This is a genomic window from Bradyrhizobium sp. MI1.10, assembly GCF_055811035.1.
On the sequence record NZ_JBVVPN010000051.1, the window covers coordinates 1 to 52,685 of the forward strand.

Genomic DNA, 52,685 nt, shown 5'->3' on the forward strand with positions numbered 1-52,685 from the left:
CCCTACAGCATCCCGCCCGCCCCTACTCCGACATCGGCTTGTCGGAGATGTCCCAGTCCTTGCCGGTGAACGTGGAGATGAAGAGCGTCTTCATCGGCGTGTAATCGTCAGGCGTGTAGTCGTAGGCGACGCCGTCGAGGAAATAAGGCGAGTGGAAGCCTTTGAGGTTGGAGGCCTGCTTCAGCACGTTGGCGCGCGTGAGCTCGTCGCCGCAGCGGCGCAGGATCTCGCCCATGGTGACGGCCTGGCCGTAGCCGGCGAAGGCGATGGTGTTGTCTTGATCGATCGCCGGCGTGTACTTCTTGCGCAATTCCTCGAACGCCATCACGTCGGGATCCTTCTCCCATTTGGGCAGGCCGACCTCCTTGTTGTAGCGGATGGCGACGATACCGGCGGCGTTCTCGAGGCCCGCGGCATTGAGGATCGAGCGGCCGGTCGAGCCGGCCGACAGCAGCTGCAGCGGCTTCCAGCCGAGCTCGGCCACCTTGCGGATCGACTGCGACGACGCCTTGCCGGTGGAGATGTTGTAGAAGACGTCCGCACCCGACTTCGAGAGGTTGATGAGCTGGGAATCGACGGTCGGATCGGTCAGATCGTAGGTCTGCTCCATGATCACCTTGGCGGTGCCGCCGGCATCTTCCAGAACCTTCTTGAAGGGGCCGAGGAAGTCGCGGCCGAAATCGTCGTTCTGGTAGAGGATGCCGACCTTCGCGTTCGGCTTCACGCTGACGACGTGCCGCGCCAGGATGCGCGCCTCGGTCGGATAGAGCGGCAGGCCCGCCATGGTCCATTTGAACTCTTTCGGATTATTCCACTTCGACGCGCCGGTGTTGAGCAGCAGCTGCGGCACCCCCTTCGAGTTGAGGTATTTGTGCACGGCGGTCTGCGGCGCGGTGCCGAGCGAGCCGTAGAGCGCGAGCACCTCCTCCTGCTCGACCAGGCGCCGCGTCGCCTCGACGCATTTCGGCGCGCTGTAGGCATCGTCCATGGTGAGGAATTTGACCTTGCGTCCGTTGATGCCGCCCTTCTCGTTCAGCATCTGGAAATAGGCTTCGCCGACGCGCCCGAGCACGCCGTAGAGCGAGCCGGGGCCGGAATGCGGCACGGTCTGCCCGATCTTGATCTCGGTGTCGCTGGCGCCGGCATCGTATTTCTTTTCCGCGGCCCAGACATAGGGCGCGGGCAAGGTGGATGCCGCGATGGTCGCGAGCGCGGCGGCGCTGAAATCGCGCCGCGATGGATTCTTCGTCATTGTTCGTTTCTCCCTGGTGCGCGCATTGTGCTGGCATCGCCGCAGGGCTCGCAAGTGGGAAGTCACGGCTTTGCGACGCAATGACGCTCAAAGCGCCGCTTATAGCGCCTAAACTCAAGTTTTCTCGGCGACCACGACGAGTCCGCGCACCGGCTCGTTGTTCTCGGTGCGTGGCGAGGCCCGCTCCAATGTGAGGACCTTGAGGCCGGCCTGCGCCATCGCATCGCGCACATATTCCGCCGAATGGGCATAGCGCAGGCCTTCGCCGAGAACGATGCCGATGCCGTCATGGGTCTCCAGCGTGAACGCGAGCACGCCGCCGGACGCGAGCACGCGCCTGGCCTCACTGAGCACCGGCGCGAGATCGGGGAGATAGACGAACGCATCGGCAGCGACGACGAGGTTTGCGCTCGCCTCGCTCCTGCTGCGCAGGCCTTCGATCATGTCGGCGACTTCGAGCTCGGCATAGAGGCCGGTTGCGCGCGCCTCCTTGACCATGCCGGGCGACAGATCGATGCCGACGAACTGGTCGACCTGTTTTGCAAAGGCGGCGGCCGCAAGCCCCGTACCGCAGCCCAGATCGATGGCGCATTTGAAGAGGGCGGGCTTCTTCGCGGCGACGCGGGCGGCCACCACTGCCTTGAAGATCAGCGAGGGCGCGCGATAGCCGAGATCGTTGATCAGCACGTGCTCGAAGCGCGGCGCGTATTGATCGAACAAGGCCTGCACATAGGCCTTCGGCATCTCCGACAATTGCGCATCGCCGAGGCGTATCAGATGCAGATGAGCGCCGTGCTGATCGCCCGGGTCGGACTCGCGCGATTTGCGAAAGGCCGCAATCGCCTTGTCGCGCTCGCCGAGTTGCGCGCGGATTTCGCCGAGCGTGAACCAGGCCGAGGTGAAATTCGGCGCAAGCTCGATGGTCTGCTCCAGCAGGTCGGCGGCAGCCGCCAGATCGCCCTTGAGCTGGAGGTCGCGCGCGAACTCGAAGCGGCGGTCGGCCATGAGATCGCCGGAGGTCAGGAACAGGCGCAGGGGCATTGGGGAACCAGGGAACGAAGCGGTGATGACTCGAAGATGCGGGGTCGCAACCTATATAACAGGCATGCGTCCGCAAGACATCCTGCTGCCAGTTGCCGCCGGCCTATGCTGCAAGCCGGGCGGCTTCCATATCGACCCCGTCCGGCCGGTCGAGCGGGCCGTGATCACCCACGGCCATTCCGACCATGCCCGCGCCGGCCACGGCGCGGTGCTGGCGACGCAGGAAACGCTGGACATGATGCGGCTGCGCTATGGCGAGAATTTTGCCGGCTCGACACAAGCGATCCGCTATGGCGAGGAGATCCGGCTCGGCGATGTCAGCGTGAAGTTTCACCCGGCCGGCCATGTGCTCGGTTCGGCGCAGGTCGCGGTGACCTGCAAGGACACCTGCATCGTCGCCTCCGGCGACTACAAGGATGCACCCGACCCGACCTGCACGCCGTTCGAGCTCGTGCCCTGCGACGTCTTCATCACCGAGGCGACGTTCGGCCTGCCGGTGTTTCGCCATGGCGATGCCGCCGACGAAGTCAAGAAGCTGCTGGCATCGGTGGCGCTGTTTCCGGAGCGCGCGCATCTCGTTGGCGCCTATTCGCTCGGCAAGGCGCAACGCGCGATCGCACTGCTGCGCCAAGCGGGTTACGACGTGCCGATCTATCTGCATGGCGCGATGGAGAAGATCACGCATTACTATCAGAGCCGCGGAATCGAGCTCGGCGATCTCAGGCCGGTGAAGGGCGTCAAGAAGGCGGCACTTGCCGGCACCATCACGCTGGCGCCGCCCTCTGCGACGTCCGATCTCTGGACCCGGCGGTTTCCCGATCCAGTCACGGCATTCGCCTCCGGCTGGATGCGGGTGCGCGCCCGCGCGCGGCAACGCGGCATCGAGCTGCCGCTGGTGATCTCGGATCACGCCGATTGGGACGGCCTCACCGCCACGATCGCCGCGACCGGCGCCGGCGAGATCTGGGTCACCCACGGCCAGGAAGACGCGCTGGTGCATTGGTGCCAAAGCAAGGGTTTGCAGGCACGGCCGCTCGATCTGGTCGGCTATGGCGACGAGGAGGAGACCGAGACGCCGCTCGCTGACGAGGCCGAAGCATGAACCGCTTCGCCGAACTTCTCGACCGCCTCGCCTACGAGCCCGGCCGCAACAACAAGCTGCGGCTGATCACAAGTTATTTTCGCGAGGTCGCCGATCCTGATCGCGGCTATGCCCTGGCCGCGCTGACCGGCGCGCTGAGCTTCAAGCACGCCAAGCCCGCGCTGATCCGAGATCTGATCGCGTCGCGCACCGATCCGGTGCTGTTCGGATTGTCTTACGATTATGTCGGCGACCTCTCGGAAACAGTGGCGCTGATGTGGCCGAAGCGGAATGCACACAAGGACGAATCTTTTCCGGGCTACCCCTCTCCCCCGCCCTCCCCCACAAGGGGGGAGGGAGCGCAGTTGCGCGCGGCGCTATCAGTGAGCGCGAGAGCTAACAGCGATTCCCAAAGTGATGGATGCACGAACCTCACCGTTCCCTCCCCCCTTGTGGGGGAGGGTCAGGGAGGGGGGTACCGCGGGCGAGATGCCAGCGATGCGCTTCATCCGAGCAACCACAACAATCCACCGCCGCCGACGCTGACCGAGGTCGTCACCACGCTGCGCACACTCGGCAAGACCGAGCTACCAAAACAGCTCGAGCGCTGGCTCGACGAGCTGGATGAGACCGGCCGCTGGGTGCTGTTGAAGCTCGTCACCGGCGCGTTGCGCATCGGCATCTCCGCGCGGCTGGCCAAGACCGCGGCCGCGGCACTCGGTGACAAGGACCCGCATGAGGTCGAGCTGATCTGGCCCGGTCTCGCGCCGCCCTATCTCGACCTGTTCGCCTGGCTGGAAGGCCGCGGCGACAAGCCGGTCAATCGCGATCCCGCCCCGTTCCGCCCGGTGATGTTGGCGCACGCGATCGATGACACCGATTTCGCCGCGCTCGATCCCGCCGATTATATCGCCGAATGGAAATGGGACGGCATCCGCGTGCAGGCGGTGGCCGGCCGCGACGAGCACGACCGCATCACCGCGCGGCTCTATTCGCGCACCGGCGAGGACATCACCGGAAGCTTTCCGGATCTCGTTCCATCGTTGCGGCTACCCGGCGCCATCGACGGCGAGCTTCTGATCCTGCGCGAAGGGCGCGTGCAGAGTTTCAATGTTCTGCAGCAACGGCTCAACCGCAAGGTCGTGTCTCCGAAGCTGATCAAGGAGTTTCCGATTCATCTGCGCGCCTACGATCTGCTCGGCGACGACGAGAACGATTTGCGCGAGCTACCCTTTGCGGAGCGGCGCGAACGTCTGGAGACCTTCATCGGCAAGCTCGACGATCCCCGCATCGATCTCTCGCCCACCGTCGCCTTCGCAAGCTGGGAGGCGCTGACCGCCGCACGCGCCGATCCCGCGAGCGCCGGTGCGGGCGAAGACGCGGACGCCGTCGAAGGCGTGATGCTGAAGCGGCGCGACGCACCCTATTTGCCGGGACGGCCGAAGGGACAGTGGTGGAAGTGGAAGCGCGATCCGCACATCATCGACGCCGTGCTGATGTATGCGCAGCGCGGCCACGGCAAACGCTCGTCCTACTATTCCGACTACACCTTCGGCGTCTGGACCGCAGGTGCGGGCAGTGACGAGCTGGTGCCGGTCGGAAAAGCCTATTTCGGCTTCACGGACGAGGAGCTGCTCCAGATCGACCGCTTCGTGCGTCGCAATACCACCGAAAAATTCGGCCCCGTCCGCCACGTCGTGCACGAGCCGGACAAGGGCTTGGTGCTGGAGGTCGCCTTCGAGGGGCTGCAGCGCTCACCACGGCACAAATCCGGCGTCGCGATGCGCTTTCCCCGCATCAGCCGCTTGCGCTGGGACAAGCCGCCGCGGGAAGCCGACCGGCTGGAAACGCTGGAAAAAATGCTGAAAGCGGGGGCGGCGGAGATTGAGGCGTGAAGCGTACTAGGTGCGCTCCCTCTCCCGCTTGCGGGAGAGGGTCGGGGAGAGGGTGCCTCCACATTGGGAATCCCCAAGAGGAGAGAGCCCTCACCCGCCTTCGGCGCGACCTCTCCCGCAAGCGGGAGAGGTTGCAGCGAGCCTGCGGCACGATCATCTCGCAACGAAGGCGTACCCGCCCTGCCCGAATTAAAATCCCGTAAGCCGATTGACGCCCCGTTGCGGGTTCCCCATGTCCCCCGCCTTGCCCTATGATAGGGTCGAATCCCCTGAGGAGTTTGAGATGGCCCACGACGTCAGAGATTTGCCGGCCGGCCGCGGTGACGGCCTGAACCGCTTTCTCGGCGGCTCGCCGCTGGCGGTCGCGTTTCGCCTGGTGCTGCTCTCGATCCTTGTCGGCGTCGTGCTGGCGGCGATCGGCTTCGATCCCTGGAATATCATCTTAAGCATTCGTCTTCTGTTCCAGCGTTTGTGGGATCTCGGCTTCGACACCGTGAACTGGCTGTGGCGCTACTTCCTGCTCGGCGCTGTCATCGTGATTCCGATCTGGCTGCTGATGCGCGTTTTCGGTGCGCCGCGCAGGTAAGTCGTTAGTTTTGAGCATGATCTTGTCGGAAAACCGCTTCACACTTTTCCGGATCATGCTCTAGGGAGCTCGCGGCCGATGCAATTGCGCTTTGTCGGCTGCGGCGACGCCTTCGGATCGGGCGGCAGGCTCAACACCTGCTTCCACGTCTCGGGGCGCGAGGCCAACTTCCTGATCGATTGCGGCGCGTCGGCTCTGCCGGCGCTGAAGCGACTCGAGATCGACTGCAATGAGATCGATCTCATCCTGATCACGCATTTCCACGGCGACCATTTTGCCGGGCTGCCGTTTGTCCTGCTCGACGCGCAATTCTCGCGGCGGACGCGGCCGCTCACCATCGCCGGCCCCAAAGGCATCGAGACGCGGCTGCGTACGGTGATGGAGGCTCTGTTCGAGCATTCCTCCAAGACGGACCGGCGCTTCGAGCTGTCGGTCGTCGAGCTCGCGCCCGGGCAGAGCCAAAGCTTCGGCGCGGTGACGGTGACGCCCTATCCCGTCGTGCACGGCGAATCCGGCGGACCGTTCCTCGCCTATCGCATCGAGGCCGAGGGCCGCACGCTGGCCTACAGCGCCGATACCGAATGGACGGAGACGCTCATTCCGCTGGCGCATAGCGCGGACCTTTTCATCGTCGAGGCCTATATGTACGAGAAGGTGGTCAAGAATCACCTCAGCCTGAAGACCTTGGAACAGCACCTGCCCGAAATTAGCGCAAAACGCCTCGTCCTCACCCATATGAGCGAAGACGTGCTGTCGCGCCTCGACGACATCGCCCATCTCGCCGCCGAAGACGGCATGGTGCTCGTGTTCTGACATGCACGCACCCGTTCACTTGAAGATCGGTTCCCGTCAGGTCTTCGCCATCGCAGGCCCGGCGATGGTCGCCAACCTCACCACGCCGTTGATCGGGGTGGTCTCGACCACCGCGATCGGACGGCTCGACGATGCCGCGCTGCTCGGCGGCGTCGCAATCGCGTCCGTCATCTTCGATTGCCTGTTCTGGCTGTTCGGCTTCCTGCGCATGAGCACGCTCGCCTTCACGGCGCAGGCGCTCGGCGCCGGCGAGACGCGCGAGCTGACCGCGATCCTGGTGCGCGGCTTCATCGTCGCGGGCCTGATCGGCATGGCCCTGATCGCGCTGCAACTGCCGCTGGCCGCCGTGCTGTTCGACCTGATGGGCGGCAGCGAAGGCGTCACGCGCGCGGCGAAGACCTATTTCGTGATCCGGATCTGGTCGGCGCCGCTGGCGCTCGCCAATTACGTCATCCTCGGCTGGCTGGTCGGCCAGGCCCGCGCCAATCCGGCGCTCGCGCTCCAAATTGTCATCAATCTCGTCAACGCGGCCGCGACGATCCTGCTGGTGCTGGTCTACGACACCGGCATCGCCGGTGCTGCGATCGCCGCGCTGCTGTCCGAAGCGGCCGGATTCGGGCTCGGCATGATGGTCTGCCGCCGCTATGCGGACGGTGGGTTCGCGGTGTCATACGCAGAGCTGTTCGACCGGGCCAAGCTGATGCGGCTGCTGGCGGTGAATTCCGACATCCTGATCCGCACCGCGGCGCTGATCGCGGTGTTTCTGTTTTTCACCGCCAAGGGCGCGCGGGCTGGCGACGTCACGCTGGCCGCCAATTCCGTGCTCAACAATTTTCTGCTGGTCAGCGCCTTCTTCCTCGACGGTCTTGCCAACGCAGCCCAGCAGCTTTGCGGCCGTACGCTTGGCGCACGCGACGCCAGGGGATTTGCGGATTCGACCCGGCTGGTGCTGCTATGGGGGCTCGGCTTCGCGCTGGTCGTGTCCGCGCTGTTTGCGCTGTTCGGACCGAACTTGATCGATTTCATGACGACGAGCGAAGCCGTCCGTCGCGGCGCCCGGGAATTCCTGCCGTTCGTCGTGCTTGCGCCGATTCCCGGCGTGTTCGCCTTCGGCTTCGACGGCATCTATATCGGCGCGACCTGGGCGCGCGAGATGCGCAATCTGATGCTGGCCTCACTCGCGATCTTCCTCGCCACCTGGTGGGCGCTGCAATCGTTCGGCAATGCCGGGCTGTGGAGCGCGCTGATCGCCTCCTACGTCTCGCGCGGCGGCTTGCAGGCCGCGCGCTATCCGGCGCTGTACAGGAAGACGTTTTCGAAGCAGTCGCTGTAACGCGTAGCCCGGATGGAGCGAAAGCGTAATCCGGGACCTTCGCGTCCGCGGATAGAATCCCGGATTGGGCTTCGCTCCATCCGGGCTACGCGGCGAAGAGCTACATCCCCGGCCAGGCTTCCGCCGTCAACGTGGCGGCGTCGGAGCCGACGATCTCGGAGAGAGAATCCCGCCCGGTGCGCAATAGGGTCGAGGCGAGATCGCGCTTGATCTCGTCGACGAGGCCGAGGCCCTTGTAGACCAGCGACGAATAGAGCTGGATCAGGCTCGCGCCGGCGCGGATTTTCGTCAGCGCGGCGCCGCCCGAGTCCACACCGCCGACGCCGATCAGGGGGAATGCGCCCTCGACCCGCACATAGGTTTCCGCGACCATCCGCGTCGACAGCCGGAACAGCGGCCGGCCGGACAGGCCGCCCTGCTCCTTGGCGCGCATTTCCTCGCGCAGCGTGCTCGGCCGCGCGATCGTGGTGTTCGACACGATCATGCCGTCGACCCGGCGCGAGCGTGCGACCTGCACGACGTCGTCGAGCTGGGCGAGGCTCAAATCCGGCGCGATCTTGAGCAGCACCGGCGTGTCGCCGGCCTTTTGCCGCACCCGCTCGCGCGCGTCGATCACCCTGGCGAGGAGATCGTCGAGCAGCGCGCCTTCCTGCAGATTGCGCAGGCCCGGCGTGTTCGGCGAGGAAACGTTGACGGTGAAATAGCTCGCGACCGGCGCAAATGTCTCGATCAGCTTGACGTAGTCATTGACGCGGTCGGGTGAATCCTTGTTGGCGCCGACATTGACGCCGACGATGCCGCCGTGCTGCGCGCGCGCCGCGAGCCTGCGCAGCGCTGTCTCCGCGCCGTCATTGTTGAAGCCCATGCGGTTGATCACGGCCTCGTCGCGCTCCAGACGAAACAGCCGCGGCCGCGGATTGCCGCTTTGCGGCTTCGGCGTCACCGAGCCGATCTCGACGAAGCCGAAGCCGAGCCGCAGCAGCGCATCTGGCACTTCGGCGCTCTTGTCGAAGCCCGCGGCCATGCCGATCGGATTGGGGAAGTTGAGCCCGAACGCACGCACCGCAAGCTTGGGATCGTCAGCGTGCGGCTTGCCCGGCGGCAGGAAGCGCAGGCCCTGGATCGCGAGGCGATGCGCATCCTCCGGATCGAGCCAACGCAACACCGGCAGCGAGAGAGCGTCGAAAGCGCGGATCACGGGGCAAGCTCCGGAACATCGTGGCCACCGTCGGAGCGCGTGTTGAGGTTCATCACGGCAATCACCGCACCGAGATCGAGTTCGCCATAGAGATGCGGAAACAGCTCCTCATTGCGCGAACGCTCCCAGCGCAATGCGCTACCGAGCGCATCGCCGTCGACCTCGACCAGGAACAGCGCGCGCTGCCCGACGTAATGCTTGTGCAGGGTCTCGGGAACCTGGGCGGCGGTCGAGAAATGGATGAATCCGTCGCGCGAATCGTCCGCGCTGCCGCGGTAGACGCCCTGCCGTTCCGCCTCACGCCAGGCCGAGGCCGGACAGATTTTGTAGATCTTGACCACCGCTTACGCAGCCCTGTTTGCTCGTTGAGTCTTTTGGGGTTTTTGGGTCGTGCGGGTCCCTGAAACCCGGGCGCGACCGTAATGGCCGCCCCCTCCGAACTCAAGACTTAGAGCCATTTCCGTTCCGATGAAATCGAAGCGGAGCGCCAATTTCCTGCTTTGACGCGTTTCCTGGTGCGAACCGGTAACCGGTTCGCTTGAAAACACGCTCAGCGCGCCCCTTGCGCAAAAAGCGGAAAACCGGTTGATTCGAGGATAGTTTTCCTGAGTTGCGACGGGCTGGACCTTTCATGGTCAGGCAGGCCAAAGCGCAGAGGATCCTCACTCACGACCAGATCTGGGGCGCGCTGGATCGGCTGGCGGCGCGCGCCGGCTTGTCGCCGTCGGGCCTCGCCAAGCGCGCCGGGCTCGATCCCACCACCTTCAACAAGTCCAAGCGCGTCACCTCCGACGGCCGCGAGCGCTGGCCCTCGACCGAATCGATCGCGAAAGCGCTGGCGGCGGCAGATTCCTCGATCGACATTTTTGCCAGGCTGGTCGGCGACGAGGCAGGCGGCGGCCGCTCGGTGCCGCTGCTCGGCTTGGCACTGGCGGGCGCGAGCGGCGCCTTCGACGAGTCCGGCCTTCCCATCGGCAAGAGCTGGACCGAATTTGCCCTTCCCGCCGCCGAGGACAACCACAGCTTCGCGCTGCAGATTTCCGGCGACGCGCTTGCGCCCGCCTATCGCGACGGCGATATCATCCTGGTCGCGCCCGGCGTGCCGATCCGTAAAGGGGATCGCGTGGTGGTGAAGACTAAGGCGGGCGAGGTGACGGTGGCGACGCTGAAGCGCCGCACCGCAAAGGCTGTGGATTTGCAGCCGCTCGATGCCTCCCAGGCCGAGCGCAGGATGGCGGTGAGCGAGGTCGGCTGGATCGCGCGGATCGTGTGGGCAAGCCAGTGATCGCGTCTCGCTTGGCGTCGTGACCGGGCGATGATTTCAGCCGCGCCGCATCCGCCGCAGGCAGCCTTGCGACTCAGCGTCTCTCTCGCATAGGTTGCGGCCACTCATTGCCGAGCAAATTCATGTCAGGGGGAATATGATGGATCGCCGTCACGCATTGAAGGCCCTCGCAGGTCTTGCGCTTTGTCCGCTCTGCAAGCCGGCCTTCGCCGCCGAAGGTGCGCATTGGAGTTATGAAGGCGCCGGCGCCAAATGGGGCGATCTCGACGCGGCCAACAAGGCCTGCGCGGTCGGCCTGCAACAATCGCCGATCGACATCGAGGCGACGGTCAAATCGCAACTGCCCGCGCTGAAGCTGAACTGGGGCAAGAGCGCCGACACCATCGTCAACAACGGGCACACGATCCAGCTCAACTTCACCGAGGGCAGCACGCTCACGCTCGGCGACGTCAAATACAAGCTGCTCCAGGTGCATTTCCACCGGCCGAGCGAGCACATGATCGGCGGCAAGAATTTTCCGATGGAGGCGCATTTCGTCCACCGCAACGATGCCGGCGGGCTCGCCGTGGTCGGCGTGCTGATGGCCGAGGGCAGGCCGAACCCTGCCTTCGGCAAGATCGTCAAGACCATGCCGGCCGCGGAAGGCCCCGCCGTGAAGGCGGATTCGACCATCGATCCCCACGCCATGCTGCCCACGAGGCTCAGCTACTTCCGCTATCCCGGCTCGCTGACGACGCCGCCTTGCTCAGAAGTGGTCGAGTGGCTGTTGTTGACGACCCCCATCCAGGCGTCGGCCACCGACGTCGCCGCATTCGCAAAGCTCTACCCGATGAACGCGCGCCCGGTGCAGAAGGATAACCGGCGCTACGTGCTGCGGTCGACCTGAGCGGGGGGCTGAAGGTCCGTAGCCCGGATGAGCGAAGCGACATCCGGGACCGCTGGTGCGGCTAACTAGCGAAAACCCCCGGATGTCGCTTCGCTCATCCGGGCTACGCGTTCGCTACAACCGCCTCACGCACTCCGCGCCAGTGCGCCGTCGATCATGTTCACCGCGTTCTGCACGCCATACACCGCGACAAAGGAGCCGAAGCGCGGGCCCTTTTCCTGGCCGAGCAGCACCTGGTAGAGCATGTTGAACCAGTCGAGTGTCACGCCGGGACGGCCGTCCTTGCCCTTCTTGACCGGATCGAGGAACGGCTCGCGGCGGCCGATCTCGTAGACGACGTTCTGGATGTCCTCGGCCGTGGCATCCTGCGGAAGCTGCGATAATGCATCGCGCAAATCCTGCAGCGCCGCGCGCTCGGTCTCGGTTGGCTCGCGGAACGTCTTCGTCGGCGCGACGAAGTCGCGATAATAGTTGATGGCATAGCCGACCATCGCGTCGAGCTTGGGATGCGTCTGCGGGCTCACGCCAGGCCGATAGCGGCCAATGAAACCCCACAGCGTCTCGGCATTCTCCGCATTCGACGACGACACCAGCGTCAGCAAGAGCTGGAACGTGACGGGCATATCGAACTTCGGCGGATGGCCGCTGTGAACGTGCCAGACCGGATTGCCGAGCTGCTGTTTGGCGTCCTGCTTGGCAAAGCCGTCGATGAACTGCTGGTAGTCGTCGACGTTGCGCGGGATGACGTCGAAATACAGCCGCTTGGCCGCCTTCGGCTCGCGATACATGAACAGCGACAGCGATTCCGGCGAGGCGTAGCGCAGCCATTCGTCGATGGTCAGCCCGTTGCCCTTCGACTTCGAAATCTTCTGGCCCTTGTCGTCGAGAAAGAGCTCGTAGTTGAAGCCCTCCGGCGGCGTGGCGCCGAGTGCCCTCGCGATCGCGCCGGAGAGTTTGACCGAGTCGATCAAATCCTTGCCGGCCATCTCGTAATCGACGCCGAGCGCAACCCAGCGCATCGCCCAGTCGGCCTTCCATTGGCACTTGACGTTGCCGCCGGTGACCAGCGTCTCGACTTCCTGGTTGGTATCGGGATCGAGATAGGTCACGGTGCCGGCCGCAACGTCGCGGCGGATCATCGGCACCTGCAGCACGACACCCGTGGTCTTGCTGATGGGGAGGAACGGCGAATAGGTCGCGCGGCGATCGGGGCCGAGCGTCGGCAGGATGATCGCCATCACCTTGTCGTAGGCCGCGAGCATTTTAAGCAGCGTCGCGTCGAAACGGCCGGACGTGTAATAGTCGGTCGAGCTCGCGAATTCGTAGTCGAAGCCGAAATGATCGAGGAAGGCGCGCAGCCGCGCATTGTTGTGGTGCCCGAACGACGGGTACTCGTTGGAGAACGGGTCCGGCACGCGCGTCAGCGGCTTGCCGAGATGCGCGGCCAGCATCTCCTTGTTGGGGACGTTGTCGGGCACTTTCCGAAACCCGTCCATGTCGTCGGAGAACGCGAGCAGGCGGGTCCTGATCTTGTTCTCGGTCAGCACATGAAAGGCGTGCCGCACCATCGAGGTGCGCGCGACCTCGCCGAAGGTGCCGATATGCGGCAGGCCTGATGGCCCGTAGCCGGTCTCGAACAGCACCTCGTCCTTCGGGCTTTTCTTCAGCCGCGCGACAATGGCCTTCGCCTGCTCGAACGGCCAGGCGTTGGATTGTTCGGCGAGCGCACGCAGATCGCTCGGGTTCGCGGCAAGATCGATAACGGACATCTAAGGGGCCTCCGGGGCGCGGAAAATAGCGATTTCCGGGCAGAATGCAATTTTGCGAGACGGTGCAACCGCACCCACCGTCATTGCGAGCGAAGCGAAGCAATCCAGAATCTTCGCGCAGAAGCACTCTGGATTGCTTCGTCGCTGCGCTCCTCGCAATGACAACGAGGAGGCAGCGAACTAAAACGGGCTCACCGAGAAGTACCGCAGCCACAGATCCGTGTAGCGGCCCTTTTCCCAGACGCGGAACATCGCCCAGTTCAGGGCCTGGCGCAGCACGTCGTTGCCCTTGCGCACGGCGATGCCGATGCCTTCGCCGAAGAACCGGCTTTCGACGAAGGGACCGCCGGAGAAGGCGCAACAATCGCCGGAATCGGTGCCGTTGATCCAGAACGCAAGCGCGATGGCGTCGCCGAAGATGAAGTCGACCTCGCCCTTGCGCAAGGCGGCGCGCACGGCATCGTCGTTGGGATAGGGGTGCAGTTCGGCGTCGGTGAACATCGCCTTGAGATAGGCCTCATGCGCGGAGCCGGCGATGACGCCGACCTTCTTGCCTTCGAGATATTCGGGCCGGATCTCCGGCATCACCGCGTCCTTGCGCGAGGCGAAGCGCGCCGGCACGCGGTAATAGGGATCGGTGAAGTCGACCCGGGCGCGGAGCTGCGGGCTCACCGCCATCGAGGCGATGATGGCATCGCCCCGGTTGGAGGCGAGCGCATCGACCAGCGTCTCGAAGCGGCGCATCTGCACCGTGCAGGTGACCTTGATTTCCTCGCACAGGCTGCGTGCGAAATCGACGTTGAAGCCGGCCGGATTGCCGTCGGCGCCGGTATAGTTGAACGGCGGATAGTCGGTCTCGGTCAGGAAACGGATCACTGTCAGGCGCGACAGGTCCGGCCGCTCCGGCCGCCGCCGTGGGTCCCAGAAGCCCGGCACGGCCTGGGGTGCGGCTTGCGGCGCGACCTGAGGTGAGGCTTGCGGCGCCACGGGGGGCTGCTTGGCCGGAGCCTGCGCCTGCGCGCACGGCGCGGCAGCGAGCAGGCAGACGCCGACGACCAGCCCGGTCAGCAAGCCACGGGCGGATTTGGACGATTTCGCCTGTTGCGATGGAGCCATCGGCTGAAAATGAACGATTTTCGTTGGGATCGGAGGGCCTTATAGCCCATCCGGCCGGGAACGCGAGCGCGGATTGCGGCGAATAGGGAGCCTACAGATACCGCTTCAAGTCCACTGCGGCTTCTTCCGGCGTGCGCTTCAGGTTGAACGGCGAGACGAAGCGACCGTCGCGGTCCATCAGATAGATCAGCGCGGTGTGGTCCATGGTGTAGTCGCCGTCCTTGGTCGGGACCTTCTTGGCGTAGACCCGGTAGGAGGTGATCACCTTGGCGGTCTCGGCAGGATCGCCGCTGAGGCCTTCGAGGTGCGGGTCGAAGCTCGACAGATAATCCTTCATCGTCCCCGGCGTATCGCGCTCGGGATCGACCGAGATGAAGACGGCGTTGACCTTGTCGGCGTCCTTGCCCATCGCGCGCAGCACTTCCGAGATCTCGAACAGCGAGGTTGGGCAGACATCGGGGCAATGGGTGTAGCCGAAGAAGATCAAGGTCGGCTTGCCCTTCAGGTTCTTGTCGGTGACGGCCTTGCCGTTCTGGTCGGTGAGCTGGAACGGGCCGCCGATCGCGGCCGGCTGCGCCACCTTGCTGACCCCGCCCATGGCCCAGAATACGATCAGGAGCCCGAGGACGAGGCTTGCGGCGAAGGCGGTCGCGATCACCAGCGGACGGGCGGTGGAACTCATGGGCGGAAAACTTCCTGTCGCGGGTCAGAAGCAGGCGGCAAAACCGGTCCTGATCATTTCGAAGAACACCTGGCTGCCATAGTGGAACCAGAGCGCGAGCGCACCGAGCACGACCAGGCCGCCGACGCCGGCACCCGCCAACAGCAGCACGAACGGCATCCGGCCGGCAGTGGGCGAATTGTCCGATACAGGATGGGCGGGGTGCAGTGGTTGAGCCATGACAACGATCGGGGTGAAAACGTGAGTTTCCCGAGCGTTCAGATAAGCTTTGCCCCGCCTGCGGGCAAGGCAGCACCGGCTGGCAAAGAATCCCGTCAGGCCGAGGACGTCAGTGCAAGAGCTGGCCCCGGGCGGATTCGAGCCGATCCGCTTGCGGGAGTGGCGCGCGCGACGGCTTGTTGGCCGAGGCCTGCGCGTCGAGGTAGCAGGGCTTGTACATGGCCTGGAGCTGCCGGCCCTTCAGGAACAGCATATGCGGGGTGAGCCCGCCGCGCTGATTGATCCAGCGCTTCACCTGCGACGGATACATCGCATAGAGCATCTGGGTCGCTTCGGTATTGGTGACGGCACGGCCGTTGCTGCCGAAATCCCACGCTGCGTGGAAGCCCAATGTCGCGTGCGACGTCACGCAGATGCGGTCGGGCGGGATGGCGCCGAGGACGATGGTGCAGGCAGAGGCGCAGAGACCGTCGATGATGACGGTGTCGCCCGACTGTCGCAGGTCCTGGTATTTGTCGACGTAGGTTCCGATCCGGCCGCCGCGGTCATCCGCGATCCGAACCACCGCGTGAGAAGCGCCCATGCTCGCGATCAGGAGAACCGCCGCAAGCAACCCCGTCAGAAACTTCATTGGCCCCCGCCCCAGTCGAATTCGAATCTGTGTGTCAGGTGGTGATGCCCTGCTAGGTTCCGTCGTAACCGCGGTTTTGTCTAGGCATGCCGGCTCGCTCAAAACAAATTCAAATCCAGTGTTGCGCCGGCGCTGCACTCAGCCGGTCTTTTTCCCGAAGTGGAACAAGTTAACGATGTCTTACGCGCCGTACTCTTGATCTCAGTTGCAACCGCCGGCTTCAATCCGGGCAACTACAGGGAGGAACCTGTGGAGGGGGAACACATGGAGGGGGAAACATATGGCCGAACAGATGGCTGAAGAGACTGACGTCATCGTTGTCGGCGCAGGACTGTCGGGCCTCGTGGCCGCAACCGAGATCGCGGACGCCGGCAAGCGCGTGATCGTGGTCGACCAGGAGGGCGAGCAGTCGCTCGGCGGCCAGGCGTTCTGGTCGTTCGGCGGATTGTTCCTGGTCGATTCGCCGGAGCAGCGCCGGCTCGGCATCAGGGACTCCTTCGACCTTGCGATGCAGGACTGGCTTGGCACCGCCGGCTTCGACCGCGACGAGGATTTCTGGCCTCGGCAATGGGCCGAGGCCTATGTGGCGTTCGCGGCCGGCGAGAAGCGTGCGTGGCTGCGCGCGATGGGCCATCGCATCTTTCCCGTGGTCGGATGGGCCGAGCGCGGCGGCTATGATGCGATGGGCCACGGCAATTCGGTGCCGCGCTTTCATGTCACCTGGGGCACCGGGCCCGGCATCGTCGAGCCGTTCGAGCGCCGTGCGCGCGAGGCCGTCAGGAGCGGCCGGCTGAGCTTTCGGTTCCGCCATCGCGTCGACGCGCTCTCGATCACCAACGGCACGGTGGATGGCGTCGGCGGCGCCATTCTCGCCCCGGATAATGTCGAGCGCGGCAAGAGCTCATCGCGCAACGTCGTCGGCGAGTTTGCGTTGAAGGCGCAAGCCGTGATCGTGGCGTCCGGCGGCATCGGCGGCAATCACGAGCTGGTGCGGCAGAACTGGCCGAAGCGGCTCGGCGCGCCGCCCAAATTCATGATCTCCGGCGTGCCGGAGCATGTCGACGGCCGCATGATCGGCATCACCGAAAAATCAGGCGCGCGGCTGATCAACCGCGACCGCATGTGGCATTATGTCGAAGGCATCCAGAACTGGTCACCGATCTGGCCGCGCCACGGCATCCGCATCCTGCCCGGCCCCTCCTCGATGTGGTTCGACGCCACCGGCACGCGATTGCCGGCGCCGCTCTTCCCCGGCTCCGACACGCTCGGCCAGCTCCAATACATCATGTCCACCGGCTACGATTATTCCTGGTTCATCCTGACCCAGAGCATCATCAAGAAGGAGTTTGCGCTGTCGGGCTCGGAGCAGAATCCCGACCTCACCGGCAAGAGCTGGCGCATGACAATCAAGCGCGCCACCAACAAGGGCGCACCGGCGCCGGTGGAAGCGTTCAAAAGCCATGGTGTCGACTTCATCGTGCGCGACAAGATCGAGGATCTCGTTGCGGCCATGAACAAGCTGGCCGGCAGCGACCTCCTCAAGCTCGAGCACATCAAGATGCAGATCGAGGCGCGCGACCGTGAGATCGCCAACCCTTACGTCAAGGATGCGCAGGTGATGAACATCCACAATGCGCGGCGCTATATCGGCGACAGGCTGATCCGCACCGCCTCCCCGCACCGCATCCTCGATCCCGCGCAAGGGCCGCTGATCGCGGTCAAGCTCAACATTCTCACCCGCAAGACGCTGGGCGGTTTCGAGACCGATCTCTCTTCGCGCGTGTTCGGCGAGGAGGGCAGCGTCATTCCCGGCCTCTATGCAGCGGGCGAAGCTGCCGGCTTCGGCGGCGGCGGCGTGCACGGCTATCGCTCGCTGGAAGGCACGTTCCTCGGCGGCTGCCTGTTCTCGGGCCGCAATGCAGGCCGGGCCGCGGCGAAAGCCGTGGGCTAGATGATGCGGCGGCGGCTGCGCATCGCGGCGCTTGTTGCGGCATTGGCCGCCGCCCCGGCTGCGTCCGCCGATACGATCGATATCGACGGCGTGAAGCGGTCCTACGCTGTGCAATTGCCGGCGAAGCGGCTGGTGCCGCTCGTCGTCGTGCTGCACGGCAAGACCCAGCGCGGCGCCGACATGATGACGCGGACGGCGTGGCCGCAGGTCGCAAAGCGCGAAGGGTTTGCGGTGGTCTTTCCTGATGGCCTCAACCACGCATGGGTCGATGCGCGGACCAAGGCGGGACCGGCGCTCCGTGGTCCGCCCGCGGGCACCGACGACGTCGCCTTCATCGCAAAGCTGGTCGAGAAGCTGGTGGCGAACGGCACCGCCGACCCTCGCCGCGTCTATGTCACCGGCATTTCCAATGGCGGCGCCATGGCAATGACGCTCGTCTGCGCCCGCGCCGATCTGTTTGCTGCCGGCGCGAGCGTGAGCATGAACCTCACCGATGAGGCCGCGATCACCTGCCATCCGTCGAGCCGCTGCCGATGCTGCTGATGAACGGCACCGCCGATCCGCTGGTCCCCTACGAGGGCGGCCGCGGATCGAGCTATTATGCCGCAGACGGGTTCTGGTCCACCGACGAGACGCTTGCGTTCTGGCGCAAGCTCAACGGCTGCGAGATCGATAATTCCGACATGACCGATTTGCCCGACAGGGCGCCCGCAGACCAGTCCACGGTGACGCGGATCTCCTCGCGCTGTCCTGAGGAGCACGACGTCGTGCTTTATCGCATCAATCAAGGGGGGCACCGCATGCCCGGATTTTCTCCGGATGCGCGCTTCCCGAAGGTCGCCGCCAGCTTGCTCGGATCGCAGAACGGCGACATCGACGCCGCCGAGACAATCTGGACGTTCTTCGGCCGGTTTCCTTGAAGCGCGACGCATGCATGGCCACCGACGCATGCGTGCCTGGCAATGCATGCGTGCCTGGCAATGCATGCGTGCCTGGGGTGGCACAGGGCAGGCCGCTGCGCTAGACAGGGCCGCCATTCAAAGGAGACCCCCAATGAGCATTCAGCGTCTTGAAACCGGCCCGCGCATGAGCCAGGTCGTCGTGCACGGCAACACCGTCTATCTCGCCGGTGTCGTCGCCAACAACGCCGCCGGCGAAAGCGTGACGAAGCAGACCCAGGACATCCTGGCGACCATCGACAGCCATCTCGCCAAGGCCGGCACCGACAAGTCGAAACTGCTCTCGGCCACGATCTACATCACCGACATGAAAACGTTCGGCGAGATGAATGCGGTGTGGGACGCCTGGGTCTCGCCCGGCAACACGCCGGCACGCGCCACCGTCGAAGCCAAGCTCGCGGCAGCACAATACACCGTCGAAATCATGGTCACTGCGGCGAAGTAAGTTCGCGACAAACATTTGCGCGCGCTTGTCGGCGCATGATCCGATCGGGAAACCGCTTCACACTTTCCCGGATCATGCGCATGACCTCCGAGGTAATCGATCAGCGCGCGCAAACCTTCGATAGTCATGTCAGCCGAACGACACGGCGCCATCGAAGGAGACGACAATGACCGACCCGATCACCATCGCCCGCCGCTATATCGACCTCTGGAACGAACGTGCAGCCGATCGCCGGCGCGAACTGCTGAGCCAGAACTGGACGGCGGATGCGAGCTATGTCGATCCCCTGATGAAGGGCGACGGCCATGACGGCGTCGATGCGCTGATCGCAGGCGTGCAGCAGCGCTTTCCCGATTTCAGGTTCAAGCTGATCGGCGAGCCCAATGGCTACGGCGACCATGTCCGCTTCAGTTGGGGCCTTGGTCCTGATGGCATCGACAGCCCGATCAAGGGGACGGATTTCGCCGTGCTGAAGGACGGCCGCATCAGGAGCATCACGGGATTTCTGGACCAGGTCCCCGCGGGCACATGAGCGCCCGCCGCTCATTGCTGTGCCCTCTCCTCTTGTATGGCAGGGAAATCGCATAGGGATTTCACGAGGACCGTGCGGCTTGCTCCGCCTCTCCCGCTTGCGGGAGAGGCCGACGCGCCCCGGGCGATGCGCAGCATCGTCCCGCGCGCGGCGGGTGAGGGCTCTCACCACACAGGGACATCCTGCGCAATTCTCAGCAATCCCGACGCGGAGACACCCCCACCCCAGCCCTCCCCCGCAAGCGGGAGAGGGAGCCCACTGCCGATGGGGCCGCATCGTGCACGCGATATGCAATTGCCCTGCCTTGTAAGGAGAGAGGGCGCAGCGGCGCTCGTCGCACAAGCGCTAGTTATTCGCGCTCGCGGAATCGTCCATCGCCTTGAAGGCTTCCTCCAACTGCAGCGAGATCGGCACGTTCAGCCGCTCGCCGGTCGGAAGCCGTGCGGTGAACCATTTGTTGTAGAGCGGAACGAGGTCGTGGTTGGAGCCGAGCTTGCGGAAGGTACGGTCGACCACCGCCGCCAGTTGCGGTTCGCCCTTGCGGAACATGATGCCGTAGGGGTCGTAGGACAGGTAATCGCCGGTGACGCGGAACTTGTCCTGTGCCTTGTGGCGCACGATCAGGCTGGACAGCAGGATGTCGTCGGTCGCGAACGCATCGGCTTTGCCGTCGACGAGCATCTGGTACGACTGTTCGTGATCGGCACCGACAACGATGGTCAGTCCCAACGAGGACTTCTTGTCGGCCGCCTGGATCGCCTGCTCGTTGGTGGTGCCCTTCGTCACCACGATGGTCTTGCCCTTCAGATCAGTCAGTGACTGGACGCTAGAGGCCTTCGGCACCATCAACTTGGTGCCGGCGACGAACATCAGCGGCGAGAAGGCGACGCGCTTGGCGCGTTCGGCATTGGCCGTGGTCGAGCCGCATTCCAGGTCGATCTTGTTCTGGAGCACGGCGTCGATGCGGTCATCCGAGGTGACCTTGACGTAGGCGATCTTGAGATTGGGATCGTCGACCTCGACGCCGATCTCCTCGACGATCGCCTCGCAGAGCTCGAGGCTGTAGCCGATCGGCCGGTTGGCCTGGTCGAGGAAGGAGAACGGCGGCGAGCTCTCGCGATAGCCGAGCCGCACGGTGTGCGCGGTCTTGATCGCTGACAGCGTCGGGCTAAGCCCTTCGCTGCCACCGGTCTGGGCGGAGGCACCCGTCGCCAGCTGGCACGCTGCCAGCAAGAGGCCGCCCGATATCGCCATTGAAAGGCGCATGATGCACTCCGATCAATGGCTGGCCATCGCGGGCACTTCGCCAGGGATCATGTCCCCCGGCACGGCATCGCCCGCTCCAAGCTCGTGCTCGGGCCCGAGCTCGCCTTCCCACTTGGCCACGACCGAGGTCGCGAGTGTGTTGCCGATCACGTTGGTGGCGCTGCGGCCCATGTCGAGGAATGTATCGATACCCATGATCATCAACAGCCCCGCCTCGGGGATGCCGAATTGCGACAGCGTCGAGGCGATCACCACGAGGGAGGCGCGCGGCACGCCGGCGACGCCCTTCGAGGTGATCATCAGGGTCGCCAGCATCGCGAGCTGCGTGCCGAGCGGCATGTCGATGTGATAGCTCTGCGCGATGAAGATGCTCGCGAAGGTGCAGTACATCATCGTGCCGTCGAGATTGAAGGAATAGCCGAGCGGCAGCACGAAGCTCGATATCCGCGACGAGGCGCCGAACTTGTTCAGCCCCTCCAGGGTTTTCGGATAGGCCGCTTCAGAGCTTGCGGTGGAGAACGCGATCATCAGCGGTTCGCGGATCAGCTTCAGCAGATGGGCGTAGCGCGGCCCGATCACGATGAAGCCTACGACCACCAGGATGCCCCACAGCAGCGCGAGCGAGAGATAGAAGCCACCCATGAAGACGATGAGCTTCCAGAGCACCAGCAGGCCGTTCTTGGCAACCGTCGCGGTGATGGCGGCCCAGACCGCGAACGGCGCGAACAGCATCACATAGCCCGTCACCTTGAGCATGATGTGGCCGATGTCGTCGATCAGCGCCAGGATCGGCTTGGAGCGCTCGGGCATCGAGCCCATCGCCACCGAGAAGAACACGGCGAAGATCACGATCTGCAGGATCTCGTTCTGCGCCATCGCATCCGCGATCGAGGTCGGGATCAGATGGGTCAGGAATTTTTCGATCGAGAAGGCGGAAACCGGCAGGCCGGTCGACTGCGCCTTGTCAGGCAGCGTACCGGGGAAATTCGCGCCGGGCTGGAGCAGATTGACCATCACGAGGCCGAGCATCAGCGAGACGAAAGAGGCGCTGACGAACCAGCCCATGGTCTTGGCGAAGATGCGGCCGAGCTTGGAGCCCGAACCCATATGAGCAATGCCGCCGACCAGGGTCGCAAACACCAGCGGCGCGATGATCATCTTGATCAGGCGCAGGAAGATCACGGCGATCAGGTTGATGGACGAGGCCCAGGCGCCCCGCGTGTCGGGCAGGAAATTGTAGATCGCCGCGCCCATGATGATGCCCAGCACCATCGCCACCAGAATGAATTGCGTAAACCTGTTCGACATTGAACACCCCCGCTACACCGATCGCTTCATGATGTCGCAGATATGACGGCTGCGCAACACGCTTGGCGTGCGACCGTCGGGGCGGATGTTCCCGTTGCGAAACTGGCGCCCGCGATCTAGCCTGCACGCAGCGCACAACGAAAGCGGCTTGCACGTTTTTCTTGCGGCAGCTGCATCAATAATCGTCAAGCGACCGAGGGGAAACATCATGAGCGGCAGCGTCAATCGTCAGATTCTTCTGGTGGAAAAGCCCAGCGGCAAGCTCGGCCCCGAGCACTTCAAGATGGTCGAGGGTGTGGTGCCTGAGCCGAAGGACGGCGAGGCCTTGCTGCGCGTGCGATACATCTCGCTCGACGCCGCCAACCGCGCCTGGATGCACGGCGCGACCTATCGCTCAGCGGTCGAAGCCAACAGCGTGATGGCCGGCGGCGCCATCGCCGAGGTCATCAGCTCGAAGGCGCCGGGGCTTGCGCCCGGCGACATCGTGTTCGGCGACACCGGCTGGCAGGAGTTGGCGGCAGTGCCCGCCAAACATCTCACCAAGATGCCGAAGCTCGAGCCGATGACGCATCTGCTCAGCGTGTTCGGCATCGCCGGCCTCACAGCCTATTTCGGCCTGCTGGAGATCGGCAAGCCCAAAGAGGGCGAGACGGTCGTAGTCTCCGCGGCCGCGGGCTCGGTCGGCTCGATTGTCGGGCAGATCGCGAAGATCAAGGGATGCCGCGTGGTCGGCATCGCCGGCGGCGCCGACAAGTGCAACTGGCTGACCTCCGAGCTCGGCTTCGATGCCGCCGTCGACTACAAGGACGGCGCGGTGTTCAAGGCGCTGCGCGCGGCGGCTCCGAAGGGCATCGACGTCTATTTCGACAATGTCGGCGGCGACATTCTCGAAGCCTGCCTGCCGCAGATGAACAATTACGGCCGCATCGCGTGCTGCGGCGCGATCTCGCAATATGACGGCGCGCCCTCGGCACACGGCCCGCGCGGCGTGCCCGGCCTGATCGTGGTGAAGCGGCTCGTCATGCAGGGCTTCATCGTGATGGACTACATGAAGGAAAGCCAGCGTGCGCTCGCCGATCTCCAGGCCTGGGTCACGTCCGGCAAACTGAAGGTGCAGGAGGACATCATCGACGGCCTCGAGAACACGCCGAAGGCGCTGATCGGATTGCTGGCGGGCGAGAACCGCGGCAAGCGGATGGTCAAGCTCTGACGACCTAGTTACGTCGCAATTGCAACGCCAATATCTACTTGCGGTAGAGGTCGCGGCGGCCAATGATGCCGCGCGCGGCGTCACCCGCGACGATTGTTTGCATCACATTTGAAAAAATTGTCGGCGTTACCGACAGGGCAGGATTCACTCGGATGTTCAACACGTTGAAACATGCGTCAGCACGCGGGGCGTTGCTGGCGGCGGCTCTCTTCGCAACTGCAGCAGGCGCATTCGCGCAAGCACCGACCGAGGCGCAGAAGAGCGCGATCCGCTCCGCATGCCGCTCGGACTTCATGGCGCACTGTTCGAGCGTCACGCCCGGCGGCGTGGAAGCCTATCAATGCCTGCAGAAGAACATGTCCAGCTTGTCATCGGGATGCCAAACCGCGGTTCGCGCGGTCGAGCCTGCTGCGGCGCCGAAGACCGAAGCCGCGCCGAAGACCGAGGCTGCACCCAAGGAGGCCGCACCCAAGGCGGAGGCCGCGCCTGCCGCGCCGAAGGCTGAAACCGCTCCCGCCGCAAAGCCGGCTGCGGCGGCCGCGCCCAAGGCTGCTGCAGCCGCCGCTGCAGCCAAACAGCCGAGCAGCGCGCAGGTCGCTGCCGTCAAGAGCGCGTGCCGCGCCGATTATCCCAAGGTGTGCGCCAGCGTGCCACCGGGCGGCGCGCCTGCGCTCGAATGCCTGGAGAAGAACAAGGCAAAGGTTTCGCCGGCCTGCGAGAAGGCCGTGAGCGCCGCGGCCGGCGGTGGCGCGGCAGCAACGGCGGCACCTGCGGGCGCAGCTCCTGCGGCAGCTGCACCGGCAGCCGCGCCCGCCGTGATCGTGCTGCGCCCGCTGCGGCCACGCGAAGAGCTGTTCATCGTCCAGTCCGCATGTCGCGAGGATGTCCGCACGCTGTGCGGCAGCGTGGCGCCAGGTGGCGGTCGGATCATCCAATGCATTACCAGCAACGCCGCGTCGCTGTCGCCCGCCTGCAAGGACGTGCTGGCGCCGTTCGCTGCGCGCTAGAGAAGCGTGCCATCCGGTGGTCCGCTTTACCAGGGGTGCTGGTGGACGGGGTCTACGTGAAGCGCTGCGTCTGACGGGGCGGATGGCCAAGCCGCCACGGTTTGGCTATGCTTCGCAAGGTCACTGCTCCGGACACGCGCCAAACGCGCGTCCGGACGTGAGCTTCGGCGTGCCGCGCGCCTTGCCGATAATTCCGCTGGCGCGGGCGACCCGAGCACATTAGTCTACCCCTAGATAGTAAGTATACTGTCAATCAGGGAGGACAGACGTTGCGGATCGCCGTGATCGGCGGGGGGCCCGGTGGGCTCTACTTCGCCTATCTCTGGAAGAAGCGTCACCCCGAGGATCAAGTCGACCTGTTCGAACAGAACCCGGCCGACGCGACCTGGGGCTTTGGCGTGGTGTTTTCTGACCAGGCGCTGGAATTCCTGCGCGCCGACGACCCCGAGACGGTCGACGCGATCGCGCCGCATATGGAGAGCTGGGAGAACATCACCCTGAACCTGAGCGGCGACAGCGTCGCCATCGACGGCGTCGGCTTCTCCTCGATCGGCCGGCTCGAGCTGTTGCGGTTCCTGCAGCAGCGCGCACTCGATGTCGGCGTCACCCCGCGCTTCGACACGCCAATTCATGCGATTGACCAGCTCAACGGCCACGATCTGATCGTCGCTGCCGACGGGCTGAACTCGCTGGTGCGCCGCGCCTTCGAGGGCGATTTCGGCACCTCGCTGTCCTACTCCTCCAACAAGTTCGTCTGGTACGGCACCTCGAAGTGCTTCGACACGCTGTCGCAGACCTTCGTGAAGACCGACCGCGGCGCCTTCAACGCCCACCACTACCGCTACTCACCGACCATGAGCACTTTCCTGGTCGAATGCGATCACGCGACCTGGCAGGCCTACGGTTTCGCCTACAAGGACGTGGAGCAGTCCAAGGGTGTCTGCGAGGAGGTGTTCGCCGACACGCTCGGCGGCCGCTCGCTGGTCTCCAACAAATCGGTCTGGCGCAACTTCCCCTGGGTCTGGAACGAGCACTGGTCGTTCAAGAACATGGTGTTGCTCGGCGACGCGCTGCACTCGGCGCATTTCTCGATCGGCTCGGGCACGCGGCTCGCGATCGAGGACGCCATTGCGCTGGTCAAGGCGCTGGAGTCGGATGCGCACCTGTCCACTGCCCTGCATCGCTACCAGGCCGCGCGAAAGCCGGTGGTGCAGAAGCTCGTCAACGCCGCGCGGACCAGCGCTTTCTGGTACGAGCACTTTGCTCAGCACATGCAGCAGGGCCTGATGGACTTTGCCTACAGCTACATCACCCGTTCGGGCCGCATCGACGACTCCCGCCTGCGCGCGATGTCGCCGGCTTTCATGGCGCGCTACGAAGCCGCCAAGAATGGTGGGGACGAGGCATGAGCGGGCAGATTAACGATCAGGTGCCCGCCGACTGCGCGGGCGCGCGCGAGATCGGCTTTTCCGTTCCGCAGGTCTACAATGCCAGCCGCGTTCTATTCGACAATCTCGCAAGAGGATGCGGCGACAAGCTCGCACTCATTGGCCCCGCGGGGACGCGCAGCTACGCGGAGCTCTGCGCGGAAGCCTGCCGCTGGGGCAACGGCTTTGCCTCGCTCGGCCTCAAGCGCGGCGACCGCGTGCTGCTGTTCCTCGACGATACCCCGGCCTATCCGGCCGCGTTCTTCGGCGCGGTACGTGCCGGCTTCGTGCCGCTGCTGATCAACACGCTGACACCGCCGGATCTGCTGCAATTCTATCTCGCCGATTCCGGCGCTTCTGTTGCGGTGGCGGATGCCGAGTTCTGTGCACGTTTCAACGCCGAGGCCTGCAAGGACACGAGCCTGCAGACGCTGATCGTCGTCAATGGCGCGGTGGGCGATCACGCCGCACCGAACGCCGTCTCTGCCGCCGGCTGGCTCCCGCAATTTCCGGCCGAACTCGCGGAAGCCGACACGCATCGCAACGAGATGGCGTTCTGGATGTACTCGTCCGGATCGACCGGCCGGCCCAAGGGCATCGTGCATCTCCAGCACGACATGGCCTATAGTGAGGCCGCCTTTGCGCAGAACGTCTTGAAGCTGACGCCGGATGACATCTGCTTCTCGGTGCCGAAAATCTTCTTCGCCTATGGCTTTGGCAACGCGATCACCTTCCCGTTCTCGGCGGGCGCGACGACGCTGCTGTTGCCGGGCCAGCCCAAGCCCGCGGCGATCTTTTCGGCGATCGAGCAGTACAAGCCGACGGTCTTCTTCGGCCTGCCGACGCTCTATACATCGCTGACCAAGGCCGAGGGGGCCGACAAGACCGACTTCTCGTCGCTGCGCATGGCGCTCTCGGCCGCCGAGGTGCTCTCGGCCGACGTCTTCAATGGCTGGAAGACGCTCACCGGTCTCGAGATCGTCGAAGGCCTCGGCTCGACCGAGGTGCTGCACATCTATCTCTCCAACCGTCCCGAGCGGAAGAAGCTTGGCGCCGCCGGCCTGCGCGTGCCCGGCTACGAGGTCGCGCTGCGCGACAAGGACGGCCGCGATGTCGCCGACGACGAGGAAGGCATCTTGTGGGTGCGCGGCGATTCCAACACGCCGCTATACTGGAACCGGCCGGACAAATCCGCCGAGACCATCCGCGAAGGCGGCTGGATCTACACCGGCGACCGCTTCGTCCGCGATGCCGACGGCTTTCACTTCTTCCGCGGCCGCGCCGACGATCTCATCAAGATCTCCGGCCAGTGGGTCTACCCGCTCGAGGTCGAGCTGTGCCTCGCCGACCACCCGGACATCCGCGAATGCGCGGTGTTCGCCGCCGAGCTGCCGGACCGGCGCATGACGCTGAAGGCGGTCGTGGTGATGAACAGCCGCGCGGCGGATCAAAGCGAAGCGACCCGCAGGCTGCAGGATTACGTGAAGGGCAAGCTGCTTCCGTACAAATATCCGCGCGAGGTGATCTTCATCGACGAGCTGCCGAAGACCGGCACGGGGAAGATCGACCGGCAAGCGCTGTTGCGGATGTGAGCCTCCGCTGTCATCGCCCGCGAAGGCGGGCGATCCAGTACTCCGAGACGGCGAGTTATGCAGAGAAGCTGCGGCGTACTGGATTCCCCGCCTTCGCGGGGAATGACAACCAGGATTAAGGCGCCTTCCCCAGATGCTCCAGCGCGTCCTCCGCCCGGAGCGGCACCCGCGACGCCTCGTTGTTGAGATCGACGAGCTGCGCCAGGAGCCCCATCAGTGCCTTGCGGTCCGCCGGCTTGAGCGGCTCCAGCATCCGCATCTGGGCGCGTTCGACGGCGGGAATGATGTCACGCAGGATCGCCGCGCCTGATTTGGTCAAATAGAGCAGCTTGATCCGCTTGTCTTCCGGCGCCGGCCTGCGCTCGACGAAATCCTTGGCCTGAAGCCGCTCGATCACGCTGCCGAGCGTGGAGCGGTCGAAGGCGATCACCGCGGACAGTCGCGTCGCGTCGATGCCGGGGTGGGTGTGGATCGCGATCAGCGCCGCGTATTGCACCGGCGTGAGGTCGAACGCCTTGCACTCCTCCATGAAGATCGAGACCGCGATCTGCTGCATGCGCCGGAACAGATAGCCCGGCGCGGCATAGACTGCGTCTATCGTGATCGGAGGCGGCTTACTCGGCATCGGGCTGGTTCTCCGGCGCGGCGTTGACGAACGCCGGCAGCGCCTTGGCCGCGGCTTCCGCCTTAAGCAGGCGCGGATAGGCCGAGACGTCGACGCCGAAGCGGCGGGCATTGGCGAGCTGCGGCACCAGGCAGAGATCGGCGAGCGTCGGCGCATCCCCGAAGCAGAACGGGCCCGGCTCGGCCCTGATCAGCGTCTCGCAGGCCGCGAGGCCCTCGCGGTTGACCCAGGCCGCCCAGTCCTGAACCTTCTCCTCGGCAAGGCCAAGCTCGCGCAGCCGCGCCAGCACCTTCAGATTCTGTACGGGGTGAGTGTCGCAGGCGATCGCCAGCGCAAACGCCCTCACCTTGGCGCGCTGCAACGCATCCCCCGGCAACAGCGGCGGGTTGGGATGGGTCTCGTCGAGCCATTCGATGATGGCGACCGACTGGGTCAGCACTGCGCCCGCATCGTTCTCGAGCGCGGGCACCAGGCCCTGCGGATTGATGGCGAGATAGGCCGGCGCGCATTGCTCGCCCTTACGAAGGTGATGCGGCAGGTGCTCGGCACTGAGACCCTTGAGGTTCAGCGCGATCCGTACCCGGTAGGCGGCGCTGGAGCGGAAATAGCCGTGCAGCTTCATCGGAACCCTCCCGTTTCGTTCTTGTTCGCATGTTGACGCTACCTAGATCGTAAGTATACTGTCAATCAACAAAACGACGGGAGCCGCACCATGGAAGCCGTGACGAAGACGCCGGAACGCGAGGCGTTCTACAAGAAGATCGACGGCGAGAATCTCACCGCGCTCTGGACGGTCATGAGCGATTTGATCACGCCGGAGCCGAAGAGCGCCTGCCGGCCGCATCTGTGGAAGTTCGACATCATCCGCGACTACATGACCGAGGCCGGCAAACTGATCACGGCAAAAGAAGCCGAGCGGCGCGTGCTGGTGCTGGAAAATCCCGGCCTGCGCGGGCAGTCGAAAATCACCACGTCGCTCTATGCCGGCGTGCAGATGGTGGTGCCCGGCGACGTCGCGCCCGCGCACCGGCACAGCCAATCGGCGCTGCGCTTCGTGCTCGAAGGCAAGGGCGCCCACACCGCGGTCGACGGCGAGCGCACCGCGATGGAGCAAGGCGACTTCATCATCACGCCGTCGATGACCTGGCACGATCATTCCAACGAGACCGACCAGCCGATGTTCTGGCTCGACGGTCTCGACATTCCGCTGGTGCAGTTCTTCGACTGCTCTTTCGCGGAAGGCTCCAACGAGGACCATCAGAAGATCACAAGGCCCGCCGGCGACAGCTTTGCGCGCTACGGCCACAATCTGCTGCCGGTCGACGTGAAGCGAAGCTCGAAGACCTCGCCGATCTTCAGCTATCCCTATGCCTACACGCGCGAGGCACTGGAGAAAGCTCGCACGAGCCAGGAGTGGGACGCATGTCACGGGCTGAAGCTGAAATTCAGCAACCCCGAGACCGGCGACTTCGCGATGCCGACCATTGGCACCTTCATCCAGCTGCTGCCGAAGGGCTTCAAGACCGCGCGCTATCGTTCGACGGACGCAACGGTGTTCTGTCCGATCGAAGGCCACGGCCGCACCCGCATCGGGGACTCGACCTTCGAATGGGGCCCGCGCGATTTGTTCGTGGTGCCGAGCTGGCAATGGGTCACGCACGAGGCCGACATGGATGCGGTGCTGTTCAGCTTCTCGGATCGCCCCGTGCAGCAGAAGCTGGATTTGTTCCGGGAGGATCGCGGGAACGCGTGACGACACCGGTCTCGTAGGGTGGGCAAAGGCGCAACGCGCCGTGCCCACCACATCTCCGCGAGCGATGAAACAATTGGTGGGCACGCTTCGCTTTGCCCACCCTACGGCTGCGGTGACTGCGGCTATCGCCAGTGCAAGAGCCGTATCTCCAGCCAGTTGATCACCCGCCCCACGATCAACCCAAACACCGATAAAATCACCACGCCCGCGAGCAGCTGATCCGTCTGCATCAAATTGCCGGCCTGAAGCACGAACGCGCCGATGCCGTACTGCGCGCCGATCATCTCGGCGCTGACGACGAGCAGCAGCGCCACCGACGACGTGATGCGGAAGCCGGCGAGGATTGCGGGCAGCGCGCCCGGCCACACCACCTTGCGCACGATGGTGGCGAACGGCACGTTGAAGCTCTGCGCCATGCGGATGAGATTGCGCGGCACCGCGTCGACGCCGCTATAGACCGAGATCGCGGTCGAGAAGAACACCCCGAGCGCGATGGTCGCGATCTTCGGCTCTTCACCGATGCCGAGCCAGAGGATCAACAGCGGCAGCAGCGCGATCTTCGGGATCGGGAACAGCGCCGAGATGAAGGTGATGCCGACGCTGCGCGCCAGCCGCGAGAGGCCGATGGCAAAGCCAACCGCGACACCGGCCGCCGTGCCGAGCAGCCAGCCGACACCGATGCGCAGGAGCGACGCGGAAAGGTGCTGCCACAGCGCGCCCGAGATCGCGAGCTGGTAAATTGCACGCGCGATCGCCGACGGCGGCGGCAGGAACAGCGGATTGACCAGGCCGGTGCTGCCGGCCGCCTGCCAGATCGCAATGACCAGCGCGAGCGCGATCCAGCCGCCGAAGCGGCTGCTCGCCGGCACGAAGCCGGCGCCGCGAAAGCGGACGCGTCGGACCGCTTCATCCTTCGCAGATGGTCCCGCCGGAGCGCGATCAAGCATGCTGAACCTCGCGCTCGGCATCGATCGCCTCGTTGCGGATCAGCGACCAGATCTGGTTCTGAAGCGCGAGCAGCTTTTCACGGGCTGCAATGTCACCGCGCTCAGTGCGCGTCATCGGCACGCTGACGACCTCGCGAATGCGGCCAGGACGCCGCGACAGCACCACGATGCGGTCGGCAAGCCGCGCCGCCTCTTCGAGATTGTGGGTGACATAGACCGCGCCCATGCCGCCATCGGCGAGCAGCCGGACGAAATCCTCCATCAGCAGTTCGCGGGTCTGCGAATCCAGCGCCGACAACGGCTCGTCCATCAGGAGAATGGCCGGCCTGACCGCGAGCGCGCGCGAAATGCCGACGCGCTGGCGCATGCCGCCGGAAAGCTGCTTTGGATAGGTTTTGCGAAAATCGGTCAGGCCGGTGCGGCGCAAGGCGTCGTCGACCAGCGCGCGGCGCTGCACGGGCGAGAGCTGGGTGTGCAGCAGCGGGAATTCGACGTTCTCCTCCACATTGGCCCAGGGCAGCAGCGCAAAGTCCTGGAACACGAAGGTGAGCGGATTGAGACTGTCCGCCGGCGGCGATCCACGCAGCTCGGGCGCGCCGGAGGTCGGCAGCAACAGGCCTCCGAGGATCGACAGCAGCGTGCTCTTGCCGCAGCCCGAGGGCCCCACGATCGCCACCACCTCGCCCGCGCTGACGGTGAACGAGACGTCGTCGAGCACGGCGAGCTCGCCGAAGCGATGGGTGATGTGGTTGGCGATCAGGTCCATGCGTTGCGTTCTACTCTCAATCCGCCTTCACAAATTCGCTTGCGATGATCGCGTTCGCGTCAAAACCCTTGCCGGCAAAGCCCTGCTCCTGGAGCCATTTGATCTGGTTGTCGACGTTTTTCACATCCAGCTTGCCGTCGGGATCGATATAGGCGCAATTGCCGACCACCTGCTCCACCGGCAAATTGGTATATTTTGCGATGATCTCCAGCAGTGGCTTTGTCTTGTCGTTGATCGGGGCGACACCGTCCTTCATCGCGGCAAGGATGACGTCGTGATATTCGCGGTCGGCTTTTGCCAAAGCGCTGAGCAGCTTCGTCACCAGCACCTTGTTGGTCAGCGTCTTCGGCGAGGCGAACACCGCGCCTAATTGCCAGGGTGTCTCGTCGCCGACCCAGCCGAGGAACTTCGCACCGCCGTCGTCCATCAGCTTTCGCGCGGTGGAGATCGGCAGCAGCGCTGCATCCACGGTCTCGCCCTTCAGCGCGGCCGCGGCATTCGACAGCGATTGCAGCGGCACGATCTTCACGTCGGCAAGCTTGAAGCCGTATTTGTCGGCAAGCAGGCCGAGCGAATAGTGAAAGGACGAGCCAACCTGCGTCATCGCCACGCGCTTGCCCGCGAGGTCCTTCGGCGTCTTCAGACCGCTCGCATAGGCGTTGTTGCTGGCGAAATAGCCGATCAGGGGATAGCCTGCCTTCTCGCGGCTCATGCCGCCGATCACCTTCAGCACGCCCTTGCCGGCGAGATTGTAAAGGCCGGCGGTGAAGGCGGTGACGCCGAAATCGATGTCGCCCGAGGTCGTTGCCACCGCGATCGGCTGCGCCGCGTCGAAGAATTTCAGCTCGACCTCGAGGCCGGTCTCGCGGAAATAGCCCTTGTCCTGCGCGATGAAGACGGGCGCGGAGGACGACAGGCGGAGCACGCCGACTTTGGCCTTCAGTGCGTCCTCGGCCCGGGCCGCTCCCATTGCCGTGATCGCCATCAGGCTAGCTAGCGCGAGCCGCGCAATCCCGATCATCCCGTTTCCTCTCGTGGTTCTCTTGGTCGTTTTGCAGTCCGTCAGAGCCCTTCGGGCACGGGCTGGTCCCGTCCGATGAAGGCGCCCTGTTGTTTCAACGTTTCCTGCAGCTTTTCAACCGGGATGTCACGCGGGATCCGGTTTCCGGAGAGCGCCAGCGCGGCGGCGGAACCGGCCGCCTCCCCCATCACGAAACAGGCACCGGAGACCCGGGCCGCTGATTGGCCCTCATGGGTCATCGAGGCGCAGCGGCCGGCGACCAGCAGATTGTCGACACCTTCGGGCACCAGCATGCGGTAAGGCAGCTCGTTATAGCCGCGCGATTCCGGGATCGGCGGGAAGGTGAAGACGACGTCGCCGGGGACATGGGCCTCGATCGGCCAGCCATTGACCCCGATGGAATCCTCGAACGAAGCGCAGCCGAGCACGTCCTCACCGCTGAGCTGATAGCCGCCATTGATGCGGCGGGTTTCGCGGATGCCGAGCTGCGGCGGCAGGTCGACGATGTAGGATTTTTCAAAGCCCGGCACGGTGCGCAGGAATTCGAACGCAGCCAGCGCTTGCTTACGGCCCTCGATCTCGCCGCGGGTGAGATCGTCAGGCTCGATGCCGTTGATGGCATGGCCGTCCTCGCGCGCCACTTGCGTAAAATTCACCCGCCATTCGATGCCGGACTTTTGCGGCCGCACGATCGCGCTCTTGCGCGGGAATGTGTGGGTGCCGGCGGCGGTGGCCTGCTCCATCAATTGCGGGATGGTGCGCCAGGCATCGCCGGCCGTCGCGGGATCGATGCCGTTGAGACGGAGCATCATCGAGGGATACATCGGATGACCGTGCTCGTCGCCGAATTCGAACGGCGCGCCGGCCCACACCGCAAGATCGCCGTCGCCGGAGCAATCGATGAAGATCTCCGACCGCACCGCCTGCCGGCCCGCCTTGGTCTCGACCATCAGCGCATCGATGCGGCTGTTATCGCCCATCACGACGCCGGCACCGAGCGCGTGGAAAAGGATGTGCACCTTGTGGCTGGCGAGCAGCTGGTCGGCCGCGATCTTGTAGGCGGCGGTGTCGTAGGCCTGGGCGAAGACCTTGCCGAGGATCAGATGCGGCGCGTTGAGGCCGTTCAAATGGTCGATCCGCGCCAGCAGCTCGGACGCCATGCCCTGCACCAGCCGGTGCGCCTGGCCATAGACATTGCCGTGCAGGCCGCAGAAATTGGTGACGCCGGCCGCGGTGCCCATGCCGCCGAGAAAGCCGTAGCGCTCGATCAGCAACGTCTTCCGCCCAGCGCGCGCAGCTGAGGCCGCCGCCACGATGCCGGCCGGACCGCCGCCGAGCACGACCACTTCATATTCGCCATAGATCGGCACATGGCGTGCCGGTTCTTCGATCGTCGTGGCCCGCATGGCGCGTCCTGCTCCCGAAATCTCTTGCTTGGGCCGACTATGAATTAACGCGTGCCGGGCTACAATCCACCAAAATACACGATCAGCTTTCACGAATCGAGAAAGGTGGAAAATGGACGTCCTCGTGAACCTTCAAGCCTTCCTCGCCACCGCAGACGCCGCCGGATTTTCCGCCGCGGCGAGAAAACTCAATGTCGCAACTTCGGTGGTCGCAAAGCGGGTCACCCAATTGGAGACGCGGATCGGCACGCCGCTATTTCATCGCTCGACGCGGCAATTGCGGCTGACCGCGGCCGGCCAGGAATATGTCCAGAGGGCGCGGAGCGTGGTCGCCGATGTCGGCGATCTCCTGTCGCGCATGGGCGAGAAAGGCCATGATCTTATCGATCATTTGCGTATCAAGGCACCGACATCGCTGACCATCGCCCGGCTTGCCGATGTGTTCAGCACCTTCCAGACCCAAAACCCGAAGCTGAAACTCGAAATCGTCTTGATCGACCGTCCCGTCGATCCGGTGACCGAAGGCTTCGATATCGCCATCGGCGCGTTCCCGCATTCGTTCGGCGGTGTGGTCGACGAGCCCCTATGCCGATTGAAGCGCTTGTTGTGCGCGTCGCCGGCCTATCTCAGGGCGCACGGCGTGCCGCGACATCCGCGCGATCTGGTCGATCATCGTTGCCTGAGTTTTCTTCCCACCGGTCCGGACTGGGTGTTCGACGGGCCGCGCGACCGTATCACGGTTCAGGTCCGGCCGCTGTTGAGTTCGAACGAGGGCCACGTGCTCGTGAAAAGCGCGATCGCCGGCAACGGCATCGCCTTCATCTCGCACTACCTTGCGGAAGAGGCCCTACGTCAAGGCACGTTGCAGGTCGTGTTGCCGGATTTTCCAATTCCCGATTTATGGGTCAAGGCAAGCATTCCCGAGCGACGGGTCCAGGCTGCTGCGGTTCAGGCGTTATTGCGCGAATTGAAGAGCTCGCTGTTGCCGGTGCTGTGAGGCCCGTTTCGTTGGCACCCGCGGCATCGCCGGTTTCTCGGGAATTCAGGCCGCCGAGCGGATGGTGTGGAGGAAATCGTCGACGTTCGACTTCATTGAATCCGCCTGCTGCTTCAGGGCCGCTGCGACCGTAAGAGCGGCTTCGGCACCGGCGTCGGTCTCGCCCGCCACCGCGCGCACCTGACCGATTTCCTGCGTCACCGCCGTGGTGCCGTTGGCCGCCTCTTCGACGTTGCGCGCGATTTCGCCCGTTGCCGCGCCCTGCTCTTCGACCGCCGCGGCGATCGCGGTGGCGATGTCGGCCATTTCCTTGACGGTGGTGCCGAACTGCTTGATCGCCTCGACCGATTGGCCGGTCGCACTCTGGATCGTCGCAATCTGGCTGGCGATCTGCTCGGTCGCCTGCGCTGTCTGGGTCGCGAGACTCTTGACCTCGCTGGCGACGATCGCGAAGCCCCGGCCGGCGTCGCCGGCGCGCGCCGCTTCGATGGTCGCGTTCAGCGCCAGCAGATTGGTCTGGCTGGCGATGGCCTGAATCAATTGAATGATGGTACCGATCTTTTCAGCCGCATCCGACAACCCATGGATCAAATCGGAGGTGCGGTTGGTCTCGTCGGTCGCCCGGTTCGAGACCGCGACGGAGCGGTGCACCTGGCTTGAGATTTCGCGGATCGAGGCCGCGAGCTGCTGGGTGGCGGAGGCGACGGTCTGCACGTTCATCGATGCCTGCTCGGCGCGGGTCGCGACCGCTTCGGCGAGCCCGCGGCCACGCTCGGCGACCTTCGCCAACTCCTCGGCGCTACGCCCCATGTCGTCGGCCCGGCCACCGACACCGGCAATCACCCCCTGCATGCCCTGCTCGAAGCGGCCGGCAAGATCAGACATCATGCGGGCACGGTCGGCCTCGGTGGCTTCGCGCTGTGCCGTGGCCTCGCCTTCCATGCGACGAACCGCCAGCGCATTTTCGCGGAACACCTCGACGGCACGCGCCATGCGGCCGATTTCGTCGCGCGATTCGCCGCCGGGAATGGGCTCATCGAGCTCGCCCGCCGCCAGCGATTGCATCCGGTCCGTCATGCCGCGAATCGGGCCGGATACGCTGGCTCCGATAAGCCATGCGAGCACCGCTCCCAGCAGCAGCGCGCCGGCCGCGGTCGCGATGACGGTCCGTTTGGTTTGATCGACCGCTGCCGAGGTCTTGTCGCCCTGCTCGGCGCGCACGGTGCCGAGCTTCGCATTGATCTTGTTGACTTGATCGTCGATCGCCGCACTCGCCTTCTTCAATTCGGCCTGCCTGGCGCGCAGATCGGCGGCGACCTTGATGACCTCTTCGAGCGCCGTCGTGTCGGCGGCGATCGCGGTCTTGAGTGCTGCGACCAGCGTCTTCAATTTGGGGGCGTCCACCGTCGCCAGCTCAGCCTCGGTGTCTGCGATCGCCAATTGGGCGTAGGACAACGCCTGCCTGGCGTCGTCGGCATCGCCCGTCGACAAAGTGGATCCATAGCGCATCACGGTGACGCGCAGCGCGTCGACGACGCCGGCCAGGCGCATCGGGTTGACAAGTCGTTCCGCATCTTCCGGGCGATTGGCAAGCGCAACCTGAATGCCGCCGACATTGAGGCCGGCGGCCGCGCCCTGGGCGTCGGTCTTCGTGGTGGCGGCGCGCAGCCGATCCGCGGCATCCGCCGCCGCGGTGAACGACGCACGATAGGTTTCCAGCGCCGTCTTGACCGGGCCGATGCCTTCCGCGATCGCTTGCAGTTTGCCGAATTGCCGATCGGCCTGATCGGCCAGTTTGCCCACGCCGTCGATCGCCTTGGCTGCGGCATCCTTGTCGCCGACATTCCAGGTCCGGATGAATTTCTCGACCGCCGAGTTCGCTTCCAAGAGCGCGGCACGCGCCTGCGACATGCCGGCGTCGCCAGCCGCGCTGGTCACGAGGTCATTGACCGTTCCGCCGATCCGCTCGACCTGAACCACGGCGAAGCCCGCGAGCAGGACCAGAAAGCTGAGAACCAGCGCGAAACCGCCGAACACGCGCGGACGGACACCGACCCGGGACATCATGTGCGATAATTTCATGGGAATCCCGAAATTCTTACTGGGTGGACCGGATGGTGGCGAGCAGATCCTTGCCGAACCGCTTCTCGAATTCCTGATCGAGCGGCTTGACCGCGTCGACGAAGGGTTGGCGATCGAATTTCTCGATCACGTCCATGCCGCCGCTGCGCACCTGCTCGAGCGCCGCGGCATCGAGCTTCGCCTGCCATGTCGCCTCCGCCCCCGCTTTTGCCTGCGCGATCAGTGTTGCCTGGTCGGCCGGAGTGAGCTGCTCGAACATGGCACGGTTGGCGATGAACACGATCGGCGCGAAGAAGTGGCCGGTCAATGTGAGGTATTTCTGGACTTCATAGAGGCGGGAGCCGGCAATGGTCGGCACGGGATTTTCCTGCCCATCGAGCCGGCCGTCCTTGAGCGCGGTATAGACCAGCGGAAATTCCATCGGGACCACTTCGGCACCGAGCGCCTTGAACGTCATCTGATAGATCGGGTTCGGGATCACACGAATCTTCAGACCCTTGATATCGTCGGGGCTGCGAACGGGCCGCTTGGAATTCGTGACGTTGCGGAAGCCCTGTCGGCCAATCGCCAGCAAGGTCAGCCCCTTATCGCCGAATTTGGCGGCGATTGCGGCGCCTGCCGGACCTTGCGCCACGGCTTTGGCGTGAGCCGTATCGCGAAACAGGAAGGGAATGTCGAACACGCCGAGTTCGGGGACGACCGCACTGACCACCGAACCCGACAGCACCGCCATATCGACGGCGCCGGCCTGCGTCGCGGCGAGAATGGCGTTCTCGCTACCGACTGCATTGGTGGCGCGCTGGTCGATCACGATGGGCTTGCCGGGCAATGCCACCAGCTTCTGGCGAAACTCATCCGCCCCGATCTGCTGCGGGCTCCCCAGCTGGGAATTGAACGCCAGAGAGACCAGTCGAGGTGAAGCGGCAACCGGATGCAGGACCAGCAGCGTTGCCGCCGCGACGATCGATCCAGCCTTCCAAAACCCCAGAACTCTGTGCATTCGACACCATGGCGTGACAATTGTCGTAACCATAATGGCCGGGAATGATTGAACTCTTAAGGACGGGCCCGCGGAATTACGGGGATTCGAATCGGTCCCGCGGCCAGGGTTTGGGGATGGTGCACGACGCAGATCGTATCGGGTTGCTGCTGGGCGGCGCGCTCAGGCCTTGCCGCCACTCCAATTCGCAGCGCGCTTCTCCGCGAACGACGCCAGCCCCTCCGCAGCTTCCGCACTCTGGCGCTTGACCGAATGCAGGTGCACGAGCCGCTTGTAGGCGGCATCGTCCACCGCCATTCCGCCGAACGAGCTCTCCAGTGCCAGCCGCTTGGTCTCGGCCATCGCCTCCGGTCCGTTGGCGAGCAACTGCTCGACCACCTTGGCGCCGGCGGCGTCGAGATCGGCGAGCGGCACCACCTCGTGGACGAGGCCGATGCGGCGAGCATCCTCGGCGCCGAAACGTTCCCCTGTCAGCGCGTAGCGGCGGACTTGCCGTACACCGATGGCATCGCAGAGCTGCGGGATGATGATGGCCGCGGTCAGGCCCCAGCGCACTTCGGTGATCGAGAACAGGGCGTTGTCGGCCGCGATCACGACATCGCAGGCCGCGATCACGCCGGTGCCGCCGCCAAAGCAGCCGCCCTGCACCAGCGCGACCGTCGGAATGGGCAGCGTGTTGAGCCGCTGCACGGCCTCGAACGTCGCACGCGACGCGGCCTCGTTCGCCTCGCTCGATTGCGGCCGCACGCCGTTGATCCATTTGAGGTCGGCGCCGGCCTGGAAATGCTTGCCGGTGCCCTTGAGCACGACCAAGCGAAGGTTGGGCTTGCTACCGAGATCGTCCATGGCCGCGAGCACGCCCGCGATCAATGCACCGTCATAGGCATTGTTCACTTCGGGCCGATTCAACGTGACGGTCGCAACCCCACGCGCATCCAGGGTCCACAGGACGGGGCTGTCGGTCATCGGTGTTCCTCCGCTCGTTTGTTTGGCGCGTACTATGGCCGAGGCTCCGCACCTTGATCCATATCTTTCGAGCGTAGGGCAGCCGCGTCCATCGCATGGCGGCTTGTGTCATGCTGTCGCGGGGCGGCATCGAGGGATCAGGGACGGACATCACATGCGCATCTGCATTTTCGGCGCGGGCGCCGTCGGCAGCCATCTCGCGGTCAGGCTGGCCCGCGCCGGCCACGAGGTCTCGTGCGTAATGCGCGGCGCGCACCTGGAGGCGGTCCGGGCCAACGGCCTCAAGCTGCGCGTCGGCGATTCCGAGGTCTCCGCCAAGGTGAACGCCTCCGGCGATCCGGCCCAACTCGGCCCCCAGGACGTCGTGATCAGCACCTTGAAGGCAACCGCGTTGACCGGGCTGGTCTCCAGCCTCAAGCCGCTGCTGCAGGACGACACCGCGATCGTGTTCGCGCAGAACGGCATTCCCTGGTGGTACGGGATCGGCCTGCCGCCGCGACACCCGACCCCGCCGGACATTTCCTTTCTCGACCCGGGCGGGCGCTTGCGCGCCTGCATCCCGAAGGAGCGGATCGTCGGCGGCGTGGTCTTCTCCTCCAACGAGGTGATCGCGCCTGGCGTGGTGCAGAACCTGACGCCGGACCGCAACCGCCTGCTGATCGGCGAATGCGACGACCGCAATTGCGAGCGCATCACGACGCTGCGCGGTGTCTTCACCGACGCGCGGCTGGAATCGCCGCCGGTTGCCGAGATCCGCGAGGCGATCTGGTCAAAGCTGCTGACCAACATGTCGTTGTCGGTGCTGTGCCTGCTCGCCGGCCAGACCGCGCGCGGCGTGCGCGACGATCCTGCGTTCGCCGAGGTCATCCCGCGGATGCTGAACGAGGCCAACGAGATCGCCCAGCACTTCATCCCCGAGGTCAAGCGCGTGAGCCGCAGTGGTCCCGCGCCCAATCACAAGCCGTCGCTGCTGCAGGACTACGAGCTCGGCCGCGCCATGGAGATCGACGTCCTGGTGAAGGCGCCCCAAGCCTTCGCGCGCACCGCCGGCCTGTCGACGCCGACCCTCGATCTCATTGCCGCGCTCGCGATCCAGAAGGCGCGCGACAAGGGGCTATATTCGGCGTGAGATTTCAGGCGAGCTTGTCGATCCAGTCCGCGAGCGTGTCGAGCACCTCCGCAAGCGCCTCTTCGTTGCTGCGACCGGACTTTTTCAGCACCGCGAAGGAGTGATCGCCGCCCTCGATCTCGTGCAGCGTCGCCTTCGGGGCAAGAGCGGCGATGACGGGCTTGAGGAGGCCGAGATCGGCGAGCCCATCGCGGGTGCCTTGCAGGAACAGCATCGGGATCTCGACACGGGCGAGGTGCTCGGCACGCTCGGTCGATGGCTTCTTGTCGGCGTGCAGGGGAAAGCCGAGGAAGGCGAGCCCTTTGACATCAGGCAGCGGCGTCTTCGACTGCGCCTGCGACGTCATGCGCCCGCCGAAGGATTTTCCGCCCGCAACGAGCATCACACCGGGGCAGAGCCGCGCGGCTTCCTCGACTGCCGCGCGGATCGTGGCATGGGCGACCACCGGCTGGTCGGGACGGCCCTGTTTGTTTTCCATGTAGGGAAAATTGAAGCGGAACGTCGCGATGCCGCGGTTCGCGAGCCCCTCCGCAATCTTGTCCATCGATGCGTGCCGCATCCCTGCACCGGCACCATGCGCCAGAACGTAGCAGGAGCGCGCCTTGTCCGGCTGCGTCAGGATCGCTGACACCGTGCCGATGCGCGCGATGTCGAGCTTGAGCTCTTGAGTTTTGACAGCCACAATCAACCATCCCGAAAGACGCGTTTCCGGTCGCCTTGGTAGCGTCACCGGCGCAGCCTGAAAACACAATAATTGCCGCCGAAGGCTGGCCTACCAAGCCGGCAAGCCGCATTGACCGAGGTGACCATGTCCTACCGCTCCTCCTGGATGACCGAAGAGCTCGAAATCTTCCGCGATCAGTTCCGGAAGTATCTTGCCAAGGATCTGGCCCCGCATGCCGAAAAATGGCGCGAGCAGAAGATAGTCGACCGCTTTGCCTGGCGCGGGCTCGGCGAGATGGGCGCGCTGCTGGCGAGCGTGCCGGAGGAATATGGCGGCCTCGGCGCGACCTTCGCCTATGATGCCGCCGTGCTCGACGACCTCGAAAGCACGGTGCCGGAGCTGACGACCGGCGTCTCCGTGCACAGCGCCATCGTCGCGCACTACATCCTCAATTACGGCTCGGAGGAGCAGAAGAAGCGCTGGCTGCCGAAGATGGCCTCGGGCGAGATGGTCGGTGCGATCGCCATGACCGAGCCCGGCACCGGCTCGGATTTGCAGGCCGTCAAGACCACGGCCAGGAAGCAGGGCAATTCCTACGTCATCAACGGACAGAAGACTTTCATCACCAACGGCCAGGCCGCCGATCTCGTCATCGTGGTCGCGCGCACCGGCGATGTCGGCGCCAAGGGCATTTCGCTGATCGTGGTCGAAACCTCAGGCGCGGATGGATACAAGCGCGGGCGCAACCTCGACAAGATCGGCCTGCATGCCTCCGACACGTCCGAGCTGTTTTTCGACAACGTCGCGGTTCCGCCGGACAATTTGCTCGGCGGCGAGGAAGGCCAGGGCTTCGTGCAGCTGATGCAGCAATTGCCGCAGGAGCGCCTCGCGCTCGCGGTCGGCGCGGTCGCCGCGATGGAGCGCGCCATAAAACTCACCGTCGACTACACCAAGGAGCGGAAAGCGTTCGGCAAGCCGCTGATGGATTTCCAGAACACCGCCTTCAAGCTCGCCGAGCGCAAGACCGAAGCGATGATCGCCCGCGTCTTCGTTGACTGGTGCGTCGAGCGGCTGGTCGCCAAGGACCTCGACACCGTCACGGCGTCGATGGCGAAATACTGGTGCTCGGAGAAGCAGGTCGAGACCGCCGACGAATGCCTCCAGCTGTTCGGCGGCTACGGCTACATGCAGGAATATCCGATCTCGCGCATCTTCATCGATTCCCGCATCCAGAAGATCTATGGCGGCACGAACGAGATCATGAAGCTGTTGATCGCGAGGTCGCTCTAATCAGCTCGCTATAGCCGGCTATCTCATCCGCTTGTCGGCCGCGACGAAATCGATGAACGTCCGGACCTTGGCGGAGAGGTATTTGCGGCTGGGATAGACCGCGAACAGCTTGCCCTCGAACAGGACCTGCCCGGGCATGACGTGCTCGAGGCGGCCGGCGGTGATATCCTCCGCGATCAGCCATTTCGGCAGGAAGGCGAGGCCCATGCCTTCGAGCGCCGCCATGTGCAGCAGCGTTTCATTGCCGCTGCGCAGGACCGGATTGAGCTTGACGGTCTCGGTGCCGTGCTCGCCCTCGAAGGAGAAGGTTTCACCCGGGTACAGCGCGTAGTGCAGCATCGCCTGGCCGGCGAGATCGGCAAGTTTGGTCGGGCGCCCCGCGCGATCGAGATAAGCGGGCGCGCCGACCATATGGAACGCAACCTTGGTGATGGGCCGCGCGATCAGCGCCTCGTCGGGCGCGGCGGTCGCGCGAAGGGCGAGATCGAATCCCTCCTCGACCAGATTGACCATCCGTCCGCTGAGATCGACGTCTAGGCGCACTTCGGGATAGCGCGCCTGGTAGTCCGCCAGCACGCCCGCGAAGATCGTGTTCGCCATCCACACCGGCGCGGTCAGCCGCAGCGTGCCGCGCGGAACGACCGTCGCATTGCTGACGGCGGCTTCGACCTCGTCGAGGGAGTCCAGCATCTGCCGCGCCTGCTCGAAATAGAGCGCTCCGCTTTCGCTCAGGCTGACGCGCCGACTGGTGCGGTTGAGCAGCCGCGTGCCCAGCCGCTTCTCGAGCTGCATCACATGCTTGCTCGCCATCGCGGGCGAGATGCGCAGGCGCTGCGCCGCGGTCGCGAAGCTCTTCAGCTCGGCCACAAGGCAGAACACCCTCATGCTGACTAAGGAATCCATGAATCATCAACACCCAGGAAATGAACTAATCCCGGCGCGCATAATGATCAAATATGAGGAAACTATCAAATGGTGGCGACCGTCACCTTTTTTGGAGAACCACCCGTGTCCACCACCGCCTTCGAGACTGCCTCCCCCGGCCGCGCCATTCGCATCGGCCTTTGGGTCGCACAGGCCCTGCTCTTTTTCGTTTTCACCGCGGCCGGGCTGGTCAAGCTGCTGACGCCGATTCCAGAGCTTGCCGCGATGATGCCCTGGGCCGGGCAGTATTCCGCAACGTTCGTCCGGTTCATCGGGCTGGTCGATCTCGCCGGCGGAATCGGCATCCTGCTGCCGGCGCTGACGCGGGTCCTGCCCCGGCTGACGGTGTTGGCTGCACTGGGCTGCTCCATGTTGCAGGTGTTGGCGCTCGTCTTCCACATCTCGCGCGGCGAGGCGCCGGTCACGCCGCTCAACGTCGTTCTGCTCGCGCTCAGCCTGTTCGTGCTGTGGGGGCGCGACCGCAAGGCGCCGATCGCGCCGCGTCAGTTCTGAACAGCTGAACGCCGCAGCCATGATTTCTGCCAACGGATGGTCCCGCAGGGGCCTGCTCGCCGGCACCGCGATCCTCACGGCCGGCGGCACCGCCGCGGCCAAGGAGGATCGTCTCGCCGACGGCGTCGTGATCCTGATCGACAGCAACGAGCCCTATGTCATGGGACACGCGATCAGCTACTCGGCCAACCTCTCGAAGCACTTTGCGGACAGGGGCGCGCGATTGCTGATCGAGGTCGTCGCCAATGGTAAGGGCATCGACGTCTTTCGGGCGGACAGGAGTCCGCTGGTCGAGCCGCTCGCGGCGCTGCGGCAGTCGCTGCCCAACCTCGCCTACAGCATGTGCGCATCGTCAAAAGCGATCGCCGAAGCCAAGGAGCAGGTCCCGATTCCGCTGATAGCAGGTGCCAGCCTCGTGCCGTTCGGCATCGGCCGCGTGGTCGATCTGCAACTCAAGGGCTGGGCCTACATTCATGCGTGAGACCGCGCGCGAAAGCGGTCCATTGCCGTCGCGGCGATCGATCATGATGGCCGCGCCGGCGCTTGTTGCCTCCTTCCGCGCGGCCCATGCGCAGGAAGACTGGCCGCCGGTGTTCGAGGCCGGCCGCAGTCAGTTCACGCTGGTGCGGCCGCGCGCGTCGATGCCAATGCTCAGGCTTCAAGACATTGGCGGGAAGGAGGTCGCGTTGAGCGCGAAGCCGGGCCGCATCACCCTCGTCAATTTCTGGGCCACCTGGTGCGCGGCCTGCCGGCTCGATCTGCCTGTGCTCGCAAGTCTCGCGGGATCACGGTCGGACCGGCTCGATGTTGTCGCGATCTGCACGGATACCAAAGACCTGCGCAAGATCCGCACGTTTCTCAGCGGCCTCGCCGTGCAGAACCTCGCTTGCTATGTCGACGCCTATGGCGCAGCGGCAGAAGCATCGACCGCGATATTCTCCCTCGTCGGCATGCCCATCACCTATCTCGTCGGAACGAGCGGTCACGTCGAGGGCTACATCGCCGGTGCGCCCGACTGGCTTTCTCCGGCAGGCGCGCAGCTGCTGCAATTCTATCGCGAGCGGGGCTAGCGCCGCTCAATTCGGATGCCACCAGCGGCCGCCGATCACGACACCCTCGGAGACGATCTTGCGGTCGCCGATCAGGTGCTCGCCGACCACGTCCTCATAGTCGAACTGGCCTTCCCTCACCGAGATCAGCGTGGCGTCGCCGACGCTGCCCGGCTTGAGGCTGCCGAGTTCGGGCCGGCGCAGCGCCATCGCCGCGTTGACCGTCGAGGTTGCGATGACGTCGGACAGCGGCATGCCCATGCACAGGAATTTCGACAGGGTCGTGACCTGGTCGAAGGCCGGGCCGTCGATGCAGAGCTGATGGATATCGGACGAGATGGTGTCCGGATAGAAGCCATTGGCGAGCATGGCGCGCGCGGTCTTGAACGCGAACGAGCCCTTGCCGTGGCCGATGTCGAACAGCACGCCGCGCTCGCGGGCGTCGAGCACCGCCCGCTTCACCGTGCCCTGCGCGGTCGCGGGCGTATTGGGGAAGGGCCGGAACGCGTGGGTGAGCACGTCGCCGGGGCGAAGGCGGCCCAGCACCTCCTCGTAGCTCGGCGGCGGATGATCGATATGCGCCATCAGGGGCATGCCAACTTCGTTCGCGACCTCGAGCGCGATGTCGAGCGGCACGACGCCCGACGTGCCCGAGGAGTGCAGCCCCACGCGCACCTTGATGCCGACGATGAGGTCGCGGTTGGCATCGGCCACCTTGGCCGCCTCGATCGGATTCATCAGCCGCAGCTCCTCGCTCTCGCCGACCATGATCCGGTGCGAGAAGCCGAAAATGCCGGCATGCGAGACGTGCAGATAAGCGAGAATGCGGACCTGGCTCGGCTCGATCACGTGCTTGCGGAATCCGGCGAAATTGCCGGGCCCCGCGCTGCCGGTATCGACCGCGGTGGTGACGCCGGAGAGACGGCAGAATTCCTCGGCATCGATGCCGAGCGACGTACCGCCCCAATAGACATGGGTGTGGAGATCGATCAGCCCCGGGGTCACCATGAACTTCGAGACGTCGCGCACGTCAGTGCCCGGATCCGCCTTGAGCCCGCTGCCGATCGCAGCGACCTTGCCACCCGCAAAGGCGACATCGGCCACGGCATCGAGCTTCTGGGACGGGTCGACCACACGGCCGCCGCGCAGGATCAAGTCGAAAGGCATCATGGTCTCCGGATATCGCTGAGGCATCGTGAGAGGCGGGAAACAGACCAGGCTGGAAGGCAGACTTCCAGCCTGGTCACCTCTGTTAGCAATTTTCGCGCCGCCGAAGCAAATCGGCCGCAGTCGGTGCCCGTTGGGCTTGCGATCCGCGCGGCGCCTCGTCCTTCAGCCGCTCCAGTGCATCCGGCATCATTCGGCCGGACATCGAACTCAGCATCGCGGTCGGGATCAGGCCCGACGCAACGCGGACCACAAACGCGGCTTATTTCGTGAACGTATTCGCGACTCTGCGGGAGCGAAGCACGTACGTTATCCAAACCGCGGCACTCATCACACCGACAACCGTTTGTCCGACCTGTCGCGTTTCAATGATGAAAAAATCGCTGAAAGGTCGGTTCAGCGCGGCGGAAAAAAACGATGCGACGCAGAGGAGATCGACGAGCGGCATCAGCACAGCGCAGATCATTTGCACGATGAAAAAGGCGGGAAATCTGTGGGAGTGTCTGAACAGGAGCACCGTTGTCCAGACCGAGAAGCCTATCATGGCGGCATTTATCAGCATTTCGCTCCAGATCACCGTCGGAAAGTAAGTCCAGGTTTCGTCGGTGATCGACTGCACGTATTGTCCGACGTTGAAGATCAGGCGCAGAATGCCCATCACTTGGCCGAACGCGAGTAGCGCGAGCCAACCGCTGATACCGGTCATCTCGGGTTGGACGTTCTTGAAGGCAGCAGCGTCTTCTGCGGGAACGGACGGCTCCCGCGTGGCGTTGACCGGTTGCGGTGCCGGCATCGGCGACTGCGTTCGAAAGAGGTGCTCCGTGATCTCACGCACCTCCGCGACCGGCTTCCAGCTCTCCCAGCCCTCCCGCCAGACCAACACGCGCGGTGAATCTGCGATGCGAGCCAGTAGCGGAAGGAGCTCCGATATCGGCATCGGACCGCGTTTCTGCCCACCTTCCGCGTAGAACCACGAATCCGCCATGCGAACGCCCCCCTGCACCCGCCATATCCTAGCCGGCGATCGACACACGTCACGATAGAAAGTAATTGGAGGGGCGACCAGTACCGCGGCCGTCGCGGCGCTTAGCTCTCGAGAAAATGGCGATCCCGGGAAGACTCGAACTTCCGACCTACGGTTTAGGAAACCGTCGCTCTATCCGGCTGAGCTACGGGACCGCGGAACCCGCAGAGCGGGCTACCGGGGCTTCATATCAAAGCGGAGGGGAGATCGGAAGCCCTACGCGTTGCTCAATGCGGAGGGCTGCCGGTCATCTTACGCCCGGATATTGTTGTCCCGGACCACCTTGCCCCAAGTGGCAACCTGCTTGTCGAAGAAGGTCTTGAAGGCGGGACCGTCCTCGAGCAGCAGCGTCATCTGCTGCGTCTCCTTGAGCTGGGCGGCGGTCGCGGGCTCGCTCAGTATCTCCTTGGACGCCGCCGCGAGGCCCGCGACGATGTCCGGCGGCGTGCCCGTGGGCGCGAAGATGCCCCACCAGGCCAGCGTCTCGAAATCCGGGAAGCCGGCCTCGATCGCGGTTGGCGTATCCGGCAGGCCGGGCAGCCGCTCGCGGCCGAGCTGCAGGATCGGACGCAGCATGTTGGTGCCGAGCTGGGCTGCGACCAGCGCCGCCGATCCCGCGATCAGGTCGACATGGCCACCGAGCACGTCGTTCATCGCGGGGCCGCCGCCGCGATAGGGCACGTGCATGATCTCGACGCCGGCCTTGTTGCCGAGCACAGTCATGGCGAGATGGCCGAGCGTGCCGATGCCGACGGAGGCATATTTCACCGCGCCGGGCGTCGCCTTGCAGGCCGCCACCACGTCGGCAAAGCTCTTGTAGGGACGGCCGGCACCGGCGGCGATCACGTAAGGCGCAGTGCCGACCAGCAACACCGGCATCAGCTCGCGCTCGACATCGACGGGCGGCTTGTCGAGGATGGAGGGGATCACCGCGTGTGAATCGAAGGTGACCAGGAACGTCGAGCCATCAGGCGGGCTCTTGGCGACCTGCGCCGCGCCGAGCGCGCCGGCGGCGCCCGACTTGTTCTCGACAATGACGATGCGGTTGAGCTTGGTCTGCAGATGGCTCTGGAGCAGCCGCGCCATCGCATCGGTCGATCCGCCCGGCGGAAACGGCACCACCAGCGTGATTTTTGAGGCCTGCGCCAATGCCGGCGTCATCGCGAGAATAGCCGGCGCTGCGAGCAGCGCGCGTCGTGTGATCGTCATGGTCCCCTCCCCTGTTTTCTCGCGCCCGGCTTTTGCTCTTGGCGCTTTAAGTCGTTCCGAAACCGGATCCCGCTTTTCTGTATTCTGGCCGCGGCGGGCTGAAAATGTCCAGCACGCGGGCGCCGTCGGGGCCGGCGCGCATGGTGTGCGGCACGTTGCCGGGCGTGCGCCAGAAATCGCCCTTCTTCACGGCAATCTCCTCACTGCCCTGGACGCGGATGGCGGAGCCGTCGAGCAGCACGCCCCATTGCTCCTCTGGATGATGATGCAGCGTGCCTTGCGCATGCGGCGCCAGCGTCACCACCGACAGCATCGCCTGTTCGCCGGAGAAGATGCGCGTGGTCACCCCTGCCGCGAGCTCGCGAAACAATCCGTCGCCGGTATCGTCGAGATTGTGGAATTCGTCCTTCTGGCTCACGCCATCCTCCCTTTTACGCTTTTATTTTGCAGCAGACTGGCTCACGGCAGCCAGAAGGCGGTCCTTGAACTCACCCTTGACGGTAACATACACGCTCGACCAATGGCGGCTCTTGAACTCGCAGCTGCCTCGTGGGCAATATTCTTTGTCGTGATAGTCTCCATTAAGGACGCCGAACAGAGTCATTCGACCGTCCAACAGACGAAACAAAGCGCTACCTGATGCCCCTACTGTGAACTCGCAGCTCGTTTCGAGTATCGACCAATCCCTTACGTCGCGTATCTGGCACTCCTGAATCGTCTTGTTGAAGGGGCCGTACCTGTCCCTCTTTCCCGAGGCTTCGATGTCGTAACCGACGACCGCCAGGACACGCTCCAGCTCGACCACAATTTCAGTCCGTTCATTGATCTCGTAAGGCGTCACTTCCGCGGCAGACTCGAGCTTTGCGACTGCCCAATCGTTGACAATCGCCTTGGGCGCACTCTCAACGCATGTGCCCATCCATAGGGTCGCTGACAGAGGAATGGTACGCCTCTCGGCTCCGAGATAGTACTCGAAGATACACTTGTCAGGTGACGTATGCGGTTTGCAAAGGTCCCGAAACGCGGGAGCCGCCGTGGTAATCACGTCCCGCGCTCCAGTCACTTGAGCGCTGCTATCTCCACCAGGACATCGCAGGACTCCACTTGCCGCAAAGCGCTTTTCCACCTCACCTGGGGGGAGACCGTTGGCCTTTGCGTAAACCCCTTCAGTTAGTCGTCGCTCTGTCTCGGTCGAAGCGGCCTCGATTGCCAGATGACTATCAGTGACGCGATCGCGATTGAAAATGGGCGCTGCCCCGCGGCCGGAGCCAATAGGCGGCATCTTCCACGAACCAACCTCGTTGCTGCCAGAGACCAGCAGAACGAAGAAGCTAGGCAGAACGATCGCGTAATTCCTCGTCACGTGAAGTATCCCCAGCAGCAAAAAGCATGAAGCAAGTCTGATCGAAACAAAGTTGTGAAATCACTTTCGAAAGAGGCAATGGCCAACATCGACGTGCGATCGAGCCGACCATTGCTTGACTTAAGCCTCGCGTGGATCAGGACTTTCCATACGAGCCCTGATAACGGCCCTCGCGGATCGCCTTCAGCGTCTCCTCCTCGCGCGCGACCTGGGCGCGCACGGCGTCGAGCAGCGCCGCGGCACCTGCTGCGGCAAACGACACCACGCCGTCCTCGTCGCCGACGACGATGTCGCCGGGGGAGATCACGCTGCCGCCGATCGAAACAGGCACGTTGATCTCGCCGGGACCGTTCTTGTAGGGGCCGCGGTGGATCACGGCGCGGGCGTAGCAGGGAAAGTCATCGGCAGCGAACGCCGCGACATCGCGGATCGCGCCGTCGATGACATAGCCTTCGGCTTTGCGCCATTGCGCGATATTCTTCATGATCTCGCCGACCAGCGCGCGCGTTTCGTCGCCACCGCCATCGACCACGATGACGTCGCCGGGGCCCACCAGCTCGAGCGCGCGGTGGATGGCCAGATTGTCGCCGGGACGGGTGCGAACCGTGAAGGCCGTGCCCACCAGCTTGGCGCCGCGATGATAGGGCTTGAGGCCCACTGCGCCCGGCAGCCGGCCGAGATTGTCCGAAATGACCGAGGTCGGCGCACCGCGAAAACCCTCGATGATCTCGGCCGGCGGCTTCGGCACGGCGTTCGCGGCGATGGTGATGGTCATAATCTCGGTCCTTCCCGTGAATTCTCTTAATCTGCGTCCGCCCGCGCCTTCGCCGGCCAGATCCGGAAGGCGCGCCCCTCCTTCATCCACGCCGCGCGCTCGTCGCGCAACAACGTGCGGCGAACTTTTCCGGAATCGTCGCGCGGCGGGGCGCTGACAATCTCGAAACTCTCCGGATGCTTGTAGCGGCTCAGCCTGTCCTTGAGGAAATCCGCCATGCCGTCGGCGATGGCCTGACCGTCCGCATCGCAATCCGGCTCGATGATGGCGTGCACGCGCTGGCCCAATTCCGGATCGGGCAATCCCACCACCACGCAGGAGCGCACGCCCGGACAGGCGGAGACGGCAGCTTCGACCTCGGCCGGATAGATGTTGGCGCCGCCGCGCAGGACCATGTCGGCGAGGCGGTCGCCGAGATACAGATAGCCTTCCGCATCCAGTCTGCCGATATCGCCGAGCGATTCCCAGCCGTCGGCGCGGCGCTTCGGCTCGGCACCGAGATAGTGATAGGTGGCATCCTTGCCGTCATTGTTAAGGAAATAGATCTCGCCGCTCTCGCCCGGCGCGACGTCGTTGCCGTCCTCGCCGATGATGCGCAAGCGCGCCATCTCGCCGATCTTGCCGACCGAGCCCTTGTGCGTCAGCCATTCCGTGCCGGAGATGATGCAGGAGCCTTGTCGCTCGGTCCCGCCATAGAGCTCCCAGATCCGCTCGGGCCCGAGCCAGGCAATCCAGCTCTCCTTCAGCCAGGGTGGCATCGGAGCCGCCATATGGAAGACGGTCTGCAGGCTCGACACATCGTAGGCGTTGCGCACGTGCTCCGGCAGCGCCCAGATCCGGTGCATCATGGTCGGCACGAAATTGACCCATTGCACGCGCTCGCGCGCGATTTGCCGCAGCGCCTCCTCGGCGTCGAACTTGACGAGGCCGGTGAGCTGGCCTCCGGTGAACAGCGCGTAGTGCGACACGATGAACGGCGCGTTGTGATAGAGCGGACCGGGATTGAGCAGCGAGACCCCGAAGGGGATGTTGAGCGGCGGCGCGGCGACGGTGTCGGTCACCGCCGGCTGGTGATCGAGGATCACCTTCGGCCGCCCGGTCGATCCGCCGCTGGTCATGGCTTTCCAATAGCGCGCCACCGGTGCGGTGAGCGGCTCGTCCGAAAATCCTTCCGGCATGAAATCCGCGGGCAGACGGTTCGGCGCATTCCAATCGGCTTCGCCGCCGACCACCAGCGCCGGCTTCAGGATATCGAGCACCGCGGCGGCTTCGCCGCGCGGCAGCCGCCATGACAGCGAGGTCGGCGTCGCTCCGCATTTCCACACCGCAAACGAGGTCTCGAAGAACGCATTGCCATTGGGCAACCCGATTGCGACGAAGTCGCCGGGCCTGACGCCCTTGGCCATGAACGCCCGTGCGCGCCGGTTGGCGCCGCGTTCGAGCGCGTCCCATGTCAGCGTATCCTGCCCGTGACGGACGGCGATCGTGCCTTGCGGTTTGCGCTCGGCGTACCAGCGCGGCACATCGGACAGGGGCAGCAGCATCAGGCGTTTCCACTTCGTTTTCTTGGCGTCGCCAATGAGGCGAGCGCAGGATGAAGTGACGCTGTGACTCCTGCGCCACGTCAAGCAAAAAATGTCAGCATCGCAGCCATGAAATTCCTGGGTTCCATGGGTGACAAGCCGGCCATAAAGGGGCAAAAATCAGTCCGACTCAGTTCGGGTTGAGTTTTGCAAGGAATGCTCTCGTAGAATGTCGGACGTGGTTGCATCGCGTCGTGCGGCGCTTGTCGCTGCCGCAGCAGGATTTTTCCTGCTGGCGCCGTCGCATGCCCAGGCACAATGGTGGAAGCGCGCGCCTGTCGACTTCGAGGCCTGCGCCGACGCCGCCGAGAAAGCGACGACCAAATCCGAGAAGACGGCTGCGCTTGCAGACTGCAACGCCAAATTCGCCGGCCGGCGCAAGGCAGGCGGCGGCTATTCCTATTACGACTTCCTCCAGGACCGCACCTTCGACATCGCCGGTCCCAATCCGACGCCGGAGGAGCAGAAGAAGATCGACGAGGCCTACACCGCCTATCTCGCCAATCAGCGCCGCAGCAATGAAGCCGCGCAGGCCACGGCGCGCCAGCAGCGCGAGCAGCAGGAACAACAGGTGCAGCAGCTTCAGCGGGTCGCGTTGCGAACCGAGGTCGAGCGCGTGCCCGTGCCGGTCGAGCGGCCGAAAGTCCAGCAGGCCGCCATCGGCGACGCGCGACCGCGGCCGAAAGGCGCCCCGTGCACCAAGGGCTCGTTCTCCTGCGAATGGCCGCGGCTGTCGGATGGATTGAACGACATCAAAAAGCTGTTCAGCCCGACGCCGAGCAAGCCCGCGAAGAAGGGCTGAGTCACCGCCGTGGGGGGGGGGGGGGGCCCCCCCCCCCCGCGGGGGGGGGGGGGGGGGGGGGGGTATGGTGGGGGGGGGGGGGGGGGGGGGGGGGGGGGGGGGGGGGGGGGGGGGGGGGGGGGGGGGGGGGGGGGGGCGGGGGGGGG

General features: G+C 64.7%; 52 protein-coding genes, 1 tRNA gene and 1 pseudogene. 23 read left to right on the forward strand and 31 right to left on the reverse strand.

The window, feature by feature from the left end; genetic code table 11:
• Positions 1-22 precede the first annotated feature (22 nt).
• Positions 23-1,252, reverse strand: a complete 1,230-nt coding sequence (locus AC0L3K_RS34360; RefSeq protein WP_473367677.1) for an ABC transporter substrate-binding protein — start codon at positions 1,250-1,252, stop codon at positions 23-25.
• A gap of 114 nt (positions 1,253-1,366) precedes the next feature.
• Positions 1,367-2,293 (reverse strand): class I SAM-dependent DNA methyltransferase, encoded by a 927-nt coding sequence (locus tag AC0L3K_RS34365; RefSeq protein WP_473367678.1) that lies wholly within the window; start codon positions 2,291-2,293, stop codon positions 1,367-1,369.
• Between the two features lie 64 nt (positions 2,294-2,357).
• Here AC0L3K_RS34365 and AC0L3K_RS34370 point away from each other — a divergent pair, with 64 nt between their 5' ends.
• The 5 genes from AC0L3K_RS34370 (at position 2,358) to AC0L3K_RS34390 (ending at position 8,001) form a co-directional block, all read left to right on the forward strand.
• The gene (locus AC0L3K_RS34370; RefSeq protein ID WP_473367688.1) at positions 2,358-3,395 is read left to right on the forward strand and encodes a ligase-associated DNA damage response exonuclease; all 1,038 of its coding nucleotides are present in this window, start codon (positions 2,358-2,360) and stop codon (positions 3,393-3,395) included.
• Positions 3,392-5,269, forward strand: a complete 1,878-nt coding sequence (locus AC0L3K_RS34375) for an ATP-dependent DNA ligase (RefSeq protein ID WP_473367679.1) — start codon at positions 3,392-3,394, stop codon at positions 5,267-5,269. Before AC0L3K_RS34370 ends, AC0L3K_RS34375 begins: the two co-directional genes overlap by 4 nt.
• A 283-nt stretch (positions 5,270-5,552) precedes the next feature.
• Complete coding sequence (locus tag AC0L3K_RS34380; RefSeq protein ID WP_219684570.1) at positions 5,553-5,855, forward strand: DUF6460 domain-containing protein; 303 nt, start codon at positions 5,553-5,555, stop codon at positions 5,853-5,855.
• Between the two features lie 78 nt (positions 5,856-5,933).
• Complete coding sequence (locus AC0L3K_RS34385; RefSeq protein WP_219684569.1) at positions 5,934-6,668, forward strand: MBL fold metallo-hydrolase; 735 nt, start codon at positions 5,934-5,936, stop codon at positions 6,666-6,668.
• Position 6,669: 1 nt separating this feature from the next.
• Positions 6,670-8,001, forward strand: coding sequence for an MATE family efflux transporter (locus tag AC0L3K_RS34390; protein WP_219684568.1), 1,332 nt, complete (start codon positions 6,670-6,672; stop codon positions 7,999-8,001).
• A gap of 100 nt (positions 8,002-8,101) precedes the next feature.
• Here AC0L3K_RS34390 and AC0L3K_RS34395 read toward each other — a convergent pair whose 3' ends face one another.
• Both AC0L3K_RS34395 and AC0L3K_RS34400 read right to left on the reverse strand, forming a co-directional pair.
• On the reverse strand, positions 8,102-9,199 hold the full coding sequence (locus tag AC0L3K_RS34395) for a quinone-dependent dihydroorotate dehydrogenase (RefSeq protein WP_007599377.1): 1,098 nt from the start codon (positions 9,197-9,199) through the stop codon (positions 8,102-8,104).
• Positions 9,196-9,540, reverse strand: coding sequence for a DUF952 domain-containing protein (locus AC0L3K_RS34400; protein WP_007599376.1), 345 nt, complete (start codon positions 9,538-9,540; stop codon positions 9,196-9,198). The genes AC0L3K_RS34395 and AC0L3K_RS34400 overlap by 4 nt, the downstream gene beginning before the upstream one ends.
• A 290-nt stretch (positions 9,541-9,830) precedes the next feature.
• Here AC0L3K_RS34400 and AC0L3K_RS34405 point away from each other — a divergent pair, with 290 nt between their 5' ends.
• Both AC0L3K_RS34405 and AC0L3K_RS34410 read left to right on the forward strand, forming a co-directional pair.
• Complete coding sequence (locus AC0L3K_RS34405) at positions 9,831-10,484, forward strand: S24 family peptidase (protein ID WP_219684567.1); 654 nt, start codon at positions 9,831-9,833, stop codon at positions 10,482-10,484.
• A gap of 139 nt (positions 10,485-10,623) precedes the next feature.
• Entirely contained in the window at positions 10,624-11,370 is a 747-nt protein-coding gene (locus AC0L3K_RS34410) for a carbonic anhydrase (protein WP_007599367.1), read from the forward strand.
• Between the two features lie 125 nt (positions 11,371-11,495).
• On the opposite strand, the gene AC0L3K_RS34415 is transcribed toward AC0L3K_RS34410, so the two are convergent.
• The 5 genes from AC0L3K_RS34415 to AC0L3K_RS34435 all read right to left on the reverse strand — a co-directional run bounded on the left by AC0L3K_RS34415 (position 11,496) and on the right by AC0L3K_RS34435 (position 15,787).
• Complete coding sequence (locus AC0L3K_RS34415; protein WP_007599366.1) at positions 11,496-13,139, reverse strand: lysine--tRNA ligase; 1,644 nt, start codon at positions 13,137-13,139, stop codon at positions 11,496-11,498.
• Between the two features lie 180 nt (positions 13,140-13,319).
• Positions 13,320-14,255 carry a transporter substrate-binding domain-containing protein gene (locus AC0L3K_RS34420; protein WP_354200547.1) on the reverse strand — a complete coding sequence of 312 codons (936 nt, stop codon included), beginning with the start codon at positions 14,253-14,255 and terminating at the stop codon, positions 13,320-13,322.
• Between the two features lie 91 nt (positions 14,256-14,346).
• A complete protein-coding gene (locus AC0L3K_RS34425) occupies positions 14,347-14,937 on the reverse strand; it encodes an SCO family protein (protein WP_354200548.1) in 591 nt (196 codons plus the stop codon).
• A gap of 24 nt (positions 14,938-14,961) precedes the next feature.
• Positions 14,962-15,156: a hypothetical protein gene (locus AC0L3K_RS34430; protein ID WP_219684563.1), complete on the reverse strand. Its 195-nt coding sequence runs from the start codon at positions 15,154-15,156 to the stop codon at positions 14,962-14,964.
• A gap of 109 nt (positions 15,157-15,265) precedes the next feature.
• Positions 15,266-15,787, reverse strand: coding sequence for a Clp protease/crotonase-like domain-containing protein (locus tag AC0L3K_RS34435; protein ID WP_007599362.1), 522 nt, complete (start codon positions 15,785-15,787; stop codon positions 15,266-15,268).
• A gap of 292 nt (positions 15,788-16,079) precedes the next feature.
• Between AC0L3K_RS34435 and AC0L3K_RS34440 the strand changes: the two genes are divergently transcribed.
• From AC0L3K_RS34440 to AC0L3K_RS34455, 4 genes and pseudogenes are all read left to right on the forward strand, one after another.
• Positions 16,080-17,738 (forward strand): FAD-binding dehydrogenase, encoded by a 1,659-nt coding sequence (locus AC0L3K_RS34440; protein WP_354200649.1) that lies wholly within the window; start codon positions 16,080-16,082, stop codon positions 17,736-17,738.
• Positions 17,739-18,658, forward strand: a pseudogene (locus AC0L3K_RS34445) (extracellular catalytic domain type 1 short-chain-length polyhydroxyalkanoate depolymerase).
• A gap of 133 nt (positions 18,659-18,791) precedes the next feature.
• Positions 18,792-19,142 carry a RidA family protein gene (locus AC0L3K_RS34450; protein ID WP_007599359.1) on the forward strand — a complete coding sequence of 117 codons (351 nt, stop codon included), beginning with the start codon at positions 18,792-18,794 and terminating at the stop codon, positions 19,140-19,142.
• A 166-nt stretch (positions 19,143-19,308) separates the two neighbouring features.
• A complete protein-coding gene (locus AC0L3K_RS34455) occupies positions 19,309-19,674 on the forward strand; it encodes a nuclear transport factor 2 family protein (RefSeq protein WP_354200550.1) in 366 nt (121 codons plus the stop codon).
• Positions 19,675-20,019: 345 nt separating this feature from the next.
• On the opposite strand, the gene AC0L3K_RS34460 is transcribed toward AC0L3K_RS34455, so the two are convergent.
• Positions 20,020-20,940 (reverse strand): amino acid ABC transporter substrate-binding protein, encoded by a 921-nt coding sequence (locus tag AC0L3K_RS34460; RefSeq protein ID WP_007599357.1) that lies wholly within the window; start codon positions 20,938-20,940, stop codon positions 20,020-20,022.
• 12 nt (positions 20,941-20,952) lie between these two features.
• Positions 20,953-22,248, reverse strand: a complete 1,296-nt coding sequence (locus AC0L3K_RS34465) for a dicarboxylate/amino acid:cation symporter (protein ID WP_473367680.1) — start codon at positions 22,246-22,248, stop codon at positions 20,953-20,955.
• 208 nt (positions 22,249-22,456) lie between these two features.
• Between AC0L3K_RS34465 and AC0L3K_RS34470 the strand changes: the two genes are divergently transcribed.
• On the forward strand, positions 22,457-23,458 hold the full coding sequence (locus AC0L3K_RS34470) for an NADP-dependent oxidoreductase (RefSeq protein WP_007599355.1): 1,002 nt from the start codon (positions 22,457-22,459) through the stop codon (positions 23,456-23,458).
• A gap of 34 nt (positions 23,459-23,492) precedes the next feature.
• Here AC0L3K_RS34470 and AC0L3K_RS34475 read toward each other — a convergent pair whose 3' ends face one another.
• Positions 23,493-23,753, reverse strand: a complete 261-nt coding sequence (locus AC0L3K_RS34475; protein WP_473367690.1) for a hypothetical protein — start codon at positions 23,751-23,753, stop codon at positions 23,493-23,495.
• Between AC0L3K_RS34475 and AC0L3K_RS34480 the strand changes: the two genes are divergently transcribed.
• From AC0L3K_RS34480 to AC0L3K_RS34490, 3 genes are all read left to right on the forward strand, one after another.
• Entirely contained in the window at positions 23,650-24,465 is an 816-nt protein-coding gene (locus tag AC0L3K_RS34480) for a cysteine rich repeat-containing protein (protein ID WP_473367689.1), read from the forward strand. The two genes, AC0L3K_RS34475 and AC0L3K_RS34480, sit on opposite strands and share 104 nt — an antisense overlap.
• Before the next feature lie 269 nt (positions 24,466-24,734).
• Positions 24,735-25,874 (forward strand): FAD-dependent monooxygenase, encoded by a 1,140-nt coding sequence (locus tag AC0L3K_RS34485; RefSeq protein ID WP_473367681.1) that lies wholly within the window; start codon positions 24,735-24,737, stop codon positions 25,872-25,874.
• Positions 25,871-27,484 carry a benzoate-CoA ligase family protein gene (locus tag AC0L3K_RS34490; protein ID WP_354200553.1) on the forward strand — a complete coding sequence of 538 codons (1,614 nt, stop codon included), beginning with the start codon at positions 25,871-25,873 and terminating at the stop codon, positions 27,482-27,484. Before AC0L3K_RS34485 ends, AC0L3K_RS34490 begins: the two co-directional genes overlap by 4 nt.
• Positions 27,485-27,599: 115 nt before the next feature.
• Here AC0L3K_RS34490 and AC0L3K_RS34495 read toward each other — a convergent pair whose 3' ends face one another.
• Both AC0L3K_RS34495 and maiA read right to left on the reverse strand, forming a co-directional pair.
• Entirely contained in the window at positions 27,600-28,109 is a 510-nt protein-coding gene (locus tag AC0L3K_RS34495) for a MarR family winged helix-turn-helix transcriptional regulator (protein ID WP_007599351.1), read from the reverse strand.
• Complete coding sequence (gene maiA / locus AC0L3K_RS34500; protein WP_354200554.1) at positions 28,099-28,731, reverse strand: maleylacetoacetate isomerase; 633 nt, start codon at positions 28,729-28,731, stop codon at positions 28,099-28,101. Before maiA ends, AC0L3K_RS34495 begins: the two co-directional genes overlap by 11 nt.
• Before the next feature lie 90 nt (positions 28,732-28,821).
• On the opposite strand from maiA, the gene gtdA reads away from it, so the two are divergent.
• Complete coding sequence (gtdA, locus tag AC0L3K_RS34505) at positions 28,822-29,862, forward strand: gentisate 1,2-dioxygenase (protein ID WP_354200555.1); 1,041 nt, start codon at positions 28,822-28,824, stop codon at positions 29,860-29,862.
• A 122-nt stretch (positions 29,863-29,984) separates the two neighbouring features.
• Here gtdA and AC0L3K_RS34510 read toward each other — a convergent pair whose 3' ends face one another.
• The 4 genes from AC0L3K_RS34510 to AC0L3K_RS34525 are packed head-to-tail and all read right to left on the reverse strand — an operon-like array spanning position 29,985 to position 34,002.
• A complete protein-coding gene (locus AC0L3K_RS34510; RefSeq protein ID WP_007599348.1) occupies positions 29,985-30,809 on the reverse strand; it encodes an ABC transporter permease in 825 nt (274 codons plus the stop codon).
• Positions 30,802-31,575, reverse strand: a complete 774-nt coding sequence (locus AC0L3K_RS34515) for an ABC transporter ATP-binding protein (RefSeq protein ID WP_219684553.1) — start codon at positions 31,573-31,575, stop codon at positions 30,802-30,804. The genes AC0L3K_RS34510 and AC0L3K_RS34515 overlap by 8 nt, the downstream gene beginning before the upstream one ends.
• Positions 31,576-31,591: 16 nt before the next feature.
• Positions 31,592-32,596, reverse strand: coding sequence for an ABC transporter substrate-binding protein (locus tag AC0L3K_RS34520; protein WP_354200556.1), 1,005 nt, complete (start codon positions 32,594-32,596; stop codon positions 31,592-31,594).
• Positions 32,597-32,637: 41 nt separating this feature from the next.
• Complete coding sequence (locus AC0L3K_RS34525; RefSeq protein WP_473367682.1) at positions 32,638-34,002, reverse strand: FAD-dependent oxidoreductase; 1,365 nt, start codon at positions 34,000-34,002, stop codon at positions 32,638-32,640.
• 112 nt (positions 34,003-34,114) lie between these two features.
• Here AC0L3K_RS34525 and AC0L3K_RS34530 point away from each other — a divergent pair, with 112 nt between their 5' ends.
• On the forward strand, positions 34,115-34,999 hold the full coding sequence (locus AC0L3K_RS34530) for a LysR family transcriptional regulator (protein WP_473367683.1): 885 nt from the start codon (positions 34,115-34,117) through the stop codon (positions 34,997-34,999).
• A 45-nt stretch (positions 35,000-35,044) separates the two neighbouring features.
• Here AC0L3K_RS34530 and AC0L3K_RS34535 read toward each other — a convergent pair whose 3' ends face one another.
• From AC0L3K_RS34535 to AC0L3K_RS34545, 3 genes are all read right to left on the reverse strand, one after another.
• Entirely contained in the window at positions 35,045-37,081 is a 2,037-nt protein-coding gene (locus AC0L3K_RS34535; protein WP_007599343.1) for a methyl-accepting chemotaxis protein, read from the reverse strand.
• Between the two features lie 16 nt (positions 37,082-37,097).
• Complete coding sequence (locus AC0L3K_RS34540) at positions 37,098-38,081, reverse strand: TRAP transporter substrate-binding protein (protein ID WP_354200560.1); 984 nt, start codon at positions 38,079-38,081, stop codon at positions 37,098-37,100.
• A gap of 162 nt (positions 38,082-38,243) precedes the next feature.
• Positions 38,244-39,047 carry an enoyl-CoA hydratase-related protein gene (locus AC0L3K_RS34545; protein WP_219684549.1) on the reverse strand — a complete coding sequence of 268 codons (804 nt, stop codon included), beginning with the start codon at positions 39,045-39,047 and terminating at the stop codon, positions 38,244-38,246.
• Positions 39,048-39,201: 154 nt separating this feature from the next.
• Between AC0L3K_RS34545 and AC0L3K_RS34550 the strand changes: the two genes are divergently transcribed.
• A complete protein-coding gene (locus tag AC0L3K_RS34550) occupies positions 39,202-40,176 on the forward strand; it encodes a ketopantoate reductase family protein (protein WP_473367684.1) in 975 nt (324 codons plus the stop codon).
• Between the two features lie 4 nt (positions 40,177-40,180).
• Here AC0L3K_RS34550 and AC0L3K_RS34555 read toward each other — a convergent pair whose 3' ends face one another.
• Positions 40,181-40,858 carry an alpha/beta hydrolase family protein gene (locus tag AC0L3K_RS34555; protein ID WP_219684547.1) on the reverse strand — a complete coding sequence of 226 codons (678 nt, stop codon included), beginning with the start codon at positions 40,856-40,858 and terminating at the stop codon, positions 40,181-40,183.
• A 126-nt stretch (positions 40,859-40,984) separates the two neighbouring features.
• Between AC0L3K_RS34555 and AC0L3K_RS34560 the strand changes: the two genes are divergently transcribed.
• Entirely contained in the window at positions 40,985-42,130 is a 1,146-nt protein-coding gene (locus AC0L3K_RS34560) for an acyl-CoA dehydrogenase family protein (protein WP_354200561.1), read from the forward strand.
• A gap of 18 nt (positions 42,131-42,148) precedes the next feature.
• Here AC0L3K_RS34560 and AC0L3K_RS34565 read toward each other — a convergent pair whose 3' ends face one another.
• The gene (locus AC0L3K_RS34565) at positions 42,149-43,033 is read right to left on the reverse strand and encodes a LysR family transcriptional regulator (protein ID WP_473367685.1); all 885 of its coding nucleotides are present in this window, start codon (positions 43,031-43,033) and stop codon (positions 42,149-42,151) included.
• Between the two features lie 69 nt (positions 43,034-43,102).
• Here AC0L3K_RS34565 and AC0L3K_RS34570 point away from each other — a divergent pair, with 69 nt between their 5' ends.
• From AC0L3K_RS34570 to AC0L3K_RS34580, 3 genes are read left to right on the forward strand one after another with little or no spacing between them, the layout of a single operon-like run.
• Positions 43,103-43,567: a DoxX family protein gene (locus AC0L3K_RS34570; RefSeq protein ID WP_246649374.1), complete on the forward strand. Its 465-nt coding sequence runs from the start codon at positions 43,103-43,105 to the stop codon at positions 43,565-43,567.
• 19 nt (positions 43,568-43,586) lie between these two features.
• On the forward strand, positions 43,587-44,048 hold the full coding sequence (locus AC0L3K_RS34575) for a DsrE family protein (protein ID WP_219684545.1): 462 nt from the start codon (positions 43,587-43,589) through the stop codon (positions 44,046-44,048).
• Positions 44,041-44,637, forward strand: coding sequence for a TlpA family protein disulfide reductase (locus AC0L3K_RS34580; protein WP_035993963.1), 597 nt, complete (start codon positions 44,041-44,043; stop codon positions 44,635-44,637). The genes AC0L3K_RS34575 and AC0L3K_RS34580 overlap by 8 nt, the downstream gene beginning before the upstream one ends.
• Before the next feature lie 6 nt (positions 44,638-44,643).
• On the opposite strand, the gene AC0L3K_RS34585 is transcribed toward AC0L3K_RS34580, so the two are convergent.
• The 8 genes from AC0L3K_RS34585 to AC0L3K_RS34620 all read right to left on the reverse strand — a co-directional run bounded on the left by AC0L3K_RS34585 (position 44,644) and on the right by AC0L3K_RS34620 (position 51,698).
• A complete protein-coding gene (locus AC0L3K_RS34585; RefSeq protein ID WP_007599321.1) occupies positions 44,644-45,783 on the reverse strand; it encodes an amidohydrolase/deacetylase family metallohydrolase in 1,140 nt (379 codons plus the stop codon).
• A 262-nt stretch (positions 45,784-46,045) separates the two neighbouring features.
• Positions 46,046-46,768, reverse strand: coding sequence for a DUF2569 family protein (locus AC0L3K_RS34590; RefSeq protein ID WP_354200562.1), 723 nt, complete (start codon positions 46,766-46,768; stop codon positions 46,046-46,048).
• A gap of 117 nt (positions 46,769-46,885) precedes the next feature.
• Positions 46,886-46,962 (reverse strand) — tRNA-Arg (locus tag AC0L3K_RS34595).
• Positions 46,963-47,059: 97 nt separating this feature from the next.
• On the reverse strand, positions 47,060-48,016 hold the full coding sequence (locus AC0L3K_RS34600) for a tripartite tricarboxylate transporter substrate-binding protein (RefSeq protein WP_473254846.1): 957 nt from the start codon (positions 48,014-48,016) through the stop codon (positions 47,060-47,062).
• Between the two features lie 46 nt (positions 48,017-48,062).
• Positions 48,063-48,434 carry a dimethylsulfonioproprionate lyase family protein gene (locus AC0L3K_RS34605; RefSeq protein ID WP_007599315.1) on the reverse strand — a complete coding sequence of 124 codons (372 nt, stop codon included), beginning with the start codon at positions 48,432-48,434 and terminating at the stop codon, positions 48,063-48,065.
• Between the two features lie 21 nt (positions 48,435-48,455).
• Entirely contained in the window at positions 48,456-49,379 is a 924-nt protein-coding gene (locus AC0L3K_RS34610; protein WP_473367686.1) for a hypothetical protein, read from the reverse strand.
• Between the two features lie 136 nt (positions 49,380-49,515).
• Positions 49,516-50,154, reverse strand: coding sequence for an RraA family protein (locus AC0L3K_RS34615; protein ID WP_007604635.1), 639 nt, complete (start codon positions 50,152-50,154; stop codon positions 49,516-49,518).
• A gap of 26 nt (positions 50,155-50,180) precedes the next feature.
• A complete protein-coding gene (locus AC0L3K_RS34620) occupies positions 50,181-51,698 on the reverse strand; it encodes an AMP-binding protein (RefSeq protein WP_473367687.1) in 1,518 nt (505 codons plus the stop codon).
• A gap of 208 nt (positions 51,699-51,906) precedes the next feature.
• Between AC0L3K_RS34620 and AC0L3K_RS34625 the strand changes: the two genes are divergently transcribed.
• Entirely contained in the window at positions 51,907-52,539 is a 633-nt protein-coding gene (locus AC0L3K_RS34625; RefSeq protein WP_219684833.1) for a hypothetical protein, read from the forward strand.
• Positions 52,540-52,685 lie beyond the last annotated feature (146 nt).

Excerpts from the sequence above, each read along its gene's own strand:
- AC0L3K_RS34360 (WP_473367677.1), bottom strand. The coding sequence starts at position 1,252 with ATGACGAAGAATCCATCGCGGCGCGATTTCAGCGCCGCCGCGCTCGCG.
- AC0L3K_RS34365 (WP_473367678.1), bottom strand. The coding sequence starts at position 2,293 with ATGCCCCTGCGCCTGTTCCTGACCTCCGGCGATCTCATGGCCGACCGC.
- AC0L3K_RS34370 (WP_473367688.1), top strand. The coding sequence starts at position 2,358 with ATGCGTCCGCAAGACATCCTGCTGCCAGTTGCCGCCGGCCTATGCTGC.
- AC0L3K_RS34375 (WP_473367679.1), top strand. The coding sequence starts at position 3,392 with ATGAACCGCTTCGCCGAACTTCTCGACCGCCTCGCCTACGAGCCCGGC.
- AC0L3K_RS34380 (WP_219684570.1), top strand. The coding sequence starts at position 5,553 with ATGGCCCACGACGTCAGAGATTTGCCGGCCGGCCGCGGTGACGGCCTG.
- AC0L3K_RS34385 (WP_219684569.1), top strand. The coding sequence starts at position 5,934 with ATGCAATTGCGCTTTGTCGGCTGCGGCGACGCCTTCGGATCGGGCGGC.
- AC0L3K_RS34390 (WP_219684568.1), top strand. The coding sequence starts at position 6,670 with ATGCACGCACCCGTTCACTTGAAGATCGGTTCCCGTCAGGTCTTCGCC.
- AC0L3K_RS34405 (WP_219684567.1), top strand. The coding sequence starts at position 9,831 with ATGGTCAGGCAGGCCAAAGCGCAGAGGATCCTCACTCACGACCAGATC.
- AC0L3K_RS34410 (WP_007599367.1), top strand. The coding sequence starts at position 10,624 with ATGGATCGCCGTCACGCATTGAAGGCCCTCGCAGGTCTTGCGCTTTGT.
- AC0L3K_RS34415 (WP_007599366.1), bottom strand. The coding sequence starts at position 13,139 with ATGTCCGTTATCGATCTTGCCGCGAACCCGAGCGATCTGCGTGCGCTC.
- AC0L3K_RS34420 (WP_354200547.1), bottom strand. The coding sequence starts at position 14,255 with ATGGCTCCATCGCAACAGGCGAAATCGTCCAAATCCGCCCGTGGCTTG.
- AC0L3K_RS34425 (WP_354200548.1), bottom strand. The coding sequence starts at position 14,937 with ATGAGTTCCACCGCCCGTCCGCTGGTGATCGCGACCGCCTTCGCCGCA.
- AC0L3K_RS34430 (WP_219684563.1), bottom strand. The coding sequence starts at position 15,156 with ATGGCTCAACCACTGCACCCCGCCCATCCTGTATCGGACAATTCGCCC.
- AC0L3K_RS34435 (WP_007599362.1), bottom strand. The coding sequence starts at position 15,787 with ATGAAGTTTCTGACGGGGTTGCTTGCGGCGGTTCTCCTGATCGCGAGC.
- AC0L3K_RS34440 (WP_354200649.1), top strand. The coding sequence starts at position 16,080 with ATGGCTGAAGAGACTGACGTCATCGTTGTCGGCGCAGGACTGTCGGGC.
- AC0L3K_RS34450 (WP_007599359.1), top strand. The coding sequence starts at position 18,792 with ATGAGCATTCAGCGTCTTGAAACCGGCCCGCGCATGAGCCAGGTCGTC.
- AC0L3K_RS34455 (WP_354200550.1), top strand. The coding sequence starts at position 19,309 with ATGACCGACCCGATCACCATCGCCCGCCGCTATATCGACCTCTGGAAC.
- AC0L3K_RS34460 (WP_007599357.1), bottom strand. The coding sequence starts at position 20,940 with ATGCGCCTTTCAATGGCGATATCGGGCGGCCTCTTGCTGGCAGCGTGC.
- AC0L3K_RS34465 (WP_473367680.1), bottom strand. The coding sequence starts at position 22,248 with ATGTCGAACAGGTTTACGCAATTCATTCTGGTGGCGATGGTGCTGGGC.
- AC0L3K_RS34470 (WP_007599355.1), top strand. The coding sequence starts at position 22,457 with ATGAGCGGCAGCGTCAATCGTCAGATTCTTCTGGTGGAAAAGCCCAGC.
- AC0L3K_RS34475 (WP_473367690.1), bottom strand. The coding sequence starts at position 23,753 with ATGAAGTCCGAGCGGCATGCGGAGCGGATCGCGCTCTTCTGCGCCTCG.
- AC0L3K_RS34490 (WP_354200553.1), top strand. The coding sequence starts at position 25,871 with ATGAGCGGGCAGATTAACGATCAGGTGCCCGCCGACTGCGCGGGCGCG.
- AC0L3K_RS34495 (WP_007599351.1), bottom strand. The coding sequence starts at position 28,109 with ATGCCGAGTAAGCCGCCTCCGATCACGATAGACGCAGTCTATGCCGCG.
- maiA (WP_354200554.1), bottom strand. The coding sequence starts at position 28,731 with ATGAAGCTGCACGGCTATTTCCGCTCCAGCGCCGCCTACCGGGTACGG.
- gtdA (WP_354200555.1), top strand. The coding sequence starts at position 28,822 with ATGGAAGCCGTGACGAAGACGCCGGAACGCGAGGCGTTCTACAAGAAG.
- AC0L3K_RS34510 (WP_007599348.1), bottom strand. The coding sequence starts at position 30,809 with ATGCTTGATCGCGCTCCGGCGGGACCATCTGCGAAGGATGAAGCGGTC.
- AC0L3K_RS34515 (WP_219684553.1), bottom strand. The coding sequence starts at position 31,575 with ATGGACCTGATCGCCAACCACATCACCCATCGCTTCGGCGAGCTCGCC.
- AC0L3K_RS34520 (WP_354200556.1), bottom strand. The coding sequence starts at position 32,596 with ATGATCGGGATTGCGCGGCTCGCGCTAGCTAGCCTGATGGCGATCACG.
- AC0L3K_RS34525 (WP_473367682.1), bottom strand. The coding sequence starts at position 34,002 with ATGCGGGCCACGACGATCGAAGAACCGGCACGCCATGTGCCGATCTAT.
- AC0L3K_RS34530 (WP_473367683.1), top strand. The coding sequence starts at position 34,115 with ATGGACGTCCTCGTGAACCTTCAAGCCTTCCTCGCCACCGCAGACGCC.
- AC0L3K_RS34535 (WP_007599343.1), bottom strand. The coding sequence starts at position 37,081 with ATGAAATTATCGCACATGATGTCCCGGGTCGGTGTCCGTCCGCGCGTG.
- AC0L3K_RS34540 (WP_354200560.1), bottom strand. The coding sequence starts at position 38,081 with ATGCACAGAGTTCTGGGGTTTTGGAAGGCTGGATCGATCGTCGCGGCG.
- AC0L3K_RS34545 (WP_219684549.1), bottom strand. The coding sequence starts at position 39,047 with ATGACCGACAGCCCCGTCCTGTGGACCCTGGATGCGCGTGGGGTTGCG.
- AC0L3K_RS34550 (WP_473367684.1), top strand. The coding sequence starts at position 39,202 with ATGCGCATCTGCATTTTCGGCGCGGGCGCCGTCGGCAGCCATCTCGCG.
- AC0L3K_RS34560 (WP_354200561.1), top strand. The coding sequence starts at position 40,985 with ATGTCCTACCGCTCCTCCTGGATGACCGAAGAGCTCGAAATCTTCCGC.
- AC0L3K_RS34565 (WP_473367685.1), bottom strand. The coding sequence starts at position 43,033 with ATGGATTCCTTAGTCAGCATGAGGGTGTTCTGCCTTGTGGCCGAGCTG.
- AC0L3K_RS34570 (WP_246649374.1), top strand. The coding sequence starts at position 43,103 with ATGGTGGCGACCGTCACCTTTTTTGGAGAACCACCCGTGTCCACCACC.
- AC0L3K_RS34575 (WP_219684545.1), top strand. The coding sequence starts at position 43,587 with ATGATTTCTGCCAACGGATGGTCCCGCAGGGGCCTGCTCGCCGGCACC.
- AC0L3K_RS34580 (WP_035993963.1), top strand. The coding sequence starts at position 44,041 with ATGCGTGAGACCGCGCGCGAAAGCGGTCCATTGCCGTCGCGGCGATCG.
- AC0L3K_RS34585 (WP_007599321.1), bottom strand. The coding sequence starts at position 45,783 with ATGCCTTTCGACTTGATCCTGCGCGGCGGCCGTGTGGTCGACCCGTCC.
- AC0L3K_RS34590 (WP_354200562.1), bottom strand. The coding sequence starts at position 46,768 with ATGGCGGATTCGTGGTTCTACGCGGAAGGTGGGCAGAAACGCGGTCCG.
- AC0L3K_RS34600 (WP_473254846.1), bottom strand. The coding sequence starts at position 48,016 with ATGACGATCACACGACGCGCGCTGCTCGCAGCGCCGGCTATTCTCGCG.
- AC0L3K_RS34615 (WP_007604635.1), bottom strand. The coding sequence starts at position 50,154 with ATGACCATCACCATCGCCGCGAACGCCGTGCCGAAGCCGCCGGCCGAG.
- AC0L3K_RS34620 (WP_473367687.1), bottom strand. The coding sequence starts at position 51,698 with ATGCTGCTGCCCCTGTCCGATGTGCCGCGCTGGTACGCCGAGCGCAAA.
- AC0L3K_RS34625 (WP_219684833.1), top strand. The coding sequence starts at position 51,907 with ATGTCGGACGTGGTTGCATCGCGTCGTGCGGCGCTTGTCGCTGCCGCA.